The 57,671-nt window shown below is 59.0% G+C and carries 52 protein-coding genes; 32 read left to right on the top strand and 20 right to left on the bottom strand.

Translation table 11 applies throughout. The annotated features are described in order from the left end of the window. The 3 genes from LG31_RS0110790 to LG31_RS0110800 all read left to right on the top strand — a co-directional run. A partial coding sequence (locus LG31_RS0110790; protein ID WP_033114478.1) for a type I secretion C-terminal target domain-containing protein occupies positions 1-1,886 on the top strand: 1,886 nt, incomplete at its 5' end. An 86-nt stretch (positions 1,887-1,972) separates the two neighbouring features. After that, positions 1,973-2,533 carry a hypothetical protein gene (locus tag LG31_RS0110795; RefSeq protein ID WP_033114479.1) on the top strand — a complete coding sequence of 187 codons (561 nt, stop codon included), beginning with the start codon at positions 1,973-1,975 and terminating at the stop codon, positions 2,531-2,533. A 56-nt stretch (positions 2,534-2,589) separates the two neighbouring features. Continuing rightward, entirely contained in the window at positions 2,590-3,306 is a 717-nt protein-coding gene (locus tag LG31_RS0110800) for an SIMPL domain-containing protein (protein ID WP_033114480.1), read from the top strand. A 136-nt stretch (positions 3,307-3,442) separates the two neighbouring features. Here the strand turns inward: LG31_RS0110800 and ahpF are convergent, their stop codons facing one another. From ahpF to LG31_RS0110815, 3 genes are all read right to left on the bottom strand, one after another. After that, entirely contained in the window at positions 3,443-5,023 is a 1,581-nt protein-coding gene (gene ahpF / locus LG31_RS0110805; RefSeq protein ID WP_033114481.1) for an alkyl hydroperoxide reductase subunit F, read from the bottom strand. Positions 5,024-5,165: 142 nt separating this feature from the next. Beyond that, positions 5,166-5,732 carry an alkyl hydroperoxide reductase subunit C gene (gene ahpC / locus LG31_RS0110810; protein WP_033114482.1) on the bottom strand — a complete coding sequence of 189 codons (567 nt, stop codon included), beginning with the start codon at positions 5,730-5,732 and terminating at the stop codon, positions 5,166-5,168. Between the two features lie 810 nt (positions 5,733-6,542). Then, positions 6,543-6,989, bottom strand: a complete 447-nt coding sequence (locus tag LG31_RS0110815) for a CBS domain-containing protein (protein WP_033114483.1) — start codon at positions 6,987-6,989, stop codon at positions 6,543-6,545. Between the two features lie 230 nt (positions 6,990-7,219). Here LG31_RS0110815 and queA point away from each other — a divergent pair, with 230 nt between their 5' ends. From queA to nlpI, 7 genes are all read left to right on the top strand, one after another. Then, positions 7,220-8,272 carry a tRNA preQ1(34) S-adenosylmethionine ribosyltransferase-isomerase QueA gene (queA, locus tag LG31_RS0110820; RefSeq protein ID WP_033114484.1) on the top strand — a complete coding sequence of 351 codons (1,053 nt, stop codon included), beginning with the start codon at positions 7,220-7,222 and terminating at the stop codon, positions 8,270-8,272. 71 nt (positions 8,273-8,343) lie between these two features. Further along, complete coding sequence (gene tgt, locus LG31_RS0110825) at positions 8,344-9,480, top strand: tRNA guanosine(34) transglycosylase Tgt (protein ID WP_033114485.1); 1,137 nt, start codon at positions 8,344-8,346, stop codon at positions 9,478-9,480. A 50-nt stretch (positions 9,481-9,530) separates the two neighbouring features. Then, the gene (gene yajC, locus LG31_RS0110830) at positions 9,531-9,866 is read left to right on the top strand and encodes a preprotein translocase subunit YajC (protein WP_033114486.1); all 336 of its coding nucleotides are present in this window, start codon (positions 9,531-9,533) and stop codon (positions 9,864-9,866) included. 18 nt (positions 9,867-9,884) lie between these two features. Further along, positions 9,885-11,738: a protein translocase subunit SecD gene (gene secD, locus LG31_RS0110835; RefSeq protein ID WP_033114487.1), complete on the top strand. Its 1,854-nt coding sequence runs from the start codon at positions 9,885-9,887 to the stop codon at positions 11,736-11,738. A 10-nt stretch (positions 11,739-11,748) separates the two neighbouring features. Further along, positions 11,749-12,696 carry a protein translocase subunit SecF gene (gene secF, locus LG31_RS0110840; protein ID WP_033114488.1) on the top strand — a complete coding sequence of 316 codons (948 nt, stop codon included), beginning with the start codon at positions 11,749-11,751 and terminating at the stop codon, positions 12,694-12,696. An 86-nt stretch (positions 12,697-12,782) separates the two neighbouring features. Beyond that, entirely contained in the window at positions 12,783-13,151 is a 369-nt protein-coding gene (locus LG31_RS0110845; protein ID WP_033114489.1) for a rhodanese-like domain-containing protein, read from the top strand. Between the two features lie 90 nt (positions 13,152-13,241). Further along, positions 13,242-14,186, top strand: coding sequence for a lipoprotein NlpI (nlpI, locus tag LG31_RS0110850; protein ID WP_280136025.1), 945 nt, complete (start codon positions 13,242-13,244; stop codon positions 14,184-14,186). A gap of 63 nt (positions 14,187-14,249) precedes the next feature. Here the strand turns inward: nlpI and LG31_RS0110855 are convergent, their stop codons facing one another. Continuing rightward, the gene (locus LG31_RS0110855; RefSeq protein WP_033114491.1) at positions 14,250-15,122 is read right to left on the bottom strand and encodes a U32 family peptidase; all 873 of its coding nucleotides are present in this window, start codon (positions 15,120-15,122) and stop codon (positions 14,250-14,252) included. A gap of 13 nt (positions 15,123-15,135) precedes the next feature. Beyond that, a complete protein-coding gene (ubiU, locus tag LG31_RS0110860; protein ID WP_033114492.1) occupies positions 15,136-16,131 on the bottom strand; it encodes a ubiquinone anaerobic biosynthesis protein UbiU in 996 nt (331 codons plus the stop codon). A gap of 190 nt (positions 16,132-16,321) precedes the next feature. Here ubiU and ubiT point away from each other — a divergent pair, with 190 nt between their 5' ends. Next, positions 16,322-16,855, top strand: coding sequence for a ubiquinone anaerobic biosynthesis accessory factor UbiT (gene ubiT, locus LG31_RS0110865; RefSeq protein ID WP_084059597.1), 534 nt, complete (start codon positions 16,322-16,324; stop codon positions 16,853-16,855). Here ubiT and LG31_RS0110870 read toward each other — a convergent pair. Continuing rightward, positions 16,808-17,224 (bottom strand): UbiA prenyltransferase family protein, encoded by a 417-nt coding sequence (locus LG31_RS0110870; RefSeq protein ID WP_033114494.1) that lies wholly within the window; start codon positions 17,222-17,224, stop codon positions 16,808-16,810. The genes ubiT and LG31_RS0110870 overlap by 48 nt on opposite strands. A 186-nt stretch (positions 17,225-17,410) precedes the next feature. Here LG31_RS0110870 and trmJ point away from each other — a divergent pair, with 186 nt between their 5' ends. The 20 genes from trmJ to LG31_RS0110970 all read left to right on the top strand — a co-directional run bounded on the left by trmJ (position 17,411) and on the right by LG31_RS0110970 (position 36,252). Continuing rightward, positions 17,411-18,136, top strand: coding sequence for a tRNA (cytosine(32)/uridine(32)-2'-O)-methyltransferase TrmJ (gene trmJ / locus LG31_RS0110875; RefSeq protein WP_033114495.1), 726 nt, complete (start codon positions 17,411-17,413; stop codon positions 18,134-18,136). Between the two features lie 92 nt (positions 18,137-18,228). Further along, on the top strand, positions 18,229-18,732 hold the full coding sequence (gene iscR / locus LG31_RS0110880) for a Fe-S cluster assembly transcriptional regulator IscR (protein ID WP_033114496.1): 504 nt from the start codon (positions 18,229-18,231) through the stop codon (positions 18,730-18,732). A gap of 53 nt (positions 18,733-18,785) precedes the next feature. Then, positions 18,786-20,000, top strand: coding sequence for an IscS subfamily cysteine desulfurase (locus LG31_RS0110885; protein ID WP_033114497.1), 1,215 nt, complete (start codon positions 18,786-18,788; stop codon positions 19,998-20,000). 37 nt (positions 20,001-20,037) lie between these two features. Beyond that, positions 20,038-20,421: a Fe-S cluster assembly scaffold IscU gene (iscU, locus tag LG31_RS0110890; protein WP_033114498.1), complete on the top strand. Its 384-nt coding sequence runs from the start codon at positions 20,038-20,040 to the stop codon at positions 20,419-20,421. Positions 20,422-20,436: 15 nt separating this feature from the next. Further along, positions 20,437-20,760: an iron-sulfur cluster assembly protein IscA gene (iscA, locus tag LG31_RS0110895; RefSeq protein WP_033114499.1), complete on the top strand. Its 324-nt coding sequence runs from the start codon at positions 20,437-20,439 to the stop codon at positions 20,758-20,760. A 9-nt stretch (positions 20,761-20,769) separates the two neighbouring features. After that, positions 20,770-21,288, top strand: coding sequence for a co-chaperone HscB (gene hscB, locus LG31_RS0110900; RefSeq protein ID WP_033114500.1), 519 nt, complete (start codon positions 20,770-20,772; stop codon positions 21,286-21,288). A gap of 28 nt (positions 21,289-21,316) precedes the next feature. Then, a complete protein-coding gene (gene hscA, locus LG31_RS0110905; protein ID WP_033114501.1) occupies positions 21,317-23,164 on the top strand; it encodes a Fe-S protein assembly chaperone HscA in 1,848 nt (615 codons plus the stop codon). A gap of 1 nt (position 23,165) precedes the next feature. Further along, positions 23,166-23,504, top strand: coding sequence for an ISC system 2Fe-2S type ferredoxin (gene fdx, locus LG31_RS0110910; RefSeq protein ID WP_033114502.1), 339 nt, complete (start codon positions 23,166-23,168; stop codon positions 23,502-23,504). Between the two features lie 150 nt (positions 23,505-23,654). Then, positions 23,655-24,959, top strand: coding sequence for an aminopeptidase PepB (pepB, locus tag LG31_RS0110915; RefSeq protein WP_033114503.1), 1,305 nt, complete (start codon positions 23,655-23,657; stop codon positions 24,957-24,959). Then, complete coding sequence (pepB, locus tag LG31_RS0110920; RefSeq protein WP_033114504.1) at positions 24,956-26,239, top strand: aminopeptidase PepB; 1,284 nt, start codon at positions 24,956-24,958, stop codon at positions 26,237-26,239. The genes pepB (LG31_RS0110915) and pepB (LG31_RS0110920) overlap by 4 nt, the downstream gene beginning before the upstream one ends. A 267-nt stretch (positions 26,240-26,506) precedes the next feature. Continuing rightward, entirely contained in the window at positions 26,507-26,935 is a 429-nt protein-coding gene (gene ndk, locus LG31_RS0110925) for a nucleoside-diphosphate kinase (protein WP_033114505.1), read from the top strand. Positions 26,936-27,103: 168 nt separating this feature from the next. Continuing rightward, positions 27,104-28,207: a dual-specificity RNA methyltransferase RlmN gene (rlmN, locus tag LG31_RS0110930; RefSeq protein ID WP_033114506.1), complete on the top strand. Its 1,104-nt coding sequence runs from the start codon at positions 27,104-27,106 to the stop codon at positions 28,205-28,207. Positions 28,208-28,218: 11 nt separating this feature from the next. Next, complete coding sequence (gene tapF, locus LG31_RS0110935) at positions 28,219-29,010, top strand: PilW family type IVa pilus biogenesis/stability lipoprotein TapF (RefSeq protein WP_152598379.1); 792 nt, start codon at positions 28,219-28,221, stop codon at positions 29,008-29,010. Then, positions 29,000-29,965 carry a cytoskeleton protein RodZ gene (gene rodZ, locus LG31_RS0110940; protein ID WP_033114508.1) on the top strand — a complete coding sequence of 322 codons (966 nt, stop codon included), beginning with the start codon at positions 29,000-29,002 and terminating at the stop codon, positions 29,963-29,965. Before tapF ends, rodZ begins: the two co-directional genes overlap by 11 nt. Before the next feature lie 10 nt (positions 29,966-29,975). Then, positions 29,976-31,091 carry a flavodoxin-dependent (E)-4-hydroxy-3-methylbut-2-enyl-diphosphate synthase gene (gene ispG, locus LG31_RS0110945; RefSeq protein WP_033114509.1) on the top strand — a complete coding sequence of 372 codons (1,116 nt, stop codon included), beginning with the start codon at positions 29,976-29,978 and terminating at the stop codon, positions 31,089-31,091. 138 nt (positions 31,092-31,229) lie between these two features. Next, positions 31,230-32,507, top strand: coding sequence for a histidine--tRNA ligase (hisS, locus tag LG31_RS0110950; protein ID WP_033114510.1), 1,278 nt, complete (start codon positions 31,230-31,232; stop codon positions 32,505-32,507). Between the two features lie 3 nt (positions 32,508-32,510). Then, positions 32,511-33,161, top strand: coding sequence for a YfgM family protein (locus LG31_RS0110955; protein ID WP_033114511.1), 651 nt, complete (start codon positions 32,511-32,513; stop codon positions 33,159-33,161). Continuing rightward, the gene (gene bamB / locus LG31_RS0110960) at positions 33,154-34,338 is read left to right on the top strand and encodes an outer membrane protein assembly factor BamB (protein ID WP_033114512.1); all 1,185 of its coding nucleotides are present in this window, start codon (positions 33,154-33,156) and stop codon (positions 34,336-34,338) included. Before LG31_RS0110955 ends, bamB begins: the two co-directional genes overlap by 8 nt. 74 nt (positions 34,339-34,412) lie before the next feature. Further along, entirely contained in the window at positions 34,413-35,909 is a 1,497-nt protein-coding gene (der, locus tag LG31_RS0110965; protein ID WP_033114513.1) for a ribosome biogenesis GTPase Der, read from the top strand. A 112-nt stretch (positions 35,910-36,021) separates the two neighbouring features. Continuing rightward, positions 36,022-36,252 (top strand): zinc ribbon domain-containing protein, encoded by a 231-nt coding sequence (locus LG31_RS0110970; protein WP_033114569.1) that lies wholly within the window; start codon positions 36,022-36,024, stop codon positions 36,250-36,252. Between the two features lie 361 nt (positions 36,253-36,613). Here the strand turns inward: LG31_RS0110970 and mltF are convergent, their stop codons facing one another. Further along, a complete protein-coding gene (mltF, locus tag LG31_RS0110975; RefSeq protein WP_033114514.1) occupies positions 36,614-38,098 on the bottom strand; it encodes a membrane-bound lytic murein transglycosylase MltF in 1,485 nt (494 codons plus the stop codon). A 148-nt stretch (positions 38,099-38,246) separates the two neighbouring features. On the opposite strand from mltF, the gene purL reads away from it, so the two are divergent. Further along, positions 38,247-42,152: a phosphoribosylformylglycinamidine synthase gene (purL, locus tag LG31_RS0110980; protein ID WP_033114515.1), complete on the top strand. Its 3,906-nt coding sequence runs from the start codon at positions 38,247-38,249 to the stop codon at positions 42,150-42,152. Positions 42,153-42,376: 224 nt separating this feature from the next. Here the strand turns inward: purL and nuoN are convergent, their stop codons facing one another. From nuoN to LG31_RS0111045, 13 genes are all read right to left on the bottom strand, one after another. Next, the gene (nuoN, locus tag LG31_RS0110985; RefSeq protein ID WP_033114516.1) at positions 42,377-43,840 is read right to left on the bottom strand and encodes an NADH-quinone oxidoreductase subunit NuoN; all 1,464 of its coding nucleotides are present in this window, start codon (positions 43,838-43,840) and stop codon (positions 42,377-42,379) included. After that, positions 43,837-45,381, bottom strand: a complete 1,545-nt coding sequence (nuoM, locus tag LG31_RS0110990; protein ID WP_033114517.1) for an NADH-quinone oxidoreductase subunit M — start codon at positions 45,379-45,381, stop codon at positions 43,837-43,839. The genes nuoN and nuoM overlap by 4 nt, the downstream gene beginning before the upstream one ends. A gap of 99 nt (positions 45,382-45,480) precedes the next feature. Continuing rightward, on the bottom strand, positions 45,481-47,328 hold the full coding sequence (nuoL, locus tag LG31_RS0110995) for an NADH-quinone oxidoreductase subunit L (protein ID WP_033114518.1): 1,848 nt from the start codon (positions 47,326-47,328) through the stop codon (positions 45,481-45,483). Further along, complete coding sequence (gene nuoK / locus LG31_RS0111000) at positions 47,325-47,633, bottom strand: NADH-quinone oxidoreductase subunit NuoK (RefSeq protein ID WP_033114519.1); 309 nt, start codon at positions 47,631-47,633, stop codon at positions 47,325-47,327. The genes nuoL and nuoK overlap by 4 nt, the downstream gene beginning before the upstream one ends. After that, positions 47,630-48,181: an NADH-quinone oxidoreductase subunit J gene (gene nuoJ, locus LG31_RS0111005; protein WP_033114520.1), complete on the bottom strand. Its 552-nt coding sequence runs from the start codon at positions 48,179-48,181 to the stop codon at positions 47,630-47,632. Before nuoJ ends, nuoK begins: the two co-directional genes overlap by 4 nt. A gap of 10 nt (positions 48,182-48,191) precedes the next feature. Continuing rightward, positions 48,192-48,734, bottom strand: a complete 543-nt coding sequence (gene nuoI, locus LG31_RS0111010) for an NADH-quinone oxidoreductase subunit NuoI (RefSeq protein ID WP_033114521.1) — start codon at positions 48,732-48,734, stop codon at positions 48,192-48,194. An 8-nt stretch (positions 48,735-48,742) separates the two neighbouring features. Beyond that, a complete protein-coding gene (gene nuoH / locus LG31_RS0111015) occupies positions 48,743-49,711 on the bottom strand; it encodes an NADH-quinone oxidoreductase subunit NuoH (protein ID WP_033114522.1) in 969 nt (322 codons plus the stop codon). Continuing rightward, a complete protein-coding gene (nuoG, locus tag LG31_RS0111020) occupies positions 49,708-52,431 on the bottom strand; it encodes an NADH-quinone oxidoreductase subunit NuoG (RefSeq protein ID WP_033114523.1) in 2,724 nt (907 codons plus the stop codon). Before nuoG ends, nuoH begins: the two co-directional genes overlap by 4 nt. Positions 52,432-52,487: 56 nt before the next feature. Continuing rightward, positions 52,488-53,873: an NADH-quinone oxidoreductase subunit NuoF gene (gene nuoF, locus LG31_RS0111025; RefSeq protein ID WP_033114524.1), complete on the bottom strand. Its 1,386-nt coding sequence runs from the start codon at positions 53,871-53,873 to the stop codon at positions 52,488-52,490. After that, entirely contained in the window at positions 53,870-54,412 is a 543-nt protein-coding gene (nuoE, locus tag LG31_RS0111030) for an NADH-quinone oxidoreductase subunit NuoE (RefSeq protein ID WP_033114525.1), read from the bottom strand. The genes nuoF and nuoE overlap by 4 nt, the downstream gene beginning before the upstream one ends. Before the next feature lie 90 nt (positions 54,413-54,502). Further along, entirely contained in the window at positions 54,503-56,308 is a 1,806-nt protein-coding gene (nuoC, locus tag LG31_RS0111035) for an NADH-quinone oxidoreductase subunit C/D (protein WP_033114526.1), read from the bottom strand. A 2-nt stretch (positions 56,309-56,310) separates the two neighbouring features. Next, positions 56,311-56,985 (bottom strand): NuoB/complex I 20 kDa subunit family protein, encoded by a 675-nt coding sequence (locus LG31_RS0111040; protein ID WP_033114527.1) that lies wholly within the window; start codon positions 56,983-56,985, stop codon positions 56,311-56,313. 29 nt (positions 56,986-57,014) lie between these two features. Beyond that, the gene (locus LG31_RS0111045) at positions 57,015-57,419 is read right to left on the bottom strand and encodes an NADH-quinone oxidoreductase subunit A (protein WP_033114528.1); all 405 of its coding nucleotides are present in this window, start codon (positions 57,417-57,419) and stop codon (positions 57,015-57,017) included. Between the last annotated feature and the right edge of the window lie 252 nt (positions 57,420-57,671).

Below are 57,671 nucleotides of genomic sequence, written 5' to 3' on the forward strand. Positions count from 1 at the left end.
ACAGCCAGAGTGCCAGCGTTGACTTGGGCAGTGCCATCAGCTTCAGGGACGATGGCCCGAGCGCCTCGGCAGCAACCAATTCGGGTCAGGCTACACAGGGGCAAAATACCAACCTGATGTTGATCCTCGATATCTCCGGCAGTATGGGTAATGCATCCGGCTATCAGGGGATGACTCGGATGGAGGTAATGCAGAAGTCGGCGCTGGAGCTGCTTGATCGATATGATGCCAGTGGCAATGTCATGGTTAACATCGTGACTTTCAGTACAGCAGCTGCCAATCCGACAGGTACCTGGGTCACTGTGGATGCGGCCAAAGCGATTATTCTGGGCCTGTCACCGACCAATTCGACGAACTATGATGATGCGCTCAATGATGCCATCAATGCCTTTGGCGCTGGCGGTAAGCTGGCGGGAGCGCAGAACGTCTCCTACTTCATGTCGGATGGGGCACCCAACTATTCGACGGTCAGCAACTCGGCGACTGTTCCCGATGGTTCCAATAGCTTCGGCGATGGTTCCGGGATCGGCACTGCCAATGAGAAGGACTGGACGGATTTTCTCAGAGTAAACAGCATCAACTCTTTTGCTCTGGGGATGGGGTCAGGGACAACGTCGTCACAGCTGGATCCGATCGCCTATAACGGTGTAACGGCAACCAATACATCGTCGATTATGGTGACTGATTTCAGTCAGTTGGCATCGAGCTTGGTCAGTACCGTAGTGGCCCAGCCTGTTTCCGGGCAACTGCTTAATGGTGGGTTGACCGCTAGCGCTGGTGCAGATGGTGGTTGGCTGGAATCCATTACGGTGGCAGGCGTGACCTATCACTACAACCAGAAGAGCGACAGTGTGAGCGTTACCGGAGGAACCTCTGTCGGGACATTCGATACTACTACCAACGAGTGGTCGATTGCCGTGGCAGGAGGGGTTCTCAAGGTGGACATGGATAACGGCATGTATACCTATACCCCGCCGTCAACCATTCCAGCCGGTGGGATCAATCAGGTATTTGGTTACAGTGTGAGCGACTACGATGGTGATACTGCATCGAGCACTTTGGCGATAACCATCAATCCTGCCGCTGCTCCCATGGTGGTGCGTGACGACTTTGTCATCACCAATCAGGATCCAGTCTCCATTCCGGATTGGGCTCTGCTTGCCAATGACTCCGGGCCACTTGTTGGCACCCAGGCGATCAGTGGTGTCTCCAATGCCGTTGGTGGCACGGTGACCGACAACACCGGGTTTGTCTCGTTCGATGACGGTTCGGGCAGCGCAACGCCTAGCTCGTATGACGGATCGTTCGTCTACACCAACAGTACGACCACCGATACCGGCAAGGTCTATGTCGATGAACAGAGCGGAACCACCCTCACGGGGGGCTACCTCGACGAGATCCTGATTGGCGGTTCTGGCGACGAGACGCTGAACGGCAATGGCGGTAACGACATCCTGTTTGGCAATGGTGGCAAGGACACCCTGAATGGTGGTGTGGGTGATGACATTCTGGTTGGTGGCAGTGGCAGCGATACGCTGACCGGCGGCTCGGGCAGCGATACCTTCAAGTGGGGCGCTGGAGATGTGGGTGGCACCGATGTGATCAAGGACTTCACCACTGGAACTGGCGGCGATGTGCTGGATATCAGTGAGTTGCTCAGCGGCGAGCATGCCAACAAGACCTCGCTCGATGCTTATCTCACTTTCACCACGGGCCCGGGAAGTGGCAAGTCTACACTCACCATCGATCTGGATGGCTCGGGCAGTGGCAGTACGACGCACGTCATCCAGTTTGACAACATCGACCTGACACTGGGAGGAACACGCAATGATCAGACCATCATTGAAGACCTGTTGAATCAGGGCAATCTGAAGGTTGATCCCTGATGAGGTCCCGGGGCCAGCTTCTCGTTGGCCCCTGTTTTTTCCCCTGAGGGATGGATAAGATAGCAGCAGTAGAGGAGAGGGGCGTCATGCAGTCATTCAACTGGGTCGACATTGATGGTATCCGTTATAGCTGGGATGGGCAGGGAACCATTACCTGCGCAGGTCAGTTTGGCTATCAGGCATCGATCGCGGGGGATCAGCTGGATGGCGTGGAGATCGAGAACGACGCCGGTGATGTGGCTGGCTCGCTTAGTGTCGATTTTGCCGCTGCATCAATCACCTATACCCCGGCAATGGATGCTGAAGAGTCTCATGGCGTCATTCTGGTAGGGCATGATCTCGGTCAGCAGGAGTACTCGCTGGCCAGTCTCTACTCCCCGCAGTTGCAGGATCTGCTGGGTCACTCCGAGACTATTCCCTGGTCTGTGGCAATGGAGGAGAGTGTATTGACAGAGGTTCACTCCCAGCCACAAGGACATATTCTGTCGTGGGATTCGTTCCATTTTGATGACGAGGTGCTGGTTGTAGAGGCCAGCAATGCACCAGTATCTGCGGGGGGAGATCATGAGTCCGTCCCGGTTGTCACCATCAGCCTCGATTTGACCAATCAGGTGCTGGATCAGATCCTGCCACTGCACGATATATGAATCTCCCTTTGCTGCGGGCATAATGGCCTCAATCTTGTTGATTGAGGCTTTTTTCTATGTGGCGTCCCCTTCTTACTCTTTCCGCTCTGGTTGTCAGTGCTCCGCTGCTGGCGATTGAAGTTCCGCAAGCGCCCCATATGGTGGTGAGCGGTTACGCCGAGCAGAAGACCGAACCCGATATGCTTACCCTCAATGTGGCGGTGAGTGCACTGGATAAGCAGGGCCTCAAGGCCAAGCAGCAGGTCGATACCAAGGTCGCAGCCTTTTTCAGCCAACTGGAAGGGTTGGGGATCAAGCGCAGCGATGTTGAGGCTGGCAACCTGATGGTTTCTCCGGAATATCAGTATGGCGAGAACAAGAAGCCGGTATTGCTGGGATACCGTGCCCAACGGCAATTGGCGGTCAAACTCTATCAGCTGGATAAATTGAGCCCCCTGATGGATACCGCCCTCAAAGCCGGGCTGGAGTCCGTATCCCAGATTGAGTACGGGCTGAAGTCGCCGCAGGTCATTAAGGAGCAGGCCCGTTTGAATGCCGTTGAGGATGCCAAAACCAAAGCTGAATCTCTGGCCAAGGCGTTTGGGATGAAGCTTGGCAAGGTCTACAGTGTGGAGTACCGCAATGCTTCGCCCATTACCGCCTACAGCCGCAACCTGAAGGTGGTGCAGGCCATGGCGATGGCTGCTCCTGCGGCGGATATGGCGGACAACAGCTATCAACAACAGCAGATCACGGTAAGTGATAATATCGAGGCTGTTTTCTTGCTGGAGTGATGCCCGTCGTTTAAGTCCAGTCATGAACAACCCCGCCATTCGCTGCGGGGTTTTTATTGCGCATCGATGCAGATATAAAAAAGCCGACGTTCGTGTTTACTTAATCGAGCGTCGGCTTTTTGTTGCGCTGGGTTTATCAGGCGGTCACAGCATCAGCCTTGGTCGCTTCAGGAGCCGGGTTGCGAATGAGGTAATCAAACGCTCCCAGCGCGGCGGTCGCCCCGGCGCCCATGGAGATGATGATCTGCTTGAACGGCACTGTTGTGGCATCCCCTGCGGCGTAGACGCCGGGCAGGGAAGTCGCGCCCTTGGTGTCGATCTCGATCTCGCCAAAGCGGGTCAGGGCCACGTCGCTCCCTTTAAGGAACTCGGTGTTCGGCACCAGACCGATCTGGACGAAGATACCCGCCACCGCCAGATGCTTGATCTCGCCGGTGGTGCGATCTTCGTAATCCATGCCCACCACCTTGCTGCCGTCACCGATCACTTCGGTAGTGCGGGCATTCATGATGATGTCGATGTTGGCCATGGAGCGGGCCTTCTTCTGCAATACCTCGTCGGCGCGCAGAGTGTCGGCGAACTCCACTACGGTGACGTGTTCGACGATGCCAGCCAGATCGATGGCTGCCTCGATGCCGGAGTTACCGCCCCCGATCACCGCAACCCGCTTGCCCTTGAAGAAGGGGCCGTCACAGTGCGGGCAGTAGGCCACGCCCTTGGTGCGGTACTCAAGCTCGCCCGGCACGTTCAGATCACGCCAGCGGGCACCGGTCGCCAGGATCACGGCGCGGCTCTTCAAGGTAGCGCCGGAGGCGAGATCCACATTGACGTAGCCATCACGGCTGATGGCGGCGGCGCGCTGCTCGGTGATCACTTCCACGCCGTACTGCTTGACGTGCTGCTCCAGGCTCGCGGCCAGTTTGGGGCCTTCGGTATAGGGCACGGAGATGAAGTTCTCGATGCCGACGGTGTCCATCACCTGGCCACCGAAACGCTCGGCGACGATGGCGGTGCGAATGCCTTTACGGGCGGCATAGATGGCGGCGGCTGCGCCAGCCGGTCCACCACCGACGACCAGCACGTCGTAAGGTGCTTTTTCGTTGAGCTCTTCAGCCTTGCGCTCGGCAGCGCCGGTGTCGAGCTTGGCGACTATCTCTTCCAGCGAGATACGGCCCTGGCTGAACGGCTGACCGTTCAGGTAGACGTTCGGTACCGCCATGATCTGGCGCTCGTTGACCTCGTCCTGGAACAGGGCGCCGTCGATCATGGTGTGGGTGATGCCGGGGTTCAGGGTGGCCATCAGGTTCAGCGCCTGTACCACGTCCGGGCAGTTGTGGCAGGAGAGCGAAATGTAAGTCTCGAAGTGGAACTCGCCCTTGAGATTGCGGATCTGCTCCTGCACGGCCGCATCGGCCTTGGAGGGGTGACCGCCGCTTTGCAGCAGGGCAAGTACCAGCGAGGTAAATTCATGACCCATGGGGATGCCGGCAAAATGAACGCGCGGGGCCTGGCCCTGCGGCGCGACGCTCATGGAAGGCTTGCGGGCATTGGTGCCATCGGTCAGGGAAATCTTGGGCGACATCCCGGCGATCTCGCTGGCCAATGCCAGCAGTTCAGCGGATTTGTCGCTGTCATTGCCGGACACGCTGATCTCGATGGGATTGACGATGTACTGCAAGTAACCGTTGAGTTGTTGTTTGAGGTTGGTATCTAACATGGTCGAATTCCTTCTTGCTGAATGCGGGTCGGCACTGTGACCGGGTACAGAAAATGGCGGTCCATCAAGCAGACCGGCGCGTTTTCTGAAGTCCGTAAACAAAACCGGCCCTTGAACGGGCCGGTCTTCAGAGCGGGGAGGCTTAGATTTTGCCTACCAGATCCAGGGACGGGGCCAGGGTGGCGTCGCCTTCTTTCCACTTGGCCGGGCACACTTCACCCGGGTGAGCAGCAACGTATTGGGCAGCCTTGACCTTGCGCAGCAGCTCCAGTGCGTCACGGCCGATGCCGCCAGCGTTGATCTCGACGATCTGGATGATGCCTTGCGGGTCGATGACGAAGGTACCGCGGTCAGCCAGACCGGCTTCTTCGATCATCACGCCGAAGTTGCGGGTGATGGTGCCGGTGGGGTCGCCAATCATCGGGTACTGGATCTTCTGGATGGTGTCAGAAGTGTCGTGCCAGGCCTTGTGGGTGAAGTGGGTGTCGGTGGAGACGGCGTAGATCTCGACGCCCAGCTTCTGGAAGTCGGCGTAGTTGTCGGCCAGGTCGCCCAGCTCGGTCGGGCAGACGAAGGTGAAGTCAGCCGGGTAGAAGAACACCACGGACCACTTGCCTTTCAGGTCAGCGTCAGACACCTGAACGAATTTGCCATTGTGGTAGGCGGTAGCGTTGAACGGCTTGATTTCAGTGTTGATGTAGGTAGACATGGATTTGCTCCTTGGTGATGTACATATGCCTGTCTGGGTTTGAAGAGTCATGCCGGACGAGGCGTTTAACTTTCGATGGAGTCATCATAGGAGGATGTTCTAATCGATTAAAGCCACAAAATTGAATCGCTTTAATCGGTATATTGGATTTATATGCGGTGGCTTATCGTCGGTACCGCTGGTAGCAACAGTCGGGCATTCCCCTCGCAAGGCCGGTTGTTGCCTTCAAGGAGGGGGTTGCGGACCAAATCGGTCGCTATAAATCAAATTTATGGGTTTGGCGAGAATGACCCGATTTTAATTTATACCTCCCCGATGCCCGGCAAAAAGAGGTGGTGAGGGCTCGCCGGAAGAAGATGAGGGCATCGCCCGCTTTCGGGTATCGAGCGGTCATATGGATCGGGAGCAAAGGAGAGCTGAACAAGCAGCAAGACAAGAGGGGGGTGGGGGGATAGAGCAGAAGCCGACCCGAACTGGCGCAAGCGGGTTACGCGCAGATAAAAAAATCCCGGCGCTATCGCAACGATAAAGCCGGGTCATCAAACAAGGAATGGCTATATAAACAAATGCTTTACAGCAAAGACTAACTACGGGGTGTGCAAACTTGCAGACATATGAGAGGAAGAGGATGGGTGCACACTCCTTCATCTCCCCCTCGGCAACTATTGCATGAGAGGGATAATAGTGTGATGAAGATCACATGGCAAGAGATTGGTGTAATTTTTCAATCAAAATGAAACACTTTCACCTTTATTGCTCTTTTTTACTGCTGAAAACGCTTTTTCTGTAATTTAATTACAGGTTGTTGTGTCAAAAATCGGTTGGGGGCTCCTGCTCCTCCATCAATTCCAGCAGGTTGATTGCCACCGAGATGAAGTCCGACTCGGTGACGATGCCGATGAGCTTGCGTCCCTTGAGCACCGGCAGACAGCCATACCGGTGGCGCTGCAGGTAGAGGGCTGCCTCCTTGATGCCGGCATGGGGATCCACGCTCGCAACCTGGCGGGTCATGATCTCATCAAGGTGGACGCTGTCGGTAAATTCCGCCTCCCGCTCCGGGCTTATCAGCAGCAGCTTGGACTCGCGGGTGGCCAGGATGTCGGTGAGGGTGACCAGCCCCTGCAGATGATGGTGCTCATCAACGATGGGAATGTGGCGGATCCGCTCCTGCTGCATCAGATCCATCGCCTGTTTGACGCTGTTCTCCGGCCTCAGGGTAAAGGGATGTTCCGTCATGATTTCGGATATGGTCATCATGGTAGGCCTCCTGATTGCATTGGTTTTTCTTCTCCGCCTGTCTCCACCCTAGCCCAGCCATGGGTGGCAAAACATGATCAGGGTCAATACAAAACATTAAAGAGTCATTAACCGGTTGGGGGTCACAAAATTGCCCGCTACCCCTTGTCTCTCTTGGGTTTTTGGTCTTTTGGGTTGCCTTGGAAGATGGGGATAACTAGACTAGCCGCCGATTCCCCCCGAGGTGAAAGATGCAAGTATCCGATTTTCATTTTGATCTGCCAGACGAGCTGATTGCCCGCTATCCGATGGCGGAGCGTACCGCCAGCCGTTTGTTGCAGCTCGACGGTCAAACCGGCGCCCTGCGCCACGGTCAATTTGTCGATGTGCTGGACCAGCTCAACCCGGGCGACCTGCTGGTATTCAACAACACCCGTGTTATTCCGGCCCGCATGTTTGGCCAGAAGGCCAGCGGCGGCAAGCTGGAGGTGCTGGTCGAACGCATTCTGGACGAGCACAGCGTGCTGGCTCATGTGCGGGCCTCCAAGGCGCCCAAGCCGGGTACCCGGATGATCATGGATGGTGGCGTGGAAGCCGAGATGCGCGCCCGCCACGATGCCCTGTTCGAGATCCACTTCCTCGACTCCCGCCCGGTGCTGGAGATTTTGGAGGCTATCGGTCACATGCCGCTGCCCCCTTATATCGACCGTCCCGACGAGGATGCCGACAAGGAGCGCTACCAGACGGTCTACAACCAGAAGCCGGGCGCTGTCGCCGCGCCGACCGCCGGTCTGCACTTTGACGAGCCGCTGCTTGAGAAAATTCGGGCCAAGGGGGTTGAAACTGCCTTTGTCACCCTACATGTAGGGGCGGGGACCTTCCAGCCGGTGCGGGTGGAGAAGATTGAAGACCACCATATGCACTCCGAGTATGCCGAAGTGCCGCAAGAGGTGGTCGATGCCATTGCCGCTACCCGTGCGCGTGGCGGTCGGGTGATTGCCGTTGGCACCACCTCGGTCCGTTCGCTGGAGAGTGCCGCCAGAGTGACTCTGGCGCAGGGCAGGCCGCTGGCGCCCTTTTTTGGCGATACCGACATCTTCATCTTCCCGGGCTACCAGTTCCAGATTGTCGATGCCATGGTGACCAACTTCCACCTGCCGGAGTCGACCCTGATCATGTTGGTCAGTGCCTTCGCCGGGTATGATAACGTGATGACCGCCTATCAGGCCGCCGTGGCCGGGCAGTACCGTTTCTTCAGCTACGGGGACGCCATGTTCGTCACCCGTCGCCGGGGCGAGGCATAAGCTTCGCCTTTTATAGCGGGCCGAATGGCCTTTAATTGTCAGACTGTTTCTCTGACTGAATCGAGGTAGCAATGAAATTTGAACTGAAAACCACCGACGGTCGTGCCCGTCGCGGTCAGCTGGTATTCGAACGTGGCACCGTGCAGACTCCGGCCTTTATGCCGGTCGGTACCTACGGCACCGTCAAGGGGATGACCCCGGAAGAGGTGCGCGAGACCGGTGCCCAGATCCTGCTTGGCAACACCTTCCACCTCTGGCTGCGTCCGGGTCAGGAAGTGATGCGTGCCCATGGCGATCTGCATGACTTCATGAACTGGCAGGGCCCGATCCTGACGGACTCCGGTGGTTTCCAGGTATTCAGCCTGGGCGACATCCGCAAGATCACCGAGGCGGGCGTCCACTTCCGCCACCCCATCAATGGCGAGAAGATTTTCCTCGACCCCGAGAAGTCCATGGAGATCCAGTTCGATCTGGGCTCCGACATCGTGATGATCTTCGACGAGTGCACCCCGTATCCGGCCACTTACGAAGAAGCGCGCAAGTCGATGGAGATGTCCCTGCGTTGGGCCAAGCGCTCCCGCGACAAGTTCGACGCTCTTGGCAACAAGAATGCCCTGTTCGGCATCATCCAGGGCTCCGTCTACGAGCCGCTGCGCGACGTGTCGCTGGAAGGTCTGCTGGAGATCGGCTTTGACGGTTACGCGGTCGGTGGCTTGGCAGTGGGTGAGCCCAAAGAGGACATGCACCGCATTCTTGAGCACGTCTGCCCGAAAATCCCGGCCGACAAGCCGCGCTACCTGATGGGTGTCGGCAAGCCGGAAGATCTGGTGGAAGGGGTTCGCCGCGGTATCGACATGTTCGACTGCGTGATGCCGACCCGCAACGCCCGCAACGGTCATCTCTTTACCACCGATGGCGTGGTCAAGATCCGCAATGCGAAGTACCGTAACGACACCAGCACTCTGGATGCCGACTGCGATTGCTACACCTGCAAGAACTACACCCGCAGCTATCTGCACCATCTGGACAAGTGCAACGAGATCCTCGGTGCCCGTCTGAATACTATCCATAACCTGCGTTACTACCAGCGTGTGATGCAGGGTTTGCGGGACGCGATCGAGCAGGGTAAATTAGACGACTTTGTAACAGAGTTTTACCGTCGGCAAGGGAAGCCCGTGCCTCCGTTAGCTGTAAATGACGTTAAATAACAATAATTTATAAGCTAGTTTTCAAATCTACATCAATAAGAGGTTGTTAAATGAGCATTATCTCCAAGGCGTATGCAGAAGGCGCAGTTCCGACGGCACAGGGTGGTGGCATGGAAATGATCATCATGCTGGCCGTGTTCGGTCTCATCTTCTATTTCATGATCTACCGTCCCCAGGCCAAGCGCGCCAAAGATCATCGCAATCTGATGACCTCTCTCTCCAAGGGTGACGAAGTGCTCACCTCCGGTGGTCTGGTTGGCAAGATTGCCAAAGTGGCTGCCGACAGCGATTACCTGGTGATCGCCCTGAACGACCAGACTCAAGTCACCATCAAAAAGGACTTCGTTTCTGCCGTTCTGCCCAAGGGTTCTATCCAGTCCCTTTAATCTCCCAAGGAGCACAGCGTGTTAAATCGCTATCCGCTGTGGAAATACCTGATGGTGATCGTGGTGATCGCCATCGGTTTTCTATATGCAGCCCCCAATCTTTACGGCGAAGACCCGGCCTTGCAGGTTTCTGCCAGCCGTGGTGCCGAAGTCAAGCTAGATACCCTTGACCTGGTGAAAGAGAGTCTCGACGAGGCCAAGATCCCGGTCAAACATGCTGCGTTCGAGCACGGTCTGATCCTGATCCGTTTCAAGAACACCGAAGATCAGCTCAAGGCGCGCGATATCGTCGCCAACAAGCTGGGTGACAACTTCATTACTGCTCTCAACCTTGCCCCCTCTACTCCTGCCTGGCTCGAAGCCATTGGCGCCAACCCGCTCAAGCTGGGTCTGGACCTGCGCGGTGGTGTGCACTTCCTGATGGAAGTGGACATGGCCGAGGCGCTGACCAAGCAGCAAGAGCAGATGGTGCAGGATTTCCGCTCCGAGCTGCGTACCCAGAAGATCCGTTACTCCGGCGTGCGTCGGGTCGGTGACAAGGTACAGGTGGTATTTCGTGACGAAGCGGATCAAGAGCGTGCTGTCACCCATCTGCGCCGCCAGAACCCTGATTTGACCTTCACCACCGAGCAGAAAGGGGATGAGTTCATCCTGATGGCCGGTCTGAGCGAAGCGAAGATCAAGGAAGTGAAGAAGTATGCCCTCGAGCAGAACATCACCATCATCCGTAACCGGGTCAACGAACTGGGTGTCGCCGAGCCGCTGGTACAACAGCAAGGCGCCGAGCGCATTGTGGTTGAACTGCCCGGTATCCAGGATACCGCCCGTGCCAAGGAGATCCTCGGTGCGACCGCGACCCTGGAATTCCACATGGTTGATGAGACTGCCGACATTCAGGCTGCTGCCGACGGTCGCGTACCGCCGAGCTCCAAGGTCTACAACGATCGCAATGGTCGTCCTGTCGTGCTGCAAAAGCGGGTGATCCTGACCGGTGACCACATTGTTGGTGCCCAGTCCGGTTTCGACGAGTACAGCCGTCCCCAGGTCAACATCAAGCTTGATGGCCAGGGTGGCAACAAGATGGCCAACTTTACCAAGGACAACGTGGGTAAAGGGATGGCGACCGTCTTTATCGAGTATAAGCCGGTTGGTCAGCCTGGTCCGGATGGCAAGCGCAAGTTCCGCAAGCAGGAGGAGGTGATCAACGTCGCCACCATCCAGTCTCGCCTTGGCAGCCAGTTCCGCATCACAGGTATCGACAACGCCAACGAAGCCCACAACCTGGCGCTGCTGCTGCGTGCCGGTGCCCTGATCGCCCCGATCCAGATCGTGGAAGAGCGCACCATTGGCCCGAGCCTGGGTCAGCAGAACATCGACAGCGGTATGCAAGCCATCGGCTGGGCCATGCTGGTGATCGTGCTGTTCATGGGGATCTACTACCGTGCGTTCGGCTGGGTTGCCAACCTGGCACTCTGTATGAACCTGGTGCTGATCATCGGTATCATGTCGATGATCCCGGGGGCCACTATGACCCTGCCAGGCATCGCCGGTATCGTGCTGACGCTCGGTATGGCTGTGGATGCCAACGTGCTGATCTACGAGCGTATTCGTGAAGAGATCCGCAACGGTCGCGGGGTTCAGCAGGCCATCCATCTGGGCTTTGACCGGGCATTCTCGACCATCGCCGACTCCAACGTCACCTCGCTCATCACCTGTGTGATCCTGTTCGGTATCGGTACTGGCGCCATCAAGGGCTTTGCCCTGACGCTGGGCATCGGTCTGACCGCCTCCATGTTTACTGCCATCACGGTCTCCCGCGCCATTATCAACCTGGCCTGGGGTGGACGGCGCATCGACAAGTTGCCCATCTGAGGATAGAGAGATGTTTCAGATTCTACATTTTGAAAAACCGATCCCGTTTATGCGCTATGCCAAAACGGGTGTGGTCTTCTCTTCCGTGCTGATGGTGATCGCCCTCTTCTTTCTGTTTGATCGGGGCCTGAACTGGGGTCTGGACTTCACCGGTGGTACCACTATCGAAGTGGGGTTCCAGCAGTCGGTGAGCCTGGACAAGATGCACCAGGTGCTGGAAGAGCAGAAGATTGAAGGGGCGAGCCTGCAACACTTCGGCTCCAGCCGTGATGTGCTGTTCCGCCTGACCCCGAAAGAGGGGGTCAAGGTAGAGGAGCAGGGTAACGAGGTGTTGGCTGCGGCCAAGCTGCTGGATCCCGGTGCCGTGCTCAAGCGCGTCGAGTTCGTCGGTCCCTCCGTGGGGGATGAGCTGGCGACCGATGGTGCACTGGCCATGCTGGCTTCCATCATCTGTATCCTGATCTACGTGGCGGTGCGCTTTGAATGGCGTCTGGCCATGGGCGGCATCCTTTCTCTGGTGCACGACGTGGTGATCACCCTGGGCGTCTTTGCTTACTTCCAGTACGAGTTCGACCTGACCGTACTGGCGGCATTGATGACCCTGGTGGGTTACTCCCTGAACGATACCATCGTGGTGTTCGACCGCTTGCGGGAGAACTTCCGCAAGGTGCGCAAAGGGGATACCGACTACATCCTGGATCTCTCCATGACCGAGACCCTGAGCCGTACCATCATCACCTCCGGCCTCACCTTCGTGGTGGTGCTGGCGCTGTTGCTCAAGGGCGGCGCGCTGATCCACGGTTTTGCCGTGGCCATGGTGATCGGTGTGGCCTTCGGTACCTACTCCTCCATCTATGTGGCGAGTGCGTTTGCCATGTTCCTCGGCGTCAAGCGCGAGCACATGCTGCCAACCCAGGTAGAGAAAGAGGGTGCGGATCAACAGGAAATCCTGCCGTAAACCACAAAAGAGCGCCGCAAGGCGCTCTTTTCTTTTTCGCTGTTGTCGTATGCTGACGCAGATGATTTCAACAAAAGGAGCTTGCCATGCAACACAATCCCCGTTTTCTGGCGCTGGTAGAAGGGATCCGCTCCCGCGTAGCCGAGACCGATGTCCACCAGATCAAGCGCTGGCAGGATGAGGGGCGCGCTTTTCATCTGATCGATGTGCGGGAAGAGAGCGAGTGGGCCAAAGGCCATCTGCCCGGCGCCCTCTATCTGGGCCGTGGCGTGATTGAGCGCGATATCGAGACCCGTTTTCCCGATGTCGATACCGAGCTTTACCTCTACTGTGGCGGCGGTTTTCGCTCCATTCTGGCGGCGGACAATCTGCAACAGATGGGTTATCGCAAGGTGATCAGTGTCGATGGTGGTTTTCGCGGCTGGCTGGAGGCCGGATACCCTGTCGAATCCTGATTTATTTGAGACAGATAGGCTGAGCTACATGACAAAGCGACGGTTGACCTTTACCATATGCGGGGTCAAGCGTAAGCGTCGGAGTGTTCATTGAACGTCAGGAAAGGGATTGGATACCTCCTCGGTATCCTGTTGCTGCTCCCTATGTGGGGTTGCAGCAGTAGCAGTCAGGTTAATGCCCCTCAGGTTCCCAAGCCGCAGCCTGCATCTCTGGTGTTGGCGACCCCTTTGCAGGTCTCCTACCAGAGCGAGCTGGCGCTAGCTCGACTCGGGCAGATGCTCAGCGAGATGGAGTTGACCACGGAGCAGCGTGCCGAGCTGTTCTATGAGCGTGCAGTGGTCTTTGATCGCGTTGGTTTGCGCTCCCTTGCGCGGCTCGATTTCAACCGTGCCTTGCGGGAGAAGCCCGATTTCGCCGAAGCCTACAACTTCATCGGCGTCTATCTGGTGCAGCAGCAGAATTATGACGAAGCCTACGAGGCATTCGATTCGGCGCTCGAACTGGCGCCCGATTATGACTATGCCTACCTGAACCGTGGCATCGCGCTCTATTACGGCAATCGTCCCGAGCTGGCAGCCGCCGATATGAAACGCTTCTACGAGGCGCAGCCGGAAGACCCTTACCGGGTGATCTGGCTCTATCTGGCCGAGCAGAAACTCGATCCCGCAGCGGCCATGAGCCGGATGCGCGAGCGTCTCAACAAGTACGATGACGACGCCTGGAACTGGGATCTGGTTCGTCTCTACACCGGCGAGATGAATGCCACCGAGTTGATGGGCAATGTGGTCAAAGGGGTGAAGGATAACCGGGAGCTCGCCGAGCGCCTGTGCGAAACCTACTTCTATCTGGGCAAGTACGAGCTGGGTCGGGGCAACCGCAAGGAGGCGATCAGCTACTTCAAGCTGGCACTCTCCAACAACGTCTACGACTTCATCGAGCATCGCTATGCCTTGCTGGAGCTGGAGCTGATGGCACGCAAGCCGCTGCCTCCCGGCGCCCAGAGTGGCCAGAGCAAGAGCGACCGCCCCTCCTGAGGGAGCGTGAAAGTGTAAAAAAGGCCTCATTGCGAGGCCTTTTTGTTTTTGCGTGGGTTGCGTTTACTCCACTAGGCTCATGCCGGGGATCTGGCGCCAGTAGCCGTTGCACTCGCTACCCTGGTGCAGGGGGAGGGGCGCGTCACCTTGCTGGTTGGCCTTGAAGCGAGCCAGCATCTCCAGCGTCTCCATTCCTTGTGGGGAGAGACGTACCACATCCACCAGACCTGCCATCCCGGCCAGATCGTTGCCCAGGTTATAGCAGTAACCGGACTGGGTCTGGATACCGTTGAGGTTAAAGACGCGTTGCCCCTCGCGGCTGTTGGCCAGTCGCCCGGTGGGGTAGTTGATGCAGGCGAGTTCGCAGTTGTCTTTCGGCTTGTCGAGAGAGCGGGCGGTAAAGCAGCGTGCCGAGTAGGCGAGCGGCAGGTGGCCGTAGGCGAACACCTCTACTTCGAACAGCTGGCGCGTCGCCCCCAGATCCTGCTCAAGCTGGACCAGCCAGTCCCGTGAAAGCTCCACCGGCATGACCCAGCGCTTCATCCCCTGTTTGAGCAGCATGCGCAACACATCGGCATTGTAGGCGTTGATGGCCGGGCCACAGACAAATGGAAGGTTCGCTTCATGGGCAAGCTGGACTGTGCCCAGATCGTTGGCTTCGACCATCAGATCGCCATTGTCGACCAGCCGTTTCACCTCTTTCAGCTCGGAGGGGGCAGAGATGAGCGCCAGCGTCGAGAGCACCACCTGTTTGCCGGAGCTCGCTACCTCGCGGGCGAGGGAGATCCAGTCATCGACTTTCAGTTCGCGTCGCTTGCTGCAGACGGTTTCCCCGAGATAGACGATATCTGCTTCGCTTTGGGCTGCGGCGCGGTAAAAGGCTTCGGTATCGGCTTTGGACCAGTAGAAGAGCAGGGGCCCGAGAGAGAAGTTCATGGATAGGGGCTCCTTATTGCCACTGACGATGATAGGCGCCAAGGGTAGTCTGGCTACCTTCGGAAACACGGGCGAGCTGGGCATCCCATTCGGCTTTGACCTGATAGGCCTCGGGATTGGCCTGATAGGCGTCGATGGCGGCGCGCCATACCCGAGTTACTTGCTCCACGTAGGCAGGGCTGCGCTGACGACCCTCGATCTTGACCGACTGGATACCGGTCTGGAACAGCTCGGGCAAGAGACCCAGGGTATTGAGACTGGTGGGCTCCTCCAGCGCGTGGTAGGTCTGGCCATCCACTTCGAAACGCCCCTTGCACAGGGTCGGGTAGCCGGCATTTTCGCCCGGGCCGTAGCGGTCGATCAGCACCTCGTTGAGTCGTGATTCGAGGCCGTTCGGGGTCTCTTCCCAGCGCACGAATTTGGCCGGCGAGCAGGCGCCGACGGTATTGGGGCTCTCGCCCGTCATATAGGAGGAGAGGTAGCAGCGCCCCTCGGCCATGATACAGAGACTGCCAAAGGCAAAAACCTCAAGGCCGACATCGGTCTCGCGGGCCAGCTGTTTCACCTGATGCATGGAGAGCACCCGTGGCAGCACCACCCGTTTGACATTGAACTGCTGCTGATAGAAGCGGATTGCGGCAGCATTGGTGGCGCTGGCCTGCACCGAGACATGCAGCTCCATGTCGGGATAACGGCGGCTGGCATAATCGAGCACGGCAAGGTCGGCAATAATGAGAGCATCGGCACCGAGAGCCACCCCGCGGTCGACCGCCTGCTTCCAGCGGGTATCGGCACCAGGATGGGCGAAGGTATTGATGGCGATATGGAGTTTGCGATCATGCTGATGCACATAATCTACCGCCTTCTCCAGCTTGCTGTCGGTAAAGTTGAGACCGGCAAAGTGGCGGGCATTGGTGTCATCCTTGAAACCGATATAAACGGCATCGGCCCCGTTATCCACGGCGGTTTTCAGTGCCGGCAAACTGCCTGCCGGACAGAGTAATTCCATTGGTACGCTCCGAGAGTGCATATGAAGGGCAAACGAGCCCTGATTGTATGCACCGTCGCCCCTTGGCTTTTTGACCTGAGGCAGCTTTGTGTGGCTTTCCCCATCTTGACCCAACTCTGCACAAGTTTGATTTCCAACAGGATCTTGCCGGCATCCCTGTGCTTGAATGCGCAAAACAAAGGAGTCCATCGTGTTTCAACAACTGCAACGTCGCCTGGTCGAGCAGGCGCCCCGTCTCTTGCGTCATCCGCTAAAGCTGGTTCCCTTCAAGCTGCAAAAGCAGCTGATGGAGAGCTTGCTGGCGCGGGTATTCAAGGAAGCCATCGCGGATGGCGATTTCGAATTCCTGGCAGACAAGTGGCTGAAAGTAGAGGTCACCGATCTGGAGCTCTGCTGGTATATCAGCGAGCAGAGCGGTCAACTGGTCGTGGCAAAAAGCTGCGAGCAGGCCGATGTCTGTTTTAGCGGCACCGCCAACGATCTGATCCTGATTGCCGGTCGCAAGGAGGATCCTGATGCGCTCTTCTTCCAGCGCAAGCTGAAGATTGAAGGCGATACCGAGCTGGGGCTGGAAGTGAAAAACCTGATGGACAGCCTGGATATCGATGGGCTGCCAGTGCTGATGAAGTACCCCCTGATGGATCTGGCCACCTTTATCGAGCAGGCTCGAACTGAATCAGCGCAGACTCCGGTTCAGACGGCGGCGGGCGGGATCCCGTCGTAAGTGAATCGTCACGCCGTGGGCATGGCGGCGGTAACGGTGCCGTGCCCAAAGGCAGTGACCAGCCCACAGACAAGGCACCAGTGCCAGCAGGGCCTGTGGCGCAGGCAGCTGTGCCATGGCCATTCCCAGCGCGAGCCAGCCAAAGGGCTGGGCTTCATAAAGCCATTCCGGTTGCAGCCAGCGTTTGGTTGGAAAGATGATGAGGTCGGTGCGCCGGTAGCTGGATCGCATCATCCAGGTGACTGCGCCGGCGATATACAAGAGTGCACCTGCAAACCAGAGTAGGGGCTGGTTACCGAGGGTGATAATGGCAGTGGCCGCCAGCAGATAGAGGCTGGGCAATTTCTCGTAGATAAACTGAGGAAGCATAGCCGGATCTCTCCTGTGAACTATTCCACATATCCATTAAGTCTAGTTTTTCTTCCTCCTTGCCTCATGCCGGTTTGTTATACCAACGCCCGCTTTTGTTCTGAAATGGGATGCCTTTAACGGTGCCAAAATAGCGCTCTCTTATGTTATAATTGCGCGCCATTTTTGACTGAAGATTGATAGGGCATGTTGGATCAGATTCGTATCGTTTTGGTAAATACCTCTCATACCGGCAACATGGGGTCTGCGGCGCGGGCCATGAAGACCATGGGGCTCACCCAAATGGTACTGGTTGATCCGCAAGCTTTACCGGATGGCAATGCCAACGCCCTTGCCGCAGGTGCCAGCGACATTCTGGCCAATGCCCGTATCGTCTCGACCCTCGATGAAGCCATCGCTGACTGTGGTCTGGTGATTGGCACCAGCGCACGCTCCCGTACTCTGAGCTGGCCTATGCTCGATCCCCGCGAAGCGGGCAAGATGGCGGTAGCCGAAGGGATGAAGCATCCTGTTGCGCTGGTTTTTGGTCGCGAGCGAACCGGCCTGACCAACGACGAGCTGCAGAAGTGCCACTACCACGTGGCCATTCCGGCCAACCCCGAATACAGCTCCCTCAACCTTGCTATGGCGGTACAGACCCTCTGTTACGAAGTGCGGATGCACTGGTTGCAGGGGCAGGAAGAGGTTGCTGAAGAGATGGCTCAGGATTACCCCAGTGCCGAACAGCTGGAGGGGTTTTACCAGCACCTGGAGCAGACGCTGCTCAAGACCGGTTTCATTACCGACGATCATCCGGGGCAGGTGATGAACAAGTTGCGCCGCCTGTTCAACCGGGCTCGTCCGGAGTCGGTTGAGCTCAATATTTTGCGGGGCATTCTTACCTCGGTGCAAAAGACGAGACCGCAGGGCTAAGCCTGACTGGATTACTCAACTATATACTTGACTGATTTGGTCGGGTATGTGACCATGTGCCCATTGAATTGGTTCGCAAGACGGTAAGGCACATGAGACTGACTTCAAAAGGACGTTACGCTGTAACCGCCATGCTCGACGTGGCGTTGCATGCAGAGCAGGGGCCCGTCCCCCTTGCCGATATTTCCGAGCGTCAGGGCATCTCCTTGTCCTATCTCGAGCAGCTCTTTGCCCGCCTGCGCAAACATGGTCTGGTGAGCAGTGTGCGTGGCCCGGGCGGCGGTTACCGCCTCGGCATGGCGCCGGACGAAATCTCGGTCGGTCAGGTGATCACCGCGGTCGATGAGTCGGTCGATGCCACCAAGTGCCTCGGCAAGGGCGGCTGCCACGGCGGTACCCAGTGTCTGACGCACTCCCTGTGGCGTGATCTGAGCGAGCGGATCTCCAGCTTCCTCGGGGATATCACCCTGGCCGAGCTGGTACGCCAGGCCGATGTGCGCCGGATTGCCGGCAAGCAAGATGAACAAATGAAGACCGTGTTGTCCCTGGTTGAACGGGCAGAACACGGCGATGTGAGCTTGAAAGTCCAACTATAAACGTGCTTTCCACAGCGGGACTCTGTATGACCCGGACTGTGACGGAGAAAAACATGAAACTGCCTATTTACCTTGATTATTCGGCAACCTGTCCGGTGGACCCGCGTGTCGCAGAAAAAATGATGCAGTGTCTCACCATGGATGGCCTGTTTGGCAATCCGGCTTCCCGTTCTCACCGTTTTGGCTGGCAAGCCGAAGAGGCGGTAGATCTGGCCCGTAATCAAGTGGCAGAGCTGATCGGTGCCGATCCGCGCGAGATCGTCTTCACCTCCGGTGCGACCGAGTCTGACAACCTGGCAATCAAGGGTGTAGCCCACTTTTATGCCAGCAAAGGCAAGCACATCATCACCTCGAAGACCGAACACAAAGCGGTGCTCGACACCTGCCGCCAGCTGGAGCGTGAAGGCTTCGAGGTGACCTATCTCGAGCCGATGCCCAATGGTTTGTTCACCCTCGAGATGATCGAAAACGCCATGCGTGACGACACCATTCTGGTGAGCCTGATGCATGTGAACAATGAAATTGGTGTGATCCAGGATATCAAGGGGCTGGGCGAACTGTGCCGCTCCCGCAAGATCCTGCTGCACGTCGATGCTGCCCAGAGCGTGGGCAAGGTCGAAATCGACGTTGAAGCGATGAAGATTGACCTGCTCTCTCTCTCCGCCCACAAGATTTACGGCCCGAAAGGGATCGGTGCGCTCTACGTACGCCGCAAGCCGCGCGTACGTATCGAAGCCCAGATGCACGGTGGCGGTCATGAGCGCGGCATGCGTTCCGGCACCCTGCCGACTCACCAGATCGTCGGCATGGGTGAAGCCTTCCGTATCGCCAAGGAAGAGATGGCAAGCGAGCACGAGCGCGTGATGACCCTGCGTCAGCGTCTGTGGGATGGCCTGAAAGATATCGAAGCCGTTTACCTCAACGGTGATCTGGAGCAGCGTGTTTCCGGCAACCTCAACGTCAGCTTTGCCTATGTGGAAGGGGAATCCCTCATCATGGCGCTCAAGGATCTGGCGGTCTCTTCCGGTTCTGCCTGTACCTCTGCCAGCCTGGAACCCTCCTACGTGCTGCGTGCGCTGGGTCTGAACGACGAGCTGGCTCACAGCTCCATCCGTTTCAGCATCGGTCGCTTCACCACCGAAGAAGAGATTGACTACGCGGTCAAGCTCATTCGTGACTCCATCGGTCGCCTGCGCGAGATGTCTCCGCTGTGGGAGATGTACAAGGATGGCGTTGATCTGAACACGGTCGAATGGGCTCATCACTGATTACTTCAGTGAGCAACAGAATTAGCAGGAGTTAGATATGGCTTACAGTGAAAAAGTAATCGACCACTACGAGAATCCGCGCAACGTCGGTGGTTTTGACAAGAATGATCCCAGCGTTGCAACCGGCATGGTGGGTGCACCTGCCTGTGGCGACGTGATGAAGCTGCAGCTGAAGATCAGCGAAGAGGGCATCATCGAAGATGCCAAGTTCAAGACCTATGGTTGCGGTTCTGCCATCGCCTCCAGCTCCTTAGTGACCGAATGGGTCAAGGGCAAGACGCTGGACGAAGCGGCTGGCATCAAGAACACCGACATCGCTGAAGAGCTGGCTCTGCCGCCGGTGAAGATCCACTGCTCCATTCTGGCCGAGGATGCCATCAAGGCCGCCATCGCCGATTACAAGCAGAAGAAAGGTCTCTAAGCGCCGGAGAGCAGTATGGCTATTACCATGACAGATGCCGCCGCGGCACGGGTTTCCTCTTTTCTGGCCAACCGGGGCAAGGGCATTGGCCTGCGCCTCGGCGTCAAGACTACCGGCTGCTCGGGCCTTGCTTATGTGCTCGAGTTTGTCGATGAACTGACCGGAGAAGATCAGGTATTCGAGCAGCAGGGCGTCAAGATTATTGTCGATGCCAAGAGCCTCATCCATCTGGATGGCACCGAGCTGGATTTCGTCAAAGAGGGGCTCAACGAGGGCTTCCAGTTTAACAACCCCAATGCCAAAGGCGAGTGTGGTTGTGGCGAAAGCTTCAGTGTCTAAGAGGATTGCATGAACCATTTCGAGCTGTTTGGGCTGGTTGAAGGCTTCGAGCTCGATACCCGGCAGCTGGCCGACACCTACCGTCAGCTGCAGACCCAGTTTCATCCCGATCGTTTCGCCACTGCTCCCGAGCGGGAGCAGCTGGCTGCGGTACAGCGTGCCGCCCAGATCAATGACGCATTCACCACCCTCAAGGCGCCGCTGCGCCGTGCCGAATATCTGCTCTCTCTGCGTGGTACCGATATTCGTGGCGAACAGCAGACCCTGCAAGACACGGCTTTTCTGATGCAGCAGCTTGAATGGCGCGAGCGTCTGGCCGATCTGAAAGGTGACGCTGACCCTGAGCGCGCCATCAAGGATTTTCGCAGCGAGATCAGGCATGATCACCAGCTGTTGATGCAGCAGCTGGCCGACTCGCTTGCCACTGGCAACGATCCTGTCGCCGCCGACTGCGTTCGCAAACTCAAGTTTGTCGACAAGCTCCTCGAAGAGCTGGAACGATTCGAAGACTCGCTCCTCGAGTCTTGATCCTTTAACGCTGGAAGTCTCATTACCCATGGCATTACTGCAAATAGCCGAACCCGGCCAGAGCGCTGTACCCCATCAGCACAAGCGTGCCATCGGCATCGATCTTGGTACCACCAATTCTCTCGTCGCTGCAGTGCGCAGCGGTCAGGCCGCCACTCTCAGTGATGAACAGGGGCGCGACCTGCTCCCCTCTGTCGTTCACTATCAGGCAGATGCAATCCGGGTGGGCTTCGATGCCAAGCGTGAAGCGGCGCTCGACCCTCACAATACCATCGTCTCGGTCAAACGGATGATGGGCAAGGCGCTGGCCGATATCGATACCCGCCAGCAGCCTTATCAATTCGTGGCAGCCGACAACGGCATGCCGCAGTTGCAGACCCGTCAGGGGCTGGTCAACCCGGTCCAAGTGTCGGCCGAAATTCTCAAAAAACTGGCCGAGCGCGGCGCCCAGACCCTGGGTGGCGATCTCGATGGTGTGGTCATCACCGTGCCCGCCTATTTTGATGATGCCCAGCGTCAGGGCACCAAGGATGCGGCCCGTCTGGCCGGTCTGCATGTGCTGCGTCTGCTCAACGAGCCGACCGCCGCAGCCATCGCCTATGGCCTAGACTCCGGTCAGGAAGGGGTTATCGCGGTTTATGACCTGGGTGGCGGCACCTTCGATATCTCTATTTTGCGTCTACACCGCGGTGTATTCGAAGTGATGGCGACCGGCGGTGATTCCGCTCTCGGTGGCGATGATTTCGATCATCTGCTGGCTGACTGGATTAAAGATCAAGCCGGTTTGACCGGCGAGCTGGATGCCCGTCTGCAGCGTGAGTTGCTGGATGTGGCTGCCGCCGTCAAACACGGTCTGACCGATGCCGACAGTGTTCCCTACACCTTTGCCGGCTGGCAGGGCTCGGTGAGCCGCAGCAAGTTTGATGAGCTCATCGCGCCGCTGGTGAAACGCACTCTGCTGGCTTGCCGCCGCGCCCTGCGCGATGCGGGTCTCGAGCAGGTGGAAGTGCTGGAGGTGGTGATGGTGGGGGGCTCCACCCGGGTGCCGCTGGTGCGCGAGATGGTGGGCGAGTTCTTTGGTCGCACGCCGCTCACCAGTATCGATCCCGACAAGGTTGTGGCCATCGGCGCTGCCGTTCAGGCTGATATTCTGGTGGGCAACAAGCCAGATGCCGAGATGCTGCTGCTGGACGTCATCCCGCTCTCCCTGGGTCTTGAGACAATGGGCGGCCTCGCCGAGAAGGTGATCCCGCGCAATACCACCATACCGGTGGCCCGCGCCCAGGAGTTCACCACCTTCAAGGATGGCCAGACTGCGATGGCCATTCACGTGGTACAAGGTGAGCGCGAGCTGGTAGCCGATTGCCGATCCTTGGCCCGTTTTACCCTGACCGGTATTCCGCCGATGGCCGCTGGTGCCGCCCATATTCGTGTCACTTTCCAGGTGGATGCGGATGGTCTGCTCTCGGTCAGCGCCATGGAGAAATCCTCCGGCGTGCAGGCCGAGATCCAGGTCAAGCCCTCTTACGGGCTGGCAGAGGAGGATATCCTCAACATGCTGAGCGCCTCCATCGAGCATGCTCAGCAGGATATGGATGCCCGCATGCTGGCAGAGCAGCAGGTCGAGGCCGACCGGGTGGTCGAGAGCCTGAATGCTGCGCTGGCTGCCGATGGTGATGCACTGCTCAATGCGGCAGAGCGCGCCGAAATCGACGGCGCCATCGCCCATCTGCTGGCCATGCGTCAGTCGGGGAGTACCAACCAAATCAAAGAAGCCATCGAGGCGGCGGATGCTGCCAGTGGCGAGTTTGCAGCCCGCCGGATGGATGCTTCCATCCGCAAGGTGCTGACCGGACAAAACGTCAACAAGGTGTAATATGCCAAAACTGATCATTCTTCCTCATCCCGTGCTCTGTCCGGATGGCGCCGCCCTTGAAGGTGAGAGCGGCGAGACCATTCTGGATGTGGCGCTGCGCAACGGCATCGAGATTGAGCATGCCTGCGAGAAGTCCTGTGCCTGCACCACCTGCCACTGTGTGGTGCGTGAAGGCTTCGACTCCCTCGAGCCGAGCGACGAGCTGGAAGACGACATGCTGGACAAGGCGTGGGGGTTGGAGCCGGAATCCCGCCTCAGCTGCCAGGCCAAACTGGCTGATGAGGATCTGGTGGTGGAGCTGCCCAAGTACACCCTGAACCTCGCCTCTGAACGCCATTAATTACACACAAGTGAATTGCACGTGCAGCATCCATCGGTGCTTCAGTGATATGGTGAAGGCCGTGACCCCTTTGGGGCACGGCCTTTTTTGTATTCGTTCTTACCTGTTTGCGCATTAAAACAGTGCCAGTAAAAAAGGAAGCAAGAGAAGATGGCTGACATGATGAAGGTAGGGTTGTCCACCCAGGCTGCGGCCGCTCACTGGGGCGAGGGTGCCCTGCTCAGTTTCAATGGCGATGAAGCCACTATTCACCTCGGCGCTCTCTCTATTGAGAAAGAGGTGCTACGCGCCGTGCAGCGTGCAGCCCGTCGCCTCGAGTCGAGCGGGATCAAGCGGGTTGCGCTGGCCGGTGAAGGCTGGGATCTGGAGCGTCGCTACGCGTTCGCCCAGGGTTTCTACGCCGCCAAAGGAGCCCGTGAACTGGATTTCGGCCAGCAGAGCGACGCGGATGCCCGCGAACTGGATGCGCTGCTCAAGGCGGCCCGCTGGGTGCGCGAGATCACCAATGGTACCCCGGAGGAGATCTACCCCATGAGTCTGGCGGAGTCGGCGCTGCTGCTGATCCGCGGTCTGGCTGGCGACAAGGTGACAGCCCGCATCACCGCTGGTGAAGCGCTGCGCGAGTCAGGCCATATCGGGATCTGGTCGGTGGGCCGTGGTAGCGAGCGCGAGCCGGTGCTGCTGGAGCTTGACTACAACCCGACCGGTGATCGCAACGCCCCGGTCGTTGCTGCGCTGGTGGGCAAGGGGATCACTTTTGACTCCGGTGGCTACTCCATGAAGTCCTCTGACAACATGCTGCCGATGAAGTCCGATATGGGGGGGGCCGCCATGGTGACTGGTGCGCTGGCGCTGGCCATCAGCCGTGGTTTGAACCAGCGGGTGAAGTTGATCCTCTGCTGCGCCGAGAACCTGGTATCGGGCCACGCATTCAAGCTGGGCGACATCCTCACCTACAAGAACGGCATTTCGGTCGAGATCCAGAATACCGATGCCGAAGGGCGTCTGGTGCTGGCCGATGGCCTGATGGCGGCCTCTGACAGTGGCGCGGCCTATATCCTCGATGCCGCCACCCTGACCGGTGCGGCCAAGATGGCGCTGGGCCGCGACTACAATGCGGTGTTCGCCCTCGATGAAGCCGAGCAGGCCCGCACGCTGGCCGCCGCCAAAGCGGAAAACGAGCAGGTTTGGGCGCTGCCGCTGGAGCCCTGGCATGCTGGTCAGCTCACCTCGGCCTTTGCCGATCTGGGCAACGTTGCTTCGGCTGAAGGGACAGCTGGTGCCACTACGGCAGCGGCCTTCCTCTCCCGCTTTGTGCGTGATGAGGGTAAGGGTTGGGTACACCTGGATCTGGCCGCTTCTTACCAGAAAGCGGGCAACGATCTGTGGGCGACCGGTGCCAAGGGCCATGGCCTGCGCACTATCGCCCGCTGGCTGCAGGAGGTGAGTGCATGAACGTCTGGTTGAGCCGGGAATTGGCCCCTGCCGAGTGGGGGGAGGGGGCGCTGCTCTCGCACCGCGCCGATGGCATGGTGATCCATCTGACAACGACCAATGCCCTGCTGGATATCCAGCAAGCGGCACGTCGTCTCTGCCAGCAGGGGATCCAGAAAGTGACGCTGGCTGGCCATTGGGAGCGGGAGCAGCAGTGGGCCTTTGCCCAGGGCTTGCAAACCCCCAAGGCTGAGGTGCAACTGCAGTGGGCCATGTCCTCCGAAGAGGACAGAGAGGAGCTGGAAGCACGCTGGCTCTGTGGCCGCTGGGTGCGGGAGATGACCAATGCCACGCCGGAGCAGCTGGGGCCGCTGGAGCTGGCGGTTGAAGCCGCCTCCTTTATTACCGAGCTGGCACCGGACAAGGTGAGCCACCGTATTCTCAAGGGTGAAGCGCTGCAACAAGCGGGCTGGGTCGGCCTCTATCAGGTGGGCCGCGGCAGCGAGCGCGAGCCGGTGCTGCTGGAGCTCGACTTCAATCCGGGGCGGGATCCCAAGGCGCCGGTAGCAGCGGCTCTGGTAGGCAAGGGGATCACCTTTGACTCCGGTGGCTACTCCATGAAGAGCTCCGAGGGGATGCTCACCATGAAGTGCGACATGGGCGGCGCCGCAATCGTGACCGGCGCATTGGCGCTGGCCATGCTGCGAGGGCTCGACAAGCGGGTGAAGCTCATCCTCTGCTGCGCCGAGAACCTGGTCTCCGGTCATGCCTACAAGCTGGGGGACATCCTCACCTACAAGAACGGTACCACGGTCGAAATTGTGAATACCGATGCGGAAGGACGGCTGGTGCTGGCGGATGGCCTGCAGCTGGCGAGCGACTCCGGCGCACCGCTGATCATTGATGCCGCGACCCTGACCGGTGCTGCCGTGATGGCGCTGGGTGGACGTTACAACGCCCTGTTTGGCCTCGACAAGGGGCTGGTGAGCCGGGCCATGGCGTACGCCGATGCAGAGCAGGAACCGGCCTGGCCACTGCCGCTGGAGCTCTGGCACCGCCAGCAGTGTCCTTCCCACTATGCCGACACGGCTAACAGCCGTCCGGTCAAGGGGGGCGGACCGGGTGGTGCCTCCAATGCTGCGGGCTTCCTCTCCCGTTTCGTCGGCAATGAAGGGGAGGGCTGGCTTCACATCGATCTGGCTGCCTGCTTCAGTGACAACGGCGATAGCCTGTGGGCACCAGGGGCCAATACCCTGGGGATGCGTACCATAGCGCACACGCTGCTGGCAGAAGTGCTTTAAGCATAACAAGGCACCTTCGGGTGCCTTGTTACCGATGGTTGAATAGTGAGCAAAAGATGGCTTTTTGCTGGCTTAAGGAGACTATCGTGCGCAAGCGCACATATTTTCCCGCTCTGCTCGGTCAAGATGAGTATGAATGTTGAATGCAGGGGAGTGATGTTTAATAAAAAGTTGCTTGTTTGTGTGTTTTTCCGGTTTTTGTTTACGTATAATCGCCAGCGAACATGGATTCTAACAATAAAACACTGTAGTTAAGGAAAGATATCAATGGCCATCGAACGTACCTTCTCTATCGTCAAGCCGGATGCTGTCAGCAAGAACCTGATCGGTGCCATCTATAGCCGTTTCGAAAGCGCAGGCTTGAAGGTGGTGGCATCTAAAATGCTGCGGATGAGCAGCGAGCAGGCAGCCGGTTTCTATGCCGAACATCAGGGCAAGCCTTTTTATGACGCACTGGTCAGCTTCATGACTTCCGGCCCCGTCATGGTACAGGTGCTGGAAGGGGAAGATGCCATCCGTCGCAACCGTGAAATCATGGGCGCAACCAACCCGAAAGAGGCGTTGGTCGGTACCCTGCGTGCCTGCTACGCCGAGAGCATCGATCGCAACGCCGTGCACGGCTCCGATGCACCGGCTTCCGCTGCCCGTGAAATTGCCTACTTCTTCTCTGACAACGAGATCTGCCCGCGCGGCTGATTTTCGTGGATGATGACCCAAGGGAGCCTCGGCTCCCTTTGTTGTTTTGGTCGTTCTGCCAATATCCCTCTATTCTCCAGGTGGAAAGCCGCACCCATAATTTGTACAATGCCGCCCCCTGACGTCGTCAGCCAATAATTGATTGAAGTGTTTGAACCGAGGCCATTGATGAGCGAAACAAAAATCAACCTGCTGGATCTTGATCGGGATGCCATGCGTGCCTTCTTCGTCGAACTGGGCGAGAAGCCGTTCCGGGCAGATCAGGTCATGAAGTGGATCTATCACTTTGGTTGTGATGATTTCGATCAGATGACCAACGTCAACAAGGTGCTCAAGGAGCGCCTGAAGGCGATCGCCGAGATCAAGGCGCCCGAGATCAGCCGCGAGCAGCGCTCTTCCGATGGCACCATCAAGTGGGCGCTGCAGGTGGGCGATCAGGAAGTAGAGACTGTCTACATCCCGGAAGATGATCGAGCGACCCTCTGCGTCTCCTCCCAGGTAGGCTGTGCGCTGGAGTGCAAGTTCTGCTCCACAGCTCAGCAAGGCTTCAACCGCAACCTGAAAGTATCCGAGATCATCGGTCAGGTGTGGCGTGCTGCCCGTGTCGTGGGTGGCAAGCGTCCCATCACCAACGTGGTGATGATGGGAATGGGTGAGCCGCTGCTCAACCTCGCCAACGTGGTGCCGGCCATGCGCCTGATGATGGATGACTACGGCTTTGGCATCTCCAAGCGTCGCGTCACCATCTCCACTTCCGGTGTGGTACCTGCTCTCGACATGCTGGGCGACCAGATCGACGTGGCACTGGCCATCTCTCTGCACGCACCGAACGACAAGTTGCGTTCCGAGATCATGCCGATCAACGACAAGTACAACATCGAGGCCTTCCTCGCTGCGGTTCGTCGCTATCTGGGCAAATCTAACGCCAACGGCGGTCGGGTGACCGTCGAGTATGTGCTGCTCGATCATATCAATGACGATATGCAGCATGCTCATGAGCTTGCCAAAGTGCTCAAAGATACCCCGAGCAAGATCAACCTGATCCCGTTCAACCCCTTCCCGGGCAACCCCTACGGCAAGCCGAGCAACAGCCGTATCGATCGCTTCTCCAAGGTGCTGATGGAGTACGGTTTCACCGTGATCGTCCGCAAGACCCGTGGTGACGATATCGATGCCGCTTGCGGCCAGTTGGTAGGCGATGTGATTGACCGCACCAAGCGCACCATCAAAAATCGGATGCAACAGGATGGGATTTCCGTCAAAATGGTTTAATTGCTAAGCCATTGTATAGACAGGGAATGGATACACGTACATTGATGGTAGTGGCAGCGCTTAGTGCGCTGCCTGGTTGTGTGACCGAGACCACTTACGCTGGCCAGAACTCCACCCAGCGTGAGTCGGGGCCCGATCTGAAGGCTGCGGCCCAGACCCGCATCGATCTCGGTATTCAATATCTGCAGCAGGGCAATGCCGAACAGGCCAAGTTCAATCTTGATCGTGCCCTCAAATATGACCCCTCCAATCCAGCGGTTCAGATCGGCTTCGCCTATTTCTATCAACAGGTCGGTGATTTCAAGGCGGCAGAGACCAGCTACAAGAACGCCCTCGCCATGGATCCGTCCAATGCTGACGCAATGAACAACTATGGCGCCTTTTTGTGTGACCGCGGCCGCTATGACGAGGCTGACAAGGCGTTCAACCAGGCTGTTATTCAGCCAGGCTACGTGAAAATTGCCGATACCTATGAAAATGCTGCACTTTGCGCCCAGCAAAATCATAGAAATGATAAAGCAAGCGAGTACTATCGCCTGGCCTTGGGGTATAATCCCCGCAACCCAAGGTTATTGCTGGACTTGGCCGAGCTTTCCATGAAAGATGGCAAGCTGCCTGATGTGCAGTCCTACCTCGCCCGTTTTGCCGATGTGTCAGACGAGAACGAGGACAGTCTCTGGTTGAGATTGCGGCTTGCACAGGCAATGGACAAACCGGCATTACTCCACCAATTCGGGAATGAGCTGGTAAGGCAATATCCCACTTCGCAACAAGCCAAGCGTTATTTAGCCAATGACTACTGAACAGCAACACGATTTTCAAGACGACACCCAGGCAGTGGGCCCAGGCCAGCTGCTGCGCAACGCCCGTGAACAGCTCGGCTGGACACGAGAACAGGTTGCGTCCCGCATTCACCTTCGTCTGACCCTGATTGCCGCTATCGAATCGGATACGTACGACAAGCATACGTCTCATACCTTTATCCGGGGCTATCTGCGCACCTACGCCAAGCTGGTGGGGATCCCGGAAGAGACCATTCTTGCCGCCTACGACAAGCTGGGTCTGACTCCGCCCGACAATATCGACATGCAGAGCTTCTCTCGCCGCTCCCGTCAGCAGGCGAGCGACAGCCGTCTGAAAGTGGTGACCTGGCTGGTGATCCTGGTGCTGATTGCGCTCTCCGTTGCCTGGTGGTGGCAGAGCACGACGCGCCGCTCCGCCGGGGATGAGGCGCTGGCTGCTACCGAAATGAGTACCACCGCAGCGCCAACTGCCGACACCGCAACCGTTGCAGTGGCAAATGATGCAACTGCGCCGGCTCAGGATGTCTCTGCCGCGGCAGCGACCATCGTTGCCCCGACCGCTGCTGTTTCCGACGCGGCTGCCACCCTGGCTCCGGCTTCTGCTGCCGTGGCATTGACCGACGCCAGCGGCGCCGTCAGCACTGTGGCCGATGTTGCCGCCTCCGGTGCCACTGCGACCGAATCTGAAGAGACTGCCGTTGATCCGGCAACTGCGCCGCAACTCAAGATGAGCTTTACCGCCGACTGCTGGCTGGATGTGAAGGATGCCAAGGGCAAGACTCTCTTCAGCGGTCTGAAGAAGGCAAATGACGAGCTGGTACTGGAAGGTGCCGAGCCCCTGAAGTTCATCATTGGCGCGCCGATGGCGGTCAAGCTCGACTACAAGGGCAAGTCCTTTGATATGAGCCGTTACAACAACGGCCGTACTGCCCGCTTCTCACTGCCGCAGGAGTAATCTGTTCGTCATGTCCGCACACGAATCTCCCATTATTCGTCGTAAATCACGGCAGATCATGGTTGGCAATGTACCGGTAGGGGGCGATGCCCCCATTACGGTGCAGACCATGACCAATACCAAGACCACTGATGTCGCCGCCACTGTCGAGCAGATCCAGCGGATTGAGCGGGTCGGGGCAGATATCGTTCGGGTTTCCGTGCCCACCATGGAAGCGGCGGAAGCGTTCAAGCTGATCAAGCAGCAGACCCGTATTCCCATCGTTGCCGATATCCATTTTGACTATCGTATCGCCCTGAAAGTGGCCGAGTATGGCGCTGATTGCCTGCGCATCAATCCGGGCAACATCGGCAACGAGCAGCGTGTTCGCTCTGTTGTAGATTGCGCGCGTGACCTCAATATCCCGATCCGCATCGGGGTCAATGGCGGGTCGCTGGAGAAGGATATTCAGGAGAAGTATGGCGAGCCGACCCCTGAGGCACTGGTGGAGTCCGCCATGCGTCACGTGGAATATCTCGATCGCCTCGATTTCCAGAACTTCAAGGTGAGCGTCAAGGCCTCCGATGTATTCCTCGCCGTGGGTGCCTACCGCCTGCTGGCCAAGCAAATTGAGCAGCCGCTCCATCTGGGCATCACCGAAGCGGGCGGTTTCCGTGCCGGTGCGGTGAAGTCCTCCATTGGTCTTGGCATGCTGCTGGCTGACGGTATTGGCGACACCCTGCGCATCTCGCTGGCGGCCGATCCGGTAGAGGAAGTGAAGGTCGGTTTCGACATCCTCAAATCCCTGCGGATCCGCTCCCGTGGCATCAACTTCATCGCTTGCCCCTCCTGCTCCCGTCAGGAGTTCGACGTCATTGGCACTGTCAATGCGCTGGAAGAGCGGCTCGAAGACATCATTACCCCGATGGATGTCTCCATCATCGGCTGTGTGGTGAACGGGCCGGGCGAAGCACTGGTTTCCGATCTCGGTCTTGCCGGTGCGGCCAACAAGAGTGCCTTCTATGAAGGGGGCCAGCGCGTTGACCGGCTCGACAACAAGGATCTCATCCCGACCCTTGAGCGCCGCATTCGTGCCCGCGCCGCCATGCTGGACCCGGTTAACCGGATCCTGGTGGACAAGGATTGAACGGACAGGGGCCACTTCGGGTGGCCCTCTTTCCAGGTGACTGATTTTACACCCCGCTTGCGGATTCCCTGATTTTACCTCGGGGGTGAAAATCCCTATAATGCGGCCAAATTTTACCTCTTTTTCTCGAGTATCAACGTGGCAAAACAGATCCAAGCTATTCGCGGTATGAATGATTGCCTGCCGGAGCAGAGCCCGGTATGGCAGAAGGTTGAACAGATCCTGCGCCAGGTCGTTGCCAGCTATGGCTACAGCGAAGTGCGCATGCCGATCGTCGAGCAGACCCATCTGTTCAAGCGCGCCATCGGTGAAGTGACCGACGTGGTCGAAAAAGAGATGTACACCTTTGAAGATCGCAATGGCGACAGCCTGAGCCTGCGTCCGGAAGGGACCGCCAGCTGCGTCCGCGCCGGTATCGAACACGGCCTGCTCTACAACCAGGAGCGCCGGATGTGGTACATGGGCCCCATGTTCCGCCACGAGCGTCCCCAAAAGGGCCGTTATCGCCAGTTCCACCAGTTCGGTGTCGAGCTGTTTGGCATCAACGGGCCGGATATCGACGCCGAGCTCATCATGCTGACCAACCGCCTGTGGCGTCTGTTCGGTATCAGCGAGCATGTGACCCTGCAGCTCAACACCCTGGGTCAGAGCGCCGAGCGTGCCGCTTACCGCGATGCGCTGGTCGCCTATCTGGAGCAGTACAAGGATCAGCTGGACGAAGAGAGCCAGCGCCGCATGTACAGCAACCCGCTGCGGGTGCTCGATTCCAAGGATGAGAAAGTGCAGGCCGTGCTGGTCGGTGCACCCCGTCTGTTCGACCACCTTGGCGAAGAGAGTCTGGCTCACTTCGAGGGGCTCAAGCGCCTGCTCGACTCTGCCGGCATCAAGTACGAAGTGAACGAGCGTCTGGTTCGTGGCCTCGACTACTACAACCTCACCGTGTTCGAGTGGGTGACCAACAGCTTGGGTGCCCAGGGCACCGTCTGTGCCGGTGGCCGCTATGACGGTCTGGTGGAGCAGCTGGGTGGCCAGCCGACGCCTGCAGTCGGTTTTGCCATGGGTATGGAGCGTCTGGTGCTGATGCTGGAGACCCTTGAGCTCAACGGCGATATCCGCCCGGCGGTCGATGTCTATCTGGCGATGGTGGGCGAGGGGACCGAGCAGGCTGGCTTCCAGCTGGCCGAGCGTCTGCGCGATGCGCTGCCAGACCTGCGCCTGATGAGCCACTGCGGCGGCGGCAACTTCAAGAAACAACTCAAGCGTGCCGACAAGAGCGGCGCGTCCATCGCCCTGATCCTTGGTGAGACCGAGGTGCAAAACGGGGAGATCACTATCAAATATCTGCGTGGTCAGGCTGAGCAACAGACCGTCAAGGTTGACGCCGCCATTGCCCTGCTGGCAGCCAAAGGAGAGTAAGCTGTGGAAGTTTATACCACCGAAGAACAACAGGTTGAGGTTATCAAGGAGTGGTGGAAAGAGAACGGGACCTCGGTGATCGCCGGTACCGTGATCGGTCTGGTCGGCCTGTTTGGCTGGCGCTACTACAACCAGTACCAGCAACAGACCATGGAGGCCTCCTCCCACGCCTACAACCAGGTGATTACCCAGCTGGCTAAAGGCGATGCCGCCGGTTTCGAGCAGGCAGAGCAGTTTGTCTCCGCCAACAAGGGCGACTCCTATGGCGAGCTGGCTGCGCTGCAACTGGCTGCTGCCGCTGTCAAGGCAGGCAAGCTGGATCTGGCTGCCGAGCAGCTGACCCAGGTGGCCACCAGCGGTGACGAGAGCATTCGTCCCATCGCTGCACTGCGTCTGGCTCGCGTATTGAACGATCAGGGCAAAGCCGATGACGCGCTGGCCCAGCTCGGCAAGATCAACAGCGACGCCTTCAAGGCCCAGGTGGCCGAAGTGCGCGGTGACATCCTGCAAAAGCAGGGCAAGATTGAGGAGGCTCGCGATGCCTATCAGGCGGCGGCCGATGCCGGCGGCCTGCAGGGCAGCCAGGAGCTCAAGTTGAAGATGGACGATCTGGCCCTGCCGGCCATGACCACGGGTGAGGCACCGGATGCGTAATCTATTCAAAATGGTGGCGCTGGGGGCTGCGGTCTCCTTCGCTCTGCAGGGCTGCTCCCTGTTCAGCTCGGAAGAGGATTTGAACCCCATGGCACCGCTGCCCAAGGTCGAATCCGCTTTCAGTGCCGATACCGAGTGGTCTTCCACCGTCGGTGACGGCATCGGTGACTTCTACTCCCAGCTCAAGCCGGCAGTGGAAGATGAGCGCATCTATGCCGCTGCGCGCGATGGCGATGTGACCGCTTTTGACCGCGCCAGTGGCGATCGCCTCTGGACGGTCGATCTGGCCGACCTGCCGGTCAACGCCGACAAGCGCAGCGCCCGTCTCTCCGGCGGTCTGGTCTCCCGTTACGGCAAGCTGTTCCTCGGCTCCGAGAACGGGGTGGTCTACGCCCTGAACGAAGAGAACGGCGAAGTGCTGTGGCAGACCAATGTGCCCGGCGAAGTGGTCGCCAGCCCTGCGGTTGAAGATGGTCGCGTGGTGGTACTGACCACCTCCGGTCGCCTGATTGCGCTCGACACCGACGAGGGCAAGATGCAGTGGACGCTCTCCGAAGAGCAGCCGCCGCTGACCCTGCGCAGTGCCGGCGCCCCGGTGATCACCAATGGCGCCGTCATCTATGGCCGTGCCGATGGCAAGGTGGGCATCGCGCTGCTGAGCAACGGCCAACCTGTGCGCCAGTCCAAGGTTGCCGACCCGCGCGGTGCTACCGAGCTTGACCGTATGGTGGACGTCGATGCCAGCCCGCTGATTGCCGGTGATGAGCTTTACGCCATCGCCTACAATGGCCAGTTGATGGCGCGCAAGCTGATGAGCGGCGATGAAGTGTGGAAGCGCAAGTATTCCGGCTATCGCGATCTCGCCATCACCGGCAATGCCATCGTGCTGACCGACAGTCGCAGCCACCTGTTTGCCATCGACCGTCGCAATGGTCTGGAGCTGTGGTCCAACACCCAGCTGGAGAATCGTACCGTCACTGCACCAGTCATCTTCGGTGACTATGTGGTGGTGGGTGATGTGGAAGGATACCTGTACTGGCTTGATCGTACCGACGGTACCATCAAGGCGATGCAGCAGCTCGACAGCAGTGGTCTGTATGCTGCTCCGCTTGTGGATGGCGATACCCTGTATGTGCAGAGCCGTGGCGGCAAGCTGTACGCGCTAAAGCGTCCTTGATCGTCCGTTAATTTGAATATCCGGCTCCTGGTCTTCGGACCCGGAGCCTTTGTCGTCTTGAGAATGAGGCTTTTATGACTCCTGTTGTTGCCCTGGTGGGCCGCCCCAATGTGGGGAAATCCACCCTGTTTAACCGCCTGACCCGTACCCGGGATGCCCTGGTTGCCGACTTCCCCGGCCTGACCCGGGACCGTAAATATGGCCAGGCGAAGCTGGGCGAGCTGGAATTTATCGTGGTCGATACCGGCGGTATCGATGGCACTGAGGAGGGGATCGAGCTGAAGATGGCCGAGCAGTCCCTGCTGGCCATCGAAGAAGCCGATGTGGTGCTGTTCATGGTGGATGCTCGTGCCGGTTTGACTGCTGCGGATCAGGCCATCGCCGAGCACCTGCGCAAGACCCACAAGAAGGTGTTTCTGGTCGCCAACAAGACCGATGGCATCGACGGTGACTCCGCGGTCTCCGAGTTTTACGGTCTGGCGCTGGGTGAGGTCTACCAGATGGCTGCCGCCCACGGTCGCGGCGTATTGAGCCTGCTGGAGCTGGCACTGGCTCCTCACTTGGAGACGCTGGTCGAAGCCGCTGGCGACGAAGAGGTGCAGGACGAGGAAGAAGAGGACTTCGACGAAGAAGCCCTGCTGCGCATGGTGGCTGCCGGTGAACTCGATACCAAAGAGGACACCAAGGAGACTCCGTTCGCCGATCTGCCTATCAAGTTCGCCATCGTCGGTCGCCCCAACGTCGGCAAATCGACCCTGACCAACCGCATGCTGGGTGAAGATCGGGTCATCGTCTATGACATGCCGGGCACCACCCGTGACTCCGTCTACATCCCGATGGAGCGTGACGAGCAGAAGTACGTCATCATCGATACCGCCGGCGTGCGCCGTCGCGGCAAGGTGCACGAGACGGTGGAGAAGTTCTCCGTTATCAAGACCCTCAAGGCCATCGAAGATGCCAACGTCTGTCTGCTGGTGATCGACGCTCAGGAGACCATCACCGATCAGGACTTGAGCATCCTCGGTTTCGTGCTCAACACCGGCCGCTCCGTGGTGCTGGTGGTGAACAAGTGGGATGGTCTGGATCAGAAAGTGAAAGAGGATGTGAAGAACGAGCTGGATCGTCGCTTGGGCTTCATCGACTTCGCCCGCGTTCACTTCATCTCCGCCCTGCACGGCAGCGGTGTTGGTCACCTGTTTGAATCCATTCAGGAGGCTTACCAGTCCGCAACGCGCCGTACCAGTACCGCCATGCTGACCCGCATCATGCAGATGGCGCAGGAAGATCACCAGCCGCCTATGGTCAACGGTCGCCGCGTCAAGCTCAAATATGCTCACGCCGGTGGTTACAACCCGCCGCGCATCGTGATCCACGGTAACCAGCTCAATGACTTGCCGGACTCCTACAAGCGGTATCTGATCAACTACTTCCGCAAGTCCCTCAAGATCATGGGCAGCCCGATCCGGGTCGAGTTCCAGGAGTCGGTCAACCCGTTTGAAGGCAAGAAGAATACCCTGACCCTGAGTCAGGAGCGCCAGCGCAAACGGCTGCTGAAGATGAAGAAGAAATAAGCCCTGGCGGCTGCCCTCACCGGCAGCCGCTTTGTTATCCTCGCCATGTTAAGGGGAGGGGGATCTGCCATGGAGCAAGACCATGGCAGATCCACTTTTCGAGGAGTTGATTATGGAAGCCCTGCTATGTCCATCCTGCCAGAGCGAACTGGATACCCGCAGCAAGGAGCAAGCTTGCGGTAACTGCAAGGCCATTGTGCGGGTCACCGCACTCTGCCCCACCTGCCATCAGGAGCTGGAGCGGCTCAAGGCGTGTGGTGCGGTCGATTACTTCTGCAATCACTGCAACTCGCTGGTCTCCAAGCGCTCGGTGCAATTTAGCGCCGCCATCCAGCCAACCTGAGCAAAGTGTGGAACATAAAAAACCCGGCTAATGCCGGGTTTATGCTGTGTGTTCTGCGATAAGCAGGGTATAGGATCGATTTCTGCGCCACAGGTTGCGCTTGATGTCATTAAGCTTGAGCTTGCGTCTGGGACTCCAGCTGCACTTTGCTTTTCTGACCAGACTGATTTTTCTACGTTTTTGCATCTTGGTCTCCTCCCAACTGGGTGGCCATCCGGGCCTTGGGTCATTGATGGAGCCCATCCGAAATTGCTGTTATTTAATCTCTCAACATAATGAAAAAAATGCGATTTCGGATAGGCTCCGATGTAATTCGATGGTAACAGAGAAGTTTGCGTGAAAACAGCCGAATAATGGTTTGTTAGCGCATGGTGATCTGATTGACCACCTCGGCGATGACGGTGGGGCGCTCGGCCAGCTCTGGTTCGCTGGCGTTGTCGATGTTTTCCCGCTGTTGCGCTCGCTGCTTCTCGTTGTCGAGCCAGAGCAGGCTCTGGTAATACTGGCGCACGTTGTTGACGTAGTTGCGCGCCTCGCCGCCACGGGCATAGCCGTAGCGCACCTTGCGATGCCAGCGCGCCTGCTGCAGCAGCGGCAGCACCTCTTTCACGTCGCCCCAGGCATCCGGGTTCTTGCCCAGCTCCTTGGTCAGGCGACGGGCATCCATCATGTGGCCGTAACCTATGTTGTAGGCGGTGAGGGCAAACCACACCTTCTCGTCATCAGGCACCGAGTCGGGCACCTTCTCCATCATCTGTTGCAGATAGAGGGCTCCGCCCTTGATGCTCTCTTCCGGATGGAGCCGGTCGTTGACCCCCATCGCCTTGGCGGTGGGCTCGGTCAGCATCATCATGCCGCGCACGCCGGTGTAGGAGCGAGCATGAGGGTCCCAGTGGGACTCCTGATAGCTGATGGCGGCCAGCAGGCGCCAGTCGATGTTTTTGGCATGGTTCTGGAACAGCGACTGATATTTGGGCAGCAGACTCTTGGCTCGCTGCAGGAAGGTGCGGGTATCGACGAAATCGAAGTTCTGCACGTGGCCGAAGTACTTCTCGTCGAGCTTGGCGATGGCGCCATCCATGAAGCGCTGGCCGAAGAAGTCGATGACGCTGGCATAGAGGCTGTCGTCGGGCAGCTTGCTCATGGCCCAGGCGACGGTCTGCTTCTGGGCCAGGGTCAGCCCCTCGGTGAGCTCCGGGTAGTAGCGCTGGCTGCGGGCCAGCACAGTATCCTGCACCACCGTGTAGTCAATCTTGCCTTCGACCACCTGTCTCAGCAGATCTTCCAGATCGGCGCTGTTGCTGACGCTCCAGTTGAGGTCAGGATTGGTCTTGCTGAGCTCCTTGAGCAGATCTTCACCGGTCGAACCGGCAGCCACCACCAGCTTGCCCTTGATATCATCCAGAGAGTCCGGCTTTGGCTTGCCGTTGCGATAAACCAGTTTGGGTGAGACCTGATAGAAGCCCGGCCCGAAGCGAAACAGCTGGCGTCGCTCCGGGGTGACCATGATGGCGGCCGCAGCCAGATCGAGTTTGCCTTTCTTGAGCAGGTTTACCAGTTCATCCGAACTGTTAACCGGCACTATGGTGAGTTTGACCCCCAGCCAGTCGGCATAGTTTTTCGCCAGCTCGTAATCGAACCCCTGGGCGGTGTCGTCACGCTGGTAATAGGAGGTGGGGCCGTAGATGGTGCCAACCCGGATCTCGCCCCGTTGGCGGATCTGCTCCAGCTGGCTGGAGGGGGTGTAGAAGTCACAACCGACTAGGGTCAGCAGCAACGTCAGCCCGATAAATAGTCGAAAAATGCAGCGCAAGTAGGTGAGTACCTTTGTTGAAAAAATCGGCATTTGTCAAAAAAGAAGCACCTTTATACCAGAGAGTGTGCGCCGAGTCACACTACACAAAACGAGAAAAACGTTTGTCCGCTGTGAGCCAGCTCCCTATAATACGCGCGTCTCAATTCCCCCCACTTCAAAACTTGGTGAGAAAGGTCATATGGATATCTTGCGTGGTGCCCCTGCACTGTCTGAGTTTCGTGTCCAAAAACTGCTGCAGCGATTTGCGCAGATGAAACAGGAGAGAGGAGTAGAGATAGAGGATGTCTATGCCGAATACGTGCACTTTGCCGAGCTTTCGAGCCCGTTGTCGCCTCCGGAGCGAGCGACCTTGGGCCAGCTTCTGCGCTACGGCCCGACTATCCCCGAACACACCCCCAGCGGTCAGCTGTTTCTCGTTACCCCCCGCCCCGGCACTATCTCCCCCTGGTCTTCCAAAGCAACCGACATCGCCCACAACTGCGGCCTGAACAAGGTCAAGCGGCTGGAGCGCGGTATTGCCTATTACGTGCAGGCCAAGGGTGAGCTGAGCGCCGCCCAGCGTGCCGATGTGGCGGCCGTGCTGCACGATCGCATGATGGAGACAGTGTTTGCCGACATGGAAGCGGCGAGCGCCCTGTTTGCTCACCATGAGCCGCGTCCCTTCACCCAGGTGGATGTGCTGGACGGTGGTCGCGCCGCGCTGGCCGAGGCCAACGTGGCGCTCGGTCTGGCCCTGGCCGACGACGAGATCGACTATCTGGTGGAGAATTTCACCCGGTTGGGCCGCAACCCCAACGACATCGAGCTCTATATGTTTGCCCAGGCAAACTCCGAGCACTGTCGCCACAAGATCTTCAACGCCGACTGGACCATCGACGGTGAGCAGCAGCCCAAGTCGCTGTTCAAGATGATCAAGAACACCTTCGAGCAGACGCCGGATCATGTCCTCTCTGCTTATAAAGACAACGCTGCGGTGATGGAAGGGAGCCAGGGTGGCCGCTTCTTCCCGAGCCCGGCCAGCGGCGAGTACCAGTACACCCAAGAGCAGGTCGACATCCTGATGAAGGTGGAGACCCACAATCACCCGACCGCCATCTCCCCGTTCCCGGGGGCGGCCACCGGCTCCGGCGGCGAAATCCGCGACGAGGGTGCCACCGGTCGCGGTGCCAAGCCCAAGGCGGGTCTGGTGGGCTTCTCCGTCTCCAACCTGCGTATCCCCGGCTTTGAGCAGCCCTGGGAGCAGGATTTCGGCAAGCCGAGCCGCATCGTTAGCGCCTTCGATATCATGCAGGAAGGGCCGCTCGGTGGCGCCGCCTTCAACAACGAGTTCGGCCGTCCGGCCATTCTCGGTTACTTCCGTACCTTCGAAGAGGAGGTGCCGAGCCACAACGGCGTCGAGGTGCGTGGCTACCACAAACCCATCATGCTGGCGGGTGGTATCGGCAATATCCGCACCGAGCATGTCCAGAAAGGGGAGATCCCGGTCGGGGCGGCCCTCATCGTGCTGGGCGGCCCGGCGATGAACATCGGTCTGGGCGGCGGCGCGGCTTCCTCCATGGCTTCCGGCCAGTCGGCCGAAGATCTCGATTTTGCCTCGGTGCAGCGTGACAACCCCGAGATGGAGCGCCGGTGTCAGGAGGTGATCGACCGCTGCTGGCAGCTGGGGGACGACAACCCCATCGTCTTCATTCACGACGTGGGCGCCGGTGGCCTCTCCAACGCCATGCCGGAGTTGGTGAGCGATGGCGATCGCGGTGGTCGCTTCGACTTGCGCGCTATCCCGAACGACGAGCCGGGCATGAGCCCGCTGGAGATCTGGTGCAACGAATCCCAGGAGCGTTACGTGCTGGCGGTGGCCAAGGAGAAGCTGCCGCTTTTCAAGGCGCTGTGCGAGCGCGAGCGCGCACCCTATGCCGTTATCGGTACTGCCACCGAAGAGAAGCACCTGACGCTCTCCGATCAGCATTTTGACAACCACCCTATCGATCTGCCGCTGGACGTGCTGCTGGGCAAGACCCCCAAGATGCACCGCGACGTGGTGACCCTGCCGGCACAAGGCAAAGCGCTCCAACTCGATGGCATCACTCTGGGCGAGGCTGCCGAGCGGGTGCTGCGTCTGCCGACCGTGGCGGAGAAATCCTTCCTTATCACCATCGGTGATCGCAGCGTGACCGGTCTGGTCAACCGCGACCAGATGGTCGGCCCCTGGCAGATCCCGGTTGCTGATTGCGCCGTCACCGCCGCTACCTACGACAGCTACCACGGCGAAGCCATGTCCATGGGCGAGCGCACCCCGGTGGCGCTGCTCTCCCACGCCGCCTCTGCCCGTATGGCGGTGGCGGAAGCACTCACCAACCTGGCGCCGGCTCACATCGGATCTCTGAAGCGAGTCAAGCTCTCCGCCAACTGGATGGCCGCCGCCGGTCACCCGGGGGAAGATGCCGGCCTCTATGAGGCGGTCAAAGCAGTAGGCGAGGAGCTCTGCCCGGCCCTTGGCATCACTATCCCGGTGGGCAAGGACTCCATGTCGATGAAGACCCGCTGGCAGCAGGATGGCAAGGAGCACAGCGTCACCTCGCCGCTCTCCCTGCTCATCTCCGCCTTTGCCCGGGTCGAGGATGTGCGCAACACGGTTACTCCGCAGCTGCGTACCGATCTCGGTGAGACCGACCTTATCCTGATTGACCTTGGCAACGGCAAGCAGCGCCTCGGCGCCTCGGCGCTGGCGCAGGTCTATCGCCAGCTGGGCGACAAGGCGCCGGATCTCGACAATCCGGTCCAGCTCAAGGGCTTCTTCAACGCCATTCAGGCGCTGGTGGCCGATCGTAAACTGATCGCCTACCACGACCGTTCTGACGGTGGCCTGTTCGTCACCTTGGTGGAGATGGCCTTTGCCGGTCACTGTGGTCTCGACATCCAGCTCGATCGCATCGGTGGCGAGCTGCTGCCAGCCCTGTTCAACGAGGAGCTGGGTGCCGTCATTCAGGTGCGCCGTGAAGATAAAGAGGCGGTGATGACCCTGCTGGCCGGTCACGGTCTGGCGGCCTGCTCCCACGTGCTCGGTTCGGTGCGCGAGGGGGATCTCATCACCTTGCAGCGGGCCGGTCAGGAGGTCTATCGCGCCAGCCGCACCGCCCTGCGTACCATCTGGGGCGAGACCAGCTGGCAGATGCAGCGCCTGCGCGACAACCCCGAGTGCGCGGATCAGGAGCATGCTGCCCGTCAGGACGCCACCGATCCGGGCCTGCAGGCCAAGCTCAGCTTCAACCCGGCCGAAGATGTGGCCGCACCTTACATTGCCCGTGGGGTCTCCCCCCGTCTGGCGGTGCTGCGCGAGCAGGGGGTCAACTCCCACGTCGAGATGGCGGCGGCGTTTGACCGTGCCGGCTTTGCGGCGGTAGACGTCCATATGAGCGACATCCTCTCCGGCCGCATCAAGCTGGAGGAGTTCCAGACCCTGGTGGCTTGTGGCGGCTTCTCCTACGGCGACGTGCTGGGGGCGGGCGAAGGCTGGGCCAAGTCCATCCTGTTCAACGACGGTGCCCGCGAGCAGTTCCAGCGCTTCTTCGAGCGTGGCGATACCTTGTCGCTGGGCGTGTGCAACGGTTGCCAGATGATGTCCAACCTGCGCGAGCTGATCCCGGGTGCCGATCTGTGGCCGCGCTTCGTGCGCAACCGCTCCGAGCGCTTCGAGGCCCGCTTCAGTCTGGTGCAGGTACAGGAGTCCCCGTCGGCCTTCTTCGCTGGCATGGCAGGCTCCGTGATGCCTATTGCCGTCTCCCACGGGGAAGGGCGTGTCGAGGTGCGCGATGCCGCTCACCTGAGCGCACTGCAGCAGAGCGGTCTGGTAGGGCTGCGCTTTGTCGACAACCGCGGCAGCGTAACCGAGCAGTACCCGGCCAACCCGAACGGCTCGCCGGATGGCATCACCGCGGTGACCACGCAAGATGGCCGCGCCACCATCATGATGCCACACCCGGAGCGGGTGTTCCGTACAGTGGCCAACTCCTGGCACCCGGACAATTGGGGCGAGGATGGTGCCTGGATGCGGATGTTCCGCAACGCCCGGGTTCGTCTGGGTTAAGTTCGCATCGCAAACAACAAACCGGCCCCTGTGGCCGGTTTTTTTATTGTCAACGCAGCGGCTTTGGCAACAAAGGTGTGAAAGTCAGTCAATGGTTTCACTGTAGGGACATCGATAGGTGACACGAATAGATTCAAGTACTGCAAATGGGTTCAGGGGGAGGGGAAAGATGAGGATAAAAAAACCGGCAGCCAAGGCTGCCGGTTTTGATTTAGAGAAGGGGATTATTGCAGAACGACGTTCTGGAAACCCTGTACCAGTGAGATGACGGGTTGTGGGTAGAGGCCGAGCAATACCACCAGAGCGGCGGAGAGCAGCACGACCACGCCACCTGAGGAGAGAGCCCAGTTGGCGCTGGCATCACGCTGCTGCATGCCCGGTTCGCGCAGATAGAGGGTCACCATCACTCGGAGGTAGTAGTAGAGCCCCAGCGCACTGCCCAGGATGATGGCGGCGGAGAGCCACCAGAGCTGCGCTTCGACAGTCACACCGATGATGTAGAACTTGCCGATGAAGCCGAGCGTCATCGGGATACCTGCCAGAGAGAGCATCATCACGGTCAGTACGGCGGTCAGGTAGGGACGCTTCCAGAACAGGCCGCGATAGCTGTGCAGAGAGTCCGCATCCTTGCCGCGATAGGGGCTCGACATCATGCTGACGACGCCAAAGGCGCCCAGGCTGGTGAAGAGATACATCAGCAGGTAGACCCCGGCCGCTTCAACAGGCATCTGGCCGATACGGCTCGCCACGATCACCGCCAGCAGATAACCAAAGTGGGAGATGGAGGAGTAGCCCAGCATCCGCTTGATGTTGCTTTGCACCAGTGCCAGCAGGTTGCCGATAAGGATGGAGATGAACGCCATGGCGGCCAGCAACCAGTGGATCATGGGATCGGCTGCAGCCGGTACGGCCAGATAGAAGCGCAGCAGTACGGCAAACACGGCGACCTTGCTGACGGTTGCAAGGAAGGTGGCGACCGGTGCCGGTGCACCTTCATAGACATCCGGTGTCCAGAGATGGAAGGGGGCCAGGGAGAGCTTGAAGGCAAAACCGACCAGCATCAGACCGAGGCCACCCATCAGCAGCGGATGGTGAGCCGGGCTCTGGGCCATGGTCACCCCGAGGGCATCAAAGCTCAGGCTGCCAGCCTGGGCATAGAGCAGCGCCATGCCAAACAGCAGGAATGCGGTGGCGGCGGCAGAGAGCACCATGTACTTCACCGCGGCTTCCAGCGAGTGGCGCTCGCGGTAGGCGTACCCAACCAGACCGAACATCGGCAGGGTCAGCATCTCGATCCCGATAAAGAGGGAGGCGAGGTGGCGGGAGCAGGCCAGCACCAGACCACCGGCAGTGGCGATCAGCAGCAGCAGGAAGAACTCTTCCCGGTTATCCGGGTAGGCTTTTAGCCACGATTGGCCGAAGGTGCAGGTTGCCAGCGCACCAATCAGCACCAATCCCATGTAGAAGACGGCATAGCCATCGACTTGCAGTAGCGGGGTAACGCCCCGATCCCCCTGTGTCATGACGATGGGCAAGGAGAAGAGCGCCAGGTTGAGACCAATTATGGTGACGGTAAAGGCGGTAGTGACACAGCGGCGCCACGCGATGGCCAGCATCAGGGCCGCCATGGCCCCGGTGGTCAGCAGCAGTGGAAGCAGTGCCAGCAGTTGGGAAGCGGAGAAAGTCATTGCAGAGCTCCAGCAGTTGGCAGCAGATACCAGTGCAGCACGTTGATGAGGCTGCTGCTGGCGGTATCAATCACGGGTTGGGGATAGAGGCCCAGCAGAACCAGCAGACCCGCAATCACCATCATCATTGTCAGTTCGCGGCGATCCAGTCCTTTCAGGATGCTCTCGTCCTTGGCCGGGCCAAAGCAGGCGCGCTGCAGCATGATAAGGGAGTAGACCGAGGCCAGTACCAGACCGAAGGTGGCGACTGCAGTGATCACCGGGGCGACCTGGAAGCTGCCGATCAGGATCAGGAACTCACCGACGAAGTTGCCGGTACCCGGCATGCCCAGAGAGGCGACCGAGAAGAAGAGCATCACGCCCGGCAGATAGCGCAGGCGTCCCCACAGACCACCCATCTGGCGCAGATCGCGGGTATGCAGACGCTCATAGAGCTGACCGCAGAGGATGAAGAGGCCGGCGGCGGAGAGACCGTGGGCAATCATCTGTACTACAGCGCCCTGCAGGGCCACTTCGCTACCCGAGTAGATAGCGATCATCACAAAACCCATGTGGGAGATGCTGGTGTAGGCCACCAGCCGTTTGATGTCGGTCTGGGCAAAGGCCACGATGGCGCCATAGATGATACCGATCAGGCCCAGCACCATGGCGTAGGGGGCAAACTCGGCAGACGCTTCCGGGAACAGCGGCAGGGCAAAGCGCAGCAGACCGTAGGCGGCGGTTTTCAGCAGAATACCGGCCAGATCCACAGAACCCGCAGTCGGTGCCTGACTATGGGCATCCGGCAGCCAGCCGTGCAGCGGTACCAGCGGCATCTTGACCGCGAAGGCGATGAAGAAGCCCAGCATCAGCAGCCACTGAACGCCCTTGCTCATCGGGGTATTGAGCAGATCCAGATAGTTGAAAGTGAAAACACCGGTTGCATGCTGGTGGGTCAGCACCAGCCCGATGATGGCCACCAGCATGATCAGGCCGCTCACCTGGGTGTAGATGAAGAACTTGGTCGCCGCGTTGATCCGTGATTTGCCGTCAGTGACCGAGTGGCCCCAGAGCGCAATCAGGAAGTACATGGGAACCAGCATCATCTCCCAGAAGAAGAAGAAGAGGAACAGGTCCAGCGCCATAAAGACACCGAGTACACCGCCCAGGATCCAGAGCAGGTTGAGGTGGAAGAAGCCGATGCGTTGCACGATCTCTTTCCACGAACAGAGGATGGCCAGCACCCCGATAAAGCAGGTGAGGATGACCATCAGCAGTGACAAACCATCCACTGCCAGATGCAGGGAGATGCCGAAGCGGGGGATCCAGGGCAGACGCCATTCGGCAGCCCATGGGGAAGCGGCACCAGTGACGCCCGCGCTATCGAGGCCGGTGGTGGCAAGAGAGAAGTCACCACTTAGCCAGATGGCACAGGAGAGCAGCAGGCTGGCGCTCATGGAGAGGAGGGCAACCCAGCGGACAAACTGCCCGCCGAGACGCTCCATCTGCCAGCAGAGCAAGCCGCCGATAAAAGGAATTAACAAGATCCAGAGTAAGGTCACGGTATCAGCTCTCGTTCAAGTTCATATGAGATTGCACGCCCTGTTCCATCAAGGTCGGCAAACAGCCCGGCTGTACGATTTTCGTGTTGTTCATCGCGTTTACCCCAGTAGCAGCAGTGCCAGCACCAGTGCTGCACCGATCCCCATGGAAGCGGCATACCAGCGCAACTTGCCGGTGACCGTCCAGGCCAGCAACTGGTTGCCACGCAGGGCAAACCAGGCGGGCAGGCCCATCATCCAGTCCAGCGGATCCTGCCCGACCAGACGGGTAGCCAGCAGATAGGGCTTGACCCACAGCTGGTCGTAGAGCCAGTCAAAGCCCCAGGCGTTGAACCAGAGGGTGCTGAGCAGACGGCCCGGCGCACTGTTGGCAATCGAGGTGGCCAGTCGGCGCTCACCGAGGAACAGGAAGGCGGCCAGCGCAATGCCTGCGATGGCAATGATGCCGGAGGCTACCTCCAGCGCATGGCGACCCTCTTCGATATGATCACCCGGGCCTGCGGGTAGCACACCTGCCAGTGGCGGGGTGATCAGTGCCCCGATGCCGGTGGAGAGCACCAGCAGTACCAGTAGCGGCAGATGGTGAGCCAGACCGTGACCGGCGTGGGCTTTGGTCTGCTCTTTGCCATGGAAGGCGATAAAGATCAGCCGGAAGGTATAGAGGGAGGTCAGGAATGCCCCTACCAGACCAGCCCACAGCAGAGCGCTTTGGCCAGAGGCTTCTACTTGCCACAGAATGGCGTCCTTACTATAGAAACCGGAGGTGACCAGCGGCAGCGCGGCCAGCGCCGAACCACCCACCAGGAAGCAGGCATAGACCAGCGGCAGGCTCTTGCGCAGGCCGCCCATCTTGAAGATGTTCTGCTCGTGGTGTGTCGCGACGATAACGGCACCAGCGGAGAGGAACAGCAGCGCCTTGAAGAAGGCGTGGGTCATCAGGTGGAAGATGGCCCCTTCCCATGCGCCGACACCGAGTGCCAGGAACATGTAGCCAATCTGGCTCATGGTGGAGTAGGCGAGGATCCGCTTGATGTCGGTCTGAACCAGCGCCGCAAAGCCTGCCAGCACCAGGGTGATGGCACCGACCAGCCCGACCAGATGGAGGATCTCCGGTGCCAGCAGGAACAGACCGTGGGTGCGGGCAATCAGGTAGACACCGGCGGTCACCATGGTGGCTGCGTGGATCAGCGCAGAGACCGGTGTGGGGCCTGCCATCGCATCCGCCAGCCAGGTTTGCAGCGGCAACTGGGCCGATTTACCGACCGCACCACCCAGCAGCATCAGGCAGGCGAGCGACAGGGCAGGGGAGCCCTCGGCAAACATGGTCGGCGCACGAACCAGCAGCTCGTGGATATTTAGGGTGCCCAGTTCGCGATAAAGGATAAACAGGCCGATCGCGAGGAACACGTCACCCACACGGGTCACGATGAAGGCCTTGAGGGCCGCCGCGCCATTGTTGCGATCCTTGTAGTAGAAGCCGATCAGCAGGTAGCTGCACAGCCCCACCCCTTCCCAGCCGAGGTAGACAAACAGCAGGTCATCGGCCAGTACCAGAAACAGCATGCTGGCGATAAAGAGGTTGGTGTAGGTGAAGAAGCGGGAGTAGCCCTCTTCACCGCGCATGTACCAGGAGGCGAACAGGTGGATGAAGAAGCCCACCCCGGTCACTACACCCAACATGGTCAGCGACAGGCCATCCAGCGCCAGGCTGAAGGTGGGGGTGAAGTGGCCTACCGCCATCCACTGCCACAGGTGCTGGATATAGACGCCACCCTCGGGCGGGTTGGCCAGAAAGTCCATGCCGACCCAGAGCGTGGTAAGCGCCGAGAGACCAATGGAACCCACCCCGATCAGCGCCGAGGTGCGCTCCCCCAGACGGCCGAGGGAGAAGGCCAATACCAGCCACCCCAGCAGCGGAAATAGAAAAGTCAGATATAAGAGGCTCATCCGTGCATCTCGCTCACAGTGTCCACGTTAAGGGTGTGGTAACGACGATAGAGCAGCAGTAACAGGGCAAGGCCGATACTGGCCTCCGCTGCTGCCAGAGAAATCACCAGTATGTACATGATCTGGCCATCGGCCTGAGCCCAGCGGCTACCCGCCACCACAAATGCCAGTGCCGAGGCATTCATCATGATTTCGATGCTCATCAGGATGTAGAGCAGGTTGCGGCGGATCAGCAGGCCGCATAACCCGATGCAGAAGAGCACCGCGGCCAGCAGGAGGCCGTGCTCCATGGGGATTCCATTCATTGCTGACCTCCTTCATGTGACGGACGTGATTGATTGCGGGGGACGGAGAGCACTTCGCCGCTCTTGTCTTCCCGGCCCAGATGGTAGGCTGTCACCAGACCCGCCAGCAGCAGGATGGAGGCAAGCTCCACTGCCAGCACATAGGGGCCAAAGAGTTCGACACCCACCTGTTTGGCGGTGACGTCGGTCACCCCGAGCAGGCCGCCGGTCACCCCGAGGATGCCGTGGGCCAGGAAGCCCAGCAGGATCAGCGAGAGCAGGGCTGGCCCCACCCAGGTCATGGGGGTGAGCCAGTTTTTCTCCTGCGCCTGTGCTGAACCCAAGTTCAGCATCATCACCACAAACACGAACAGCACCATGATGGCACCCGCGTAGACGATCACCTGCAGGGCGCCGGCAAAGGCGGCACCCAGGCAGAAGAAGATCATGGCCACGGCGATGAGGGAGATGATGAGATTGAGCAGCGCATGCATGGGATTGCTGGTGCTGATCACCCGCAGCGTGCTGTAAATGGCCACCAGGGCCGAGGCATAAAATGCCAGTTCCATGATTGACTCCTCAGGGCAGCAGGCTCTTGACATCGATGGGTTTGGCTTCGTTTTCGGCTTCCCCTTTCGGCTTGCCGTCGATGGCCATCCCGCTCATGCGATAGAAGTTGTAGTCCGGGTATTTGCCTGGCCCGCTGATCAGCAGATCTTCCTTCTCGTACACCAGATCCTGGCGGCGATACTCACCCATTTCGAAATCCGGCGTCAGCTGGATAGCGGTGGTGGGGCAAGCCTCTTCGCACAGACCACAGAAGATGCAGCGGGAAAAGTTGATGCGAAAGAATTCCGGGTACCAGCGACCATCTTCTCGCTCGGATTTCTGCAGCGAGATACAGCCGACCGGGCAGGCGACCGCGCAGAGGTTGCAGGCCACGCAGCGCTCGTCACCGTCCGGATCGCGAGTCAGCACGATACGGCCGCGGTAGCGGGGCGGCACATAGACCGCCTCTTCCGGGTAGTTCAGGGTTTCACGAGGCCGCCAGGCATGGGAGAAGACCATGGCCAGACTGCGTAACTGGGTGCCAACACCCTGGATAATGCTAAAAATTTTCATCTCGTGCCTCACTGCACATTCATCAGCACTACTGCCGCGGTGACCAGCATATTAAGCAGGGTCAGCGGCAAGCAGACTTTCCAGCCAAATGCCATCACCTGGTCAAAGCGCGGGCGAGGCAGGGAGGCCCGCAGCAGAATGAAGAACACCATGAAGCAGGCGGTCTTCAGAGCAAACCAGATGAAGGGGGGCAACCAGGGACCGTGCCAGCCACCAAAGAAGAGGGTCACGATGAGCGAGGAGATCAGCACAATGCCGATATATTCGCCCACGAAGAAGAGACCCCATTTCATCCCCGCATACTCGATGTGATAACCATCGGCGAGCTCCTGCTCGGCCTCCGGCTGGTCAAATGGGTGACGGTGGGTGACGGCAACGCCGGCAAACAGGAAGGTGACAAAACCAAGGATCTGGGGGACCACGTTCCACAGACCAGCTTGAGCCTCGACGATGTCGCGCAGGTTGAAGCTGCCTGTCTGGATCACCACCCCCATTAGGGATAGGCCGAGGAATACCTCGTAGGAGAGGGTCTGGGCCGAGGCGCGCAGACTACCTAGCAGGGAGTATTTGTTGTTGCTCGACCAGCCGGCGAACAGCACCGCATAGACCGCCAGCCCCGCGATGGCCAGGATGTAAAGCAGACCCACGTTGAGATCTGCCACGCCCCAGGTCGGGCTGATCGGCACGACCGCAAACGCCAGAATAAAGGCGGTGAAGGCGATGATGGGGGCCAGGATGAAGATCCGCCGATCGGCGAACGGCGGGATCCAGTCCTCCTTGAAGAACATCTTGACCATGTCGGCCGCCAGTTGCAGCAGGCCGAACGGGCCAACCCGGTTGGGGCCGTAGCGATCCTGCCACAGCGCCAGCAGGCGGCGTTCGATGAAGCTCATGAAGGCGCCAGCCCCCACGATCCCCACCAGCACGAGCAGTGCCTTGCCGACCTCCAGCAACAGATCAATCAGCGAGTCGCTCATGCGATGACCTCCTGCAGGTTATTGATATATGCCTGCTGCAGCGCAGTTGGCAGACCGTTGACGCCAAGGGGCAAACCTATCAGACCGGCTGCCAGCTGCTCGCTCAGACGCAGACGCAGTTGCCAGTGGCTACCACCCCAGGAGAAGGAGACCTGATTGCCGGCACACAGTGCCAGACGCTTCGCATCGGCCGGATTCAGCACCAGCTCGGGTTCGTTCATCCGGCTCTGGATTACCAGGCTGCGGGCGGAGAGCTCCTCACCACCAAACAACTGGACATAGTTGACCACTTGCAGCGCATCCTCTGCCTTGAAGGGGGAGGGGATGGCAGCAAACCAGCCAAGGGTATCCTCGCTTGCTTCCAGCAGGCGACGACCGGGATCACCGGCGCGCAGTTTGCCACCCACCTCATCCTGGAACTTGTTCCAGGCGGAAGGGGAGTTCCAGCCCGGCGCCCAGGCGAACGGTACTTGCGGCAGCGGCTGACGGGCCCCGGCATACCCTTCCATGGAGAAGTTGAAGGGGGAATCGGGATCCTGAGCCACCCGCGGCTCGCTGACGTTCTGGTTGGCCAGCATGGAGGTGCGGCCACTGTAGCGGTGCGGTTCACGAGCCAGACGCATGCCGCGGATCCGCAAGCCTGCGTTGGGGGCAGCTTCGAGCATGGTGGCCAGCAGCGGATTGCTGGTGGCGCAGTCATGGTTGATCTGGTCGAAGTTCTGCCAGCGCAGAGATTTGTGCTCAAGAGCGCCTTGCAGCGCCGCCAGCCAGCGCCACCCTTCACGCACCTGAATATCGGCGTTGTAGAAGGCTGGGGCATAGACCTGGAAGAAGCGCTGGGCGCGACCTTCCATGTTCACCAGGGTGCCATCGGCTTCGGCAAAGCTGGCGGCTGGCAGGATCAGGTCTGCCTTTTGCGCAGTCTGGGTATCTTGATGATCGATGACCAGCAGGTGCTGCAGTCGTGCCAGCGCTGTATCCACACGGTTGCGCGGTGCGCGGCGATAAAGATCGTTCTCAAGCGTCACCAGCGCCAGCTTCTCTTGCGCTTCGATGCGCTCGAAAGCTGCCTCAAGCGGCTTGCCACCCAGCATGGCTAGACCCAGCGAGTTGGCCTCTTGGGCAACCAGCGCGATGCTGGCTTCCAGACCACGCCCTTTCAGGGCACGGGCAATGTTGCTGGCTGCTTCAACCAGCGCCACGCTGCGTGCGCTGGAGCCGGCGATGATGAGCGGTTTTTTGGCGTTGCCCAGCAGTTCGGCCCAGCGTGCAGCCTGAGCCTGCTGCTCGGCAGAGAGGTCGGTGATAGCTGGCGCCGCATTGTCGAGCAGGTTGGCGATGGCAAAGCCAAGGCGCGCCTGATCGGCGTAGGGAGCGTGCAGTTTGTCGGCAGCTACATCATCGAGACGGGTGTTGTCGAGACTGGTGATGAGCAGCGGATAGCGCTCGTTCTGGCCCAGAGTCTGCACCGCGGCAACCTGCCACAGGTCGACCTTCATTTTGCGAGCCAGCTCGCGAGCCTTGCCCTTGACGGTTTGACGCAGGGCCAGCGCAATTCGAGCCGCACTCATGGTGACATCTTCACCGAGCACCAGAATGGCGTCGGCCTCTTCCATGTCACGCAGACTGGGGGTTGATACGCCGCCATGCTGCAAAATCTGCAGGATCTTCTGCTGGCATTCCCACTCGGCCTGCTCCATGCCGCAATAGAAGTTGTCTTCACCCACCAGTTCGCGCAGAGCGAAATTGCTCTCCAGCGACGCGCGGGGCGAACCGATACCGATGACACCGCTGGCGGTGCGCAAGGCATCGGCGGCGCGGTTGAGGGCGCCATCTACCGTGATGGCCAGCTTGTCGTTACCTTCACGCAGCAGCGGCTGACGCGGGCGATCGGCTAGGTTGACATAGCCATAGCCAAAGCGGCCGCGGTCGCAGAGGAAGTAGTGGTTGAGGCTGCCGTGGAAGCGGTTTTCGATGCGGCGCAGCTCGCCATAACGCTCGCCCGGGCTGATGTTGCAGCCCACGGAGCACTGCTGGCAGACGCTCGGGGCAAACTGCATGTCCCATTTGCGGTTATAACGCTCGGAGTGAGTCTTGTCGGTGAAAACGCCGGTAGGGCAGACTTCCACCAGGTTGCCGGAGAATTCGCTCTCCAGAGTGCCATCCTCGACTCGTCCGAAGTAGACGTTGTCGTGGGCACCGTAGACGCCGAGATCCTCGCCACCGGCATAATCCTTGTAATAACGGACGCAGCGGTAGCAGGCGATGCAGCGGTTCATCTCGTGGCTGATGAAGGGGCCGAGATCCTGATTCTGGTGGGTACGCTTGGTGAAGCGGTAGCGACGGCTGTTGTGGCCAGTCATCACCGTCATATCCTGCAGGTGGCAGGCGCCACCCTCTTCACATACCGGGCAGTCGTGGGGGTGGTTGGTCATCAGCCACTCCACCACGCTCTTGCGAAACTCCTTGGCCTCTTCATCTTCGATAGCGATATAGGTGCCATCGGTGGCCGGTGTCATGCAGGACATCACCAGACGGCCACGCTTGTCATCGGCATTCTGATACTGTTTGACCGCGCACTGGCGGCAGGCTCCGACACTACCAAGCGCCGGGTGCCAGCAAAAATAGGGGACGTCCAGACCAAGGGACAGACAGGCTTGCAGCAGGTTATCTGCCCCGTCTACCTCGAACTCTTTACCGTCTACATGAATGGTCGCCATACAACTTCCCTGAAACCTGTTTTGTGAATTCGGCTATTGTCTGATGCGCTTGGCGTTTACCAGCGTTCACCCAAGAGATTGGGCTGGATCCCTTTGACCGGCTTGCGGTTATCGCCGCTGCCCTTGATCCCCGCTTCGAATTCGGAGCGGAAATATTTGATCGCGCTGGCAAGCGGTTCGACGGCGCCCGGAGCATGGGCACAGAAGGTTTTACCCGGGCCCAAGAAATTGCAGAGCTGCTCCAGCGTAGCCAGATCGCCTGATTGCCCCTCGCCACGTTCAAGCGCGCGCAGCAGCTTGACGCTCCAGGGCAGGCCATCGCGACAGGGAGTACACCAGCCACATGACTCGCGGGCGAAGAACTCCTCCATGTTGCGCAGCAGGGAGACCATGCTGATGCTGTCATCCACCGCCATGGCGAGGCCGGTCCCCATCCGGGTGCCGACCTTGCCGATACCGGCGGTATACATCTGGGCATCGAGGTGCTCTGGCAGCAAGAAACCGGTTCCCGCACCGCCCGGTTGCCAGGCTTTCAGGCGATAGCCGCTCTTCATTCCGCCGGCATAGTTTTCAAACAGCTCGCGGGCGGTGATGCCAAACGGCAGCTCCCACACCCCGGGGTTGTTTACCTTGCCGGAGAAGCCCATCAGCTTGGTACCGTGGTCTTCAGAGCCCGGCAGGGCCAGCCCGTGATACCAAGCCACCCCGTTGCCGATAATGGCAGGCACGTTGCAGAGGGTCTCGACGTTGTTGACACAGGTGGGTTTGCCCCAGACGCCGGAAACAGCGGGGAAGGGGGGCTTGGCGCGCGGGTTGGCACGGCGCCCTTCCAGCGAGTTGATAAGGGCCGTCTCTTCGCCACAGATGTAGCGACCGGCGCCGGTGTGAACAAACAGCTCGAAATCAAAACCCGAGCCCAAAATGTTTTTGCCAAGCAAACCGGCGGCTTTTGCCTCTTCCACCGCACGGCGCAGGTTGATGGCTGCATCGACATATTCACCGCGCAGGAAGATATAACCGCGATAGGCTTTCAGCGCCCGGGCCGAGATAATCATCCCTTCGATCAGCAGGTGGGGCAGTTGCTCCATCAGCAGCCGGTCTTTCCAGGTGTTGGGCTCCATCTCGTCGGCGTTACAGAGCAGGTAGCGGATGTTCATGCTCTCGTCTTTGGGCATTAGCCCCCACTTCACGCCAGTGGGGAAGCCCGCGCCGCCACGTCCCTTGAGACCGGCATCCTTGACGGTAGTAACGATCTCGTCCGGACTCATCTGGCTGAGTGCTTTGCGAACCGCTTCATAACCCTGCTTGGCCTGATACTCCTCCAGCCATACCGGCTGGCCATCGTCACGTAGCCGCCAGGTGAGCGGATGGGTCTCGGCCGCACGCGGGGTGCGGTTGGCGGTGCCAAAGGAGGTGAGGATCTTGCTCTGTTGCAGGCTCATGGGTAAGCCTCCAGGGTTTTCAGCAAGGTAACGGGGTCGAGCCCGCCATAGGTGTCGTCATCGATCATGATGGCCGGCCCCTTGTCGCAGTTGCCAAGGCAGCAGACCGGCAGCAGGGTGAAGCGGCCATCCGGGGTGGTTTGACCGGGGCCGAGGTTCATCACCTCCTTGAGACCGGCCATCAGCTCTTCATGGCCATTGATGTAGCAGACCATGCTGTCGCAGACGCGGATGATGTGGCGCCCCACCGGCTGGCGGAAAATCTGGCTATAGAAGGTGGCGACCCCCTCGACATCGCTGGCGGGAATACCCAACTCGGTAGCGATGGCGTGAATAGCGCCGTCAGGCACCCAGCCACGGGCCTGCTGCACTATCTTGAGTGCTTCGATGCTGGCAGCACGGGGATCTTCGTAATGGTGTTTCTCATGTTCGATGGCGTCGCGTTCAGCCTGACTCAGGACAAAGTCGTCCCGTTTGCTGCTGCAAGCCCCTTGCCCCTGCGGGGTCTGATTATTGTGACACTGACATTGCTGGCTCATGACTTGACCTTTTGTGGCTTGTCCTTTTACTGCGAGTCCTGTTGTCTCGTCATTGCGGGTCACTCGCCTTGGCGAGCAACCCGTGATGAGTTAACGGTCCACATCCGACATAACGAAATCGATACTGCCCAGATAGACGATGAGATCCGACACCATGCTGCCTTTGATCACCGAGGGGATCTGTTGCAGGTGAGCAAAGCTCGGGGTGCGGATCCGGGTTCGGTAGCTCATGGTTGAGCCATCGCTGGTCAGGTAGTAACTGTTGACGCCCTTGGTCGCCTCAATCATCTGGAACGACTCGGCTGCCGGCATTACCGGGCCCCAAGACACTTGCAGGAAGTGGTTGATCAGGGTCTCGATGTGCTGCAGCGTGCGTTCTTTGGGCGGCGGAGTGGTCAGCGGGTGATCCGCCTTGAACGGGCCCTCCGGCATGTTCTTCATGCACTGTTCGATGATGGAGAGGCTTTGGCGGATCTCCTCGATGCGAACGGTGGCGCGATCATAGGCATCGCCGTTGCTGCCGACCGGCACTTCGAAGTCGAACTGATCGTAACCGGAGTAGGGACGCCACTTGCGCACGTCGAAGTTGAGGCCGGTGGCGCGCAAGCCTGCCCCCGTAGTACCCCAGGCCAGTGCCTGTTCGGTGGTGTAGGCGGAGACACCGATAGTACGACCACGCAGAATACTGTTGCGCATCGCTGCTTTCTCGTAATCCATCAGCCGCTTGGGCAGCCAGCTCAGCAGGTTGTCCTGGATCAGACGTTGCCATCCGTTGGGCAGGTCGTGGGCAACACCGCCGATGCGGAACCAGGCCGGATGCATACGGGCGCCGGTGATCGCTTCGATGATGGTGTAGATCTTCTGGCGGTCGGTAAAGGTGAAGAAGACCGGGGTCATGGCCCCCACGTCCTGAATATAGGTACCGAGGAACAAGAGGTGACTCTGGATGCGGAACAGCTCCGCCATCATCACCCGGATCATGTCGACCCGCTGTGGCACCTTGATACCGGCCAGCTTCTCGACCGCCAGCACGTAGGGGAGGTTGTTCATCACACCGCCCAGATACTCGACCCGGTCGGTATAGGGGATGTAGCTGTGCCAGGATTGGCGCTCGCCCATCTTCTCGGCACCGCGATGGTGGTAGCCGATATCGGGTACGCAGTTGCGGATCTCCTCGCCATCGAGTTGCAGTACCAGACGGAAGGCACCGTGAGCCGAGGGATGGTTGGGGCCGAGGTTCAGGAACATGTAGTCCTCGTTCTCGTTACCACGGGCCAGACCCCACTCCTCCGGTTTGAACAGCAGGTTCTCCTGCTCCATGTCCTGCTTGGCAGCATCGAGCATAAAGGGATCAAATTCGGTGGCGCGCGCGGGATAATCCTTACGCAGCGGATGTCCCTGCCAGCTCTTGGGCATCATGATACGGGTCAGGTGGGGATGACCATCGAAGGTGATACCCAGCAGATCCCACACTTCCCGTTCATACCAGTTGGCATTGGGGAAGTGGCCGGTGACGGTCGGCAGGTGCAGATCGCTTTCGGCAAGCGGCACCTTCAGCATTACATCGGCGTTACGGTCGATGGAGATGAGGTGATAGAAAACGGTGAAGTCGCTTTGCGGCAGACCTTCGCGGTGGGTGCGTAGCCGTTCGTCAGTCGCACTCAGATCGAAGAGCATCACGAACGGGGAGGGCACCTTGCGCAGAAAGCTCATTACATCGAGCAGCAGCTCCCGGGCAAGCCAGACGACAGGCACGCCGGTACGGGTAGTCTGCATGGTGAAATGCTGTGCCCCAAAATGGGCGAACAGTTCGCCAATGACCTTGGCATCCTTATGATCGGTGGGTTGCCACTGGGCCATTGCATAATTGCTGGGAAAATCGCGAGTCAGTTTCATGGTCAGATCTCATCCGGCGTGCGCAGGTTGGTCACATCGATGCGCTCGCCGCGCTTGCGGTCCTTCTCGGCCGGCATCTCGGGACGATAGATCCCCTGATCGCCAACTACCCAGGAGAGGGGACGTCGCTCCTTGCCGATAGAGTCCTGCAACAGCATCAGTGCCTGCAGGAACGCCTCGGGACGGGGCGGGCAACCCGGAATGTAAACATCGACCGGTAGGAACTTGTCGACGCCCTGAACCACGGAGTAGATGTCATACATACCGCCAGAGTTGGCACAGGCTCCCATGGAGATCACCCATTTGGGCTCGAGCAACTGCTCATAGAGACGCTGGATGACAGGTGCCATCTTGATGAAGGGAGTACCTGCGATCACCATGAAATCGGCCTGACGGGGAGAGGCTCGGATAACTTCGGCCCCGAAGCGGGCCACGTCGTGGGGTGAGGTGAAGGCGGTACACATCTCCACATAGCAGCAGGAGATACCGAAGTTGTAGGGCCATAGGGAGTTCTTGCGCCCCCAGTTGACGGCATTTTGCAACACCTCCTCGACCCGTCCCATCAGGATGCCGCGCTCGGCTTGCTGCATCAGAGGGTCATCGACGGTTTGGCTCTGCTCCTGGGGATAGCGTTCAACCGGTGCGTCCGGGTCTATCCGGGTAAGGGTGTACTTCATGGTGCAACCTCAAGGAAAGGGTCTGTGATTCAGTCACTGTTTTTGTTGTTCAGCTGCGGTTTGCGCGGCGACCACTCCAGCGCACCGATGCGCCAGAGGTAGACCAGACCGATCAACAGCAGACCGATGAAAATGGTGGCTTCAATGAAACCGACCCAGCCGCTTTCACGAACGGAAACGGACCAGGCAAAGAGATAGAGCGCCTCGACATCGAAGATGACGAAGAACATGGCGACCAGATAGAACTTGGCGGAGAAACGCAGCCGGGCACTGCCGACCGAGTCAACGCCAGATTCGAAGGGTTTGTTTTTGGTGCGGCCATGAGCACGGCCACCCAGCACGGCAGCAAGGCCGATCATCCCCAGGCAGAGGCAAATGGCTGCAATGACGTAGATGGCAAAAGCCCAATGTTGAACAGCAATATCAGCAAACATAGAGGTTTTCCCTAACCGAATTAATCATGCGGTGTAACAATGATGTCACGCATTATGACACTTTAGTACTGATTTACATGTCATTTTTATGGATTAATTATTAATCGGTTAAGTGGAAATTAAATTTTGTTACGGAGCTCAATTTTATTGAGAAAAATGTATGTAATTGACGCTGGTCAGATCAGATGGCATGTCTGAAATTTGAGCTTCCGAAGGTTGATTATTATCCAGCGACAATTGGTTGCATTTCTC

Origin of the sequence: Aeromonas lacus, from assembly GCF_000764665.1 — a bacterium.
GTDB lineage: Bacteria > Pseudomonadota > Gammaproteobacteria > Enterobacterales > Aeromonadaceae > Aeromonas > Aeromonas lacus.

Bases quoted from the DNA above. Each gene is read 5' to 3' on its own strand.
- trmJ (WP_033114495.1), top strand. From the start codon at position 17,411: ATGTTGGATCAGATTCGTATCGTTTTGGTAAATACCTCTCATACCGGC.
- pepB (WP_033114503.1), top strand. From the start codon at position 23,655: ATGGCTGACATGATGAAGGTAGGGTTGTCCACCCAGGCTGCGGCCGCT.
- hscB (WP_033114500.1), top strand. From the start codon at position 20,770: ATGAACCATTTCGAGCTGTTTGGGCTGGTTGAAGGCTTCGAGCTCGAT.
- rlmN (WP_033114506.1), top strand. From the start codon at position 27,104: ATGAGCGAAACAAAAATCAACCTGCTGGATCTTGATCGGGATGCCATG.
- bamB (WP_033114512.1), top strand. From the start codon at position 33,154: ATGCGTAATCTATTCAAAATGGTGGCGCTGGGGGCTGCGGTCTCCTTC.
- hscA (WP_033114501.1), top strand. From the start codon at position 21,317: ATGGCATTACTGCAAATAGCCGAACCCGGCCAGAGCGCTGTACCCCAT.
- LG31_RS0110795 (WP_033114479.1), top strand. From the start codon at position 1,973: ATGCAGTCATTCAACTGGGTCGACATTGATGGTATCCGTTATAGCTGG.
- nuoH (WP_033114522.1), bottom strand. From the start codon at position 49,711: ATGAGCGACTCGCTGATTGATCTGTTGCTGGAGGTCGGCAAGGCACTG.
- yajC (WP_033114486.1), top strand. From the start codon at position 9,531: ATGAGCATTATCTCCAAGGCGTATGCAGAAGGCGCAGTTCCGACGGCA.
- nuoI (WP_033114521.1), bottom strand. From the start codon at position 48,734: ATGAAAATTTTTAGCATTATCCAGGGTGTTGGCACCCAGTTACGCAGT.
- der (WP_033114513.1), top strand. From the start codon at position 34,413: ATGACTCCTGTTGTTGCCCTGGTGGGCCGCCCCAATGTGGGGAAATCC.
- nuoG (WP_033114523.1), bottom strand. From the start codon at position 52,431: ATGGCGACCATTCATGTAGACGGTAAAGAGTTCGAGGTAGACGGGGCA.
- mltF (WP_033114514.1), bottom strand. From the start codon at position 38,098: ATGCCGATTTTTTCAACAAAGGTACTCACCTACTTGCGCTGCATTTTT.
- ispG (WP_033114509.1), top strand. From the start codon at position 29,976: ATGTCCGCACACGAATCTCCCATTATTCGTCGTAAATCACGGCAGATC.
- iscU (WP_033114498.1), top strand. From the start codon at position 20,038: ATGGCTTACAGTGAAAAAGTAATCGACCACTACGAGAATCCGCGCAAC.
- LG31_RS0110815 (WP_033114483.1), bottom strand. From the start codon at position 6,989: ATGATGACCATATCCGAAATCATGACGGAACATCCCTTTACCCTGAGG.
- iscA (WP_033114499.1), top strand. From the start codon at position 20,437: ATGGCTATTACCATGACAGATGCCGCCGCGGCACGGGTTTCCTCTTTT.
- nuoE (WP_033114525.1), bottom strand. From the start codon at position 54,412: ATGAGCCAGCAATGTCAGTGTCACAATAATCAGACCCCGCAGGGGCAA.
- LG31_RS0110855 (WP_033114491.1), bottom strand. From the start codon at position 15,122: ATGAACTTCTCTCTCGGGCCCCTGCTCTTCTACTGGTCCAAAGCCGAT.
- nuoJ (WP_033114520.1), bottom strand. From the start codon at position 48,181: ATGGAACTGGCATTTTATGCCTCGGCCCTGGTGGCCATTTACAGCACG.
- nuoF (WP_033114524.1), bottom strand. From the start codon at position 53,873: ATGAGCCTGCAACAGAGCAAGATCCTCACCTCCTTTGGCACCGCCAAC.
- ahpC (WP_033114482.1), bottom strand. From the start codon at position 5,732: ATGTCTACCTACATCAACACTGAAATCAAGCCGTTCAACGCTACCGCC.
- nuoC (WP_033114526.1), bottom strand. From the start codon at position 56,308: ATGAAACTGACTCGCGATTTTCCCAGCAATTATGCAATGGCCCAGTGG.
- iscR (WP_033114496.1), top strand. From the start codon at position 18,229: ATGAGACTGACTTCAAAAGGACGTTACGCTGTAACCGCCATGCTCGAC.
- LG31_RS0111040 (WP_033114527.1), bottom strand. From the start codon at position 56,985: ATGAAGTACACCCTTACCCGGATAGACCCGGACGCACCGGTTGAACGC.
- nuoN (WP_033114516.1), bottom strand. From the start codon at position 43,840: ATGACTTTCTCCGCTTCCCAACTGCTGGCACTGCTTCCACTGCTGCTG.
- LG31_RS0110885 (WP_033114497.1), top strand. From the start codon at position 18,786: ATGAAACTGCCTATTTACCTTGATTATTCGGCAACCTGTCCGGTGGAC.
- queA (WP_033114484.1), top strand. From the start codon at position 7,220: ATGCAAGTATCCGATTTTCATTTTGATCTGCCAGACGAGCTGATTGCC.
- ubiU (WP_033114492.1), bottom strand. From the start codon at position 16,131: ATGGAATTACTCTGTCCGGCAGGCAGTTTGCCGGCACTGAAAACCGCC.
- LG31_RS0110870 (WP_033114494.1), bottom strand. From the start codon at position 17,224: ATGCTTCCTCAGTTTATCTACGAGAAATTGCCCAGCCTCTATCTGCTG.
- ahpF (WP_033114481.1), bottom strand. From the start codon at position 5,023: ATGTTAGATACCAACCTCAAACAACAACTCAACGGTTACTTGCAGTAC.
- purL (WP_033114515.1), top strand. From the start codon at position 38,247: ATGGATATCTTGCGTGGTGCCCCTGCACTGTCTGAGTTTCGTGTCCAA.
- LG31_RS0110970 (WP_033114569.1), top strand. From the start codon at position 36,022: ATGGAAGCCCTGCTATGTCCATCCTGCCAGAGCGAACTGGATACCCGC.
- LG31_RS0111045 (WP_033114528.1), bottom strand. From the start codon at position 57,419: ATGTTTGCTGATATTGCTGTTCAACATTGGGCTTTTGCCATCTACGTC.
- LG31_RS0110845 (WP_033114489.1), top strand. From the start codon at position 12,783: ATGCAACACAATCCCCGTTTTCTGGCGCTGGTAGAAGGGATCCGCTCC.
- pepB (WP_033114504.1), top strand. From the start codon at position 24,956: ATGAACGTCTGGTTGAGCCGGGAATTGGCCCCTGCCGAGTGGGGGGAG.
- nuoK (WP_033114519.1), bottom strand. From the start codon at position 47,633: ATGAATGGAATCCCCATGGAGCACGGCCTCCTGCTGGCCGCGGTGCTC.
- nuoL (WP_033114518.1), bottom strand. From the start codon at position 47,328: ATGAGCCTCTTATATCTGACTTTTCTATTTCCGCTGCTGGGGTGGCTG.
- rodZ (WP_033114508.1), top strand. From the start codon at position 29,000: ATGACTACTGAACAGCAACACGATTTTCAAGACGACACCCAGGCAGTG.
- tgt (WP_033114485.1), top strand. From the start codon at position 8,344: ATGAAATTTGAACTGAAAACCACCGACGGTCGTGCCCGTCGCGGTCAG.
- ndk (WP_033114505.1), top strand. From the start codon at position 26,507: ATGGCCATCGAACGTACCTTCTCTATCGTCAAGCCGGATGCTGTCAGC.
- fdx (WP_033114502.1), top strand. From the start codon at position 23,166: ATGCCAAAACTGATCATTCTTCCTCATCCCGTGCTCTGTCCGGATGGC.
- secF (WP_033114488.1), top strand. From the start codon at position 11,749: ATGTTTCAGATTCTACATTTTGAAAAACCGATCCCGTTTATGCGCTAT.
- LG31_RS0110800 (WP_033114480.1), top strand. From the start codon at position 2,590: ATGTGGCGTCCCCTTCTTACTCTTTCCGCTCTGGTTGTCAGTGCTCCG.